This window comes from Planktothrix prolifica NIVA-CYA 540 (assembly GCF_963864145.1).
In the GTDB taxonomy this organism is placed as follows: Bacteria; Cyanobacteriota; Cyanobacteriia; order Cyanobacteriales; family Microcoleaceae; genus Planktothrix; species Planktothrix agardhii.
The window spans coordinates 1899514-1957184 of record NZ_CAWLTW010000001.1 but is presented as its reverse complement, the minus strand read 5'-3'; the positions used below and the strand labels follow the sequence as shown (position 1 = coordinate 1957184).

Below are 57671 nucleotides of genomic sequence, written 5' to 3'. Positions count from 1 at the left end.
AGGCGTCCTTATATTGTTTTTTTAGTTCATCTGTGGGGTTAAAGACCACGACATCACCCCGATGGGGGTTAACCAACTTATAGCCGACCTTATCAATAATTAATCGATCATTAATTTCTAAAGTCGGTAACATTGAACCAGAGGGAATATAACGAGCTTCTGCAACGAATGTCCGAATCCCTAGGGCTAAAAAGATACTCAAACTAACGGTCTTCAGGATTTCTACCCAGGGGTTTTCTTCCGGTTGAGGGGAAGATTTAACGGGATCTGGTTCTTGATTGGGTAGGCTACTCATAAGCGGTGGTCACAGGACAAAAAACTATATTTATTATATCAAATTTGTCTACAATTGGGCGGTGATAGTTGCCTCCGGCGACAAATTCGTGGTTAAATAGTTTTATAGCAGATTAGATCAAGGTAATTATGTCTGACTTTTATAGTGTATTGATTAATCAAGCTCGGATTTTGTTGCCAAATGGTGATTTTTTACTCGGAGATGTTGCTATTGTTGATGGGAAAATCCTTGAGATAGCTCCAGAAATTGATCATCATATACTAGGGGAAGATGATTGGGAAATTATTGATGCAGAAGGGTTGACTTTATTGCCCGGTGTGATTGATCCCCAGGTACATTTTAGAGAACCGGGTTTAGAATATAAAGAAGATTTATATACGGCCAGTTGTGCCTGTGCAAAAGGGGGAGTGACTTCGTTTTTAGAAATGCCCAATACTCGCCCTTTAACTACCACCCAAGCCCTTTTAGATGATAAATTAAGACGGGCGGCGGAAAAATGTATTGTTAATTATGGTTTTTTTATTGGGGCGACGGCGGAGAATTTACCAGATTTATTAGACGCAAATCCTACCCCTGGAATTAAAATTTTTATGGGGTCGATGCACGGAGATTTATTAATTGATCAAGAAGAAATATTAGAGAGTATTTTTGCAAAAGGCGATCGCTTAATTGCAGTTCACGCGGAAAATCAAGCCCGAATTAATCAACGCCGTCAGGAATTTGCTGGAATTACTGATCCGGCAATTCATTCTACAATTCAAGATAATCAAGCGGCATTAGAAGCCACTCAACTCGCCTTAAAACTTGCTAAAAAATATCAACGACGGTTACATATTCTGCATCTATCAACGGGGGAAGAAGCGGAATTATTACGTCAAGAAAAACCAGAATGGGTAACAGCAGAAGTCACGCCTCAGCATTTGTTATTAAATATAACAGATTATGCTAAAATTGGCACATTAGCCCAGATGAATCCCCCCTTGCGATCGCCCCAAGATAATCAAATATTATGGCAAGCGTTATTAGATGGAGTGATTGATTTTATTGCTACCGATCACGCCCCCCATACCTTAGAAGAAAAGGCAAAAGGCTATCCAAATACGCCATCGGGAATGCCCGGAGTTGAGACTTCTTTACCCGTAATGTTAACACAAGCGATCGCAGGAAAATGCACTGTTCAACAGGTATCAAATTGGATGTCTACCGCCGTGGCAAAAGCCTATAAAATCCCCAATAAAGGGAAAATAGAAGTGGGTTATGATGCGGATTTAGTGTTAGTAGATTTAGAGAATTATTATCCAGTTTTGCGGGAAGAAGTGTTAAGTAAATGTGGTTGGAGTCCCTTTGAAGGTTGGGAGTTAACCGGATGGCCAGAATATACGATTGTTGGGGGAAAAGTCGTTTATGGAAATGGAAAAGTTAATCCAGAAGTTCGAGGTCAGGCGTTAAGGTTTGATGGGTAACTTGGGGAATATTAAGAAACTTTAATCTGAATAGCTTAATCCCCCTTTTATTTAGGGAATTTGAGGGAAGTGACAGCCTGGCAACCGATAAATCAAGGTTGTCCCTTCCCGCTAGAAAAAAGGGTAAATATTAATATCTGGGCAAAGTAAACCCTTCCGCCGCCGCCCGATATTCCTCAACATCCTCATTAAAATCAATCGGTAAAACAGCAACAACATTTTCATGGGGACGGGGAATAATCACCCAAGTTTCTAATGCCGCACCATAGGCTTTATCAACGGCTGCAATTCCGGCATCCATCGCGGTTTTAACTTCGGAAACATCCCCTCGAATCATAATCGTAAACCGTGCACTTCCTGCCCGAATATAGCCCACCAAAGTCACCCGACCCGCTTTAACCATTGCATCGGCGGCGGCTAAAACCCCCGGAAATCCCTTCGTTTCTAAAGCTCCAACTGCTTGTTCTGCCATTAAATTTCTCCCAAATTAACTAGACTTTAAAAGTGTTGCAATTGAATATTTTTCGCAAAATAGAAATTATATTAAGTGCGAAAACGTTCACTCAGTTCTGTGTAACCAATAGACATAACATCTACAATGTTCTCAGGGGGGTTGGGAACAACATAGTAAGTAATTAGTGAACAGCCAAACGTCTTTTCGGCTGCTTCAACACCAGCTTTTACAGCAGGAACCACCTCCGATGTTGGGCCACGAACTGCCACTATAAATTCACCCCGTTCTGCTAAATCATAGTAAACAAGGGTAACTCGCGCAGCTTTGACCATCGCATCTGCTGCGGCTAAAACCCCTGGAAAACCCAGGACTTGTATGACACCCACTGCCTCTGGCATTGAAGTCTCCTAGTAAAAACGGAACCGATCAATATCATTGTACGACTCAATGACACTTTCAAGACCCTCCGACTGTTTCATTCCCTAGAAGATCCTGCTAAATGGGAAATTGCGTAAGTCCTGATAAAGAAAGATTAATTGAAACTTTGAAAGTTCTCAAAAACCGAAATAATATTCCTGTTGCCTATTGTCTGCATTGCTATTCCTGAACCCAAATCGAAACCGAACCCGCAATACAAGAAAATTCACCCCAACCCTGATCATTGGTTTCAATGGGTTCTTTTATATTCCTCGTGAGATCATAGAATTTAGTATTAGGTTTCCCGACTTCCATCGGTTTAATTCCTTCTGGGCCATCACTTAAAATTACCGCCATGGCTTTCGGATGTTCTTCGTCTCCTAGACAAGTCCAACCAATAATATCGGGGTGATCAAAATAGTCATATTGGGGGCCGTAAGCGAAATTTTTCCGCGCATAAAGACACTGATCAATAAACTGTTTACAGGAAGGTAAAACAACTTTATGGGTATTCCCATCCCGTCCTTTATCTTCATATTCTGCCCCGTAATAATCGCCATGAAAAATACAAGGATAACCCTGTTGACGTAATAATATTATAGCATAAGCTATGGGTTTAAACCAAGGTTCTACCACGGATTCTAAGGCTTGTAACGGTTGGGAATCGTGATTTTCCACAAAAGTAACGGCATTCATGGCCCGGTCTTTGACTAATGTTCCATCCAGAATCGTCCGCATATCATAATATCCTCCGGCTTTACTGGCGTAGTGGAAATTGTAATGTAAGCTAACATCAAATACCGACATTCTTTGACCGACAGTATCTAAATACCAATTCAAAACGCTACTATCAGGCGACCAATATTCCCCCACCGCAAAAAGTTGCCGACCTGTATGTTTTTCCATTTCATCTAACCACTCAGGAAAAAACCAAGCGGAAATATGTTTAATCGCATCTAAGCGAAATCCATCCACACCCGTAGTATCAAGATACCATTTTGTCCAGTTGCTAATTTCCTTTCTGACTTCTTCGTTTTGGAAGTCTAAATCTGCTCCCATTAAATAGGCAAAATTGCCATTTTCTAGGGCGACATAATCATCAAAGGTTTTACCTTCAAATAAATAAACGTTTCCCGATTCTTTGCTAAATTCATCATAGTCAACGGCATCAAAATGCCACCAATGCCACTCAAATGTAGAATATTTTCCTTTACGACCTGGAAAGTTAAATAGAGTGTAAGCCTTAATATCTCGTAAATCTCCTTTAGGATTTCTTCGATCATTATTATGGAAGGGTGTTGCTTTGGTAATTTCGGTTCCATCCGCCCCGATTTTATGATTTAATACCGTATCTGCATAGACTTCAATTTCTGATTTATGCAGGCTCTTAATGGCATCTAAATATTGTTGACGAGTGCCATATTTAGTTCTAATTGAGCCTTTTTGATTAAATTCTCCCAAGTCATAAATATCATAAACCCCATATCCCACATCCATCCCGCCACCGGTTCCTTTATAAGCCGGAGGCAACCATAAAGCCGTAATTCCCGCATCTGCTAATTCCTGGGCGTTGTTTTTGAGTTGATTCCACAGGCTTCCATCACCAGGAAGATACCAGTGGAAATATTGTATCATCACACCATTGATTTTAACCATGCTACCCCTTGTTTTTAGATGTTGTTAAACGGAATAGGTTGTTGTAACATTTTATTGTAGGGGTTTGGTCTTCCCACCCTCTTTGCGTTTGGGTAGGTCTTCCAAACCCTACAGGTTTTGATCACAAATTCTACACGGATTTCTATAGAATGGATTTATTTTTCAGTTTTGGGTTTGTAAGTTGAAGTAACTTGGAGTTCCTTTAACTGTTTTTGATCAACACTTGAAGGGGCATTAGTTAATAGACAGCCCGCTTGTTGGGTCTTAGGAAATGCAATCACATCTCGAATAGATTCCTCTCCAGATAATAACATAACCAATCGATCCAAACCGTAGGCAATACCGCCATGGGGAGGGGTTCCATATTCAAAGGCTTCTAATAAAAAGCCGAATTTGCTGTAGGCTTCCTCCAGGGTTAATCCAATAGTTGAAAATACCTGTTCTTGAATTTCCCGTTTATAAATCCGTAGACTACCACCGCCTATTTCATAGCCATTTAAAACTATATCGTAGGCCTGCGCCCGGGCTTGGGATAAATCATTAATATCCTCTGGATAGGGAGCCGTAAAGGGGTGATGTAGGGCTTCTAAACGTTTTTCTTCGTCATTCCATTCAAACATGGGAAACTCAACAATCCACAATAAATTAATTTTACTCGGATCAATTAGTTCTAATTCTTTCCCAATAAATAGACGTAAACGGTCTAAGGTTTTATTAACTGTGGCAATATCCCCCGCCCCAAATAATAGTAAATCTCCGGCTTTAGCATTGGTTCGGGTTAATATTTCCTGTTTTTGTTCGGCGGTTAGGTTATCTTTAATTGCGCCAATGGTATCAATACCATCCTCCCGTACTCGAATAAATGCTAACCCTTTAGCCCCCGCTTCACAGGCTTCTTTAAACAGATCGCCACCGGGTTTAATTCGCACATTAGAAATCGCATCATTTCCCCCCGGAATCGGTAAAATTTTAACAATTCCTCCCGATGCTACCGACCCTGAAAATACCTTAAATCCACAGTTTTTAACAATATCAGAAACATCCACTAACTCTAAACCAAAGCGAGTATCGGGTTTATCGCTACCATAACGATCTAGGGCTTCTTTATAGGTTAAACGGGGGAAAGGAAGGGGAATTTCTATACCTTTAACGGTTTTAAAAATATGAGCAACTAAGGCTTCATTTAACGCCAGAATTCCTTCCTGGGTCATAAAGCTCATTTCCATATCTAATTGGGTAAATTCCGGTTGGCGATCGGCGCGTAAATCTTCATCTCGGAAACATCTTGCGATTTGATAATATCGATCAAATCCTGATACCATTAATAATTGTTTGAACAGTTGGGGCGATTGGGGTAAAGCAAACCATTCCCCAGGATTAACTCGACTCGGAACTAAATAATCCCGCGCTCCTTCAGGAGTTGAACGGGTAAGAATTGGGGTTTCAACTTCGATAAAATGCTCTTGATCTTCTAAAAACCGCCGCATGGCTTTGACCACTTGATGACGCAATTGTAAATTGCGAGTCATGCGTTCTCGACGTAAATCTAAATAGCGATATTTGAGGCGTAAATCTTCCCGAACTGTTTCGGTTTCTGAGGCGGAAATTTGAAAGGGTAATTGTTTTCCCAGTCCATTCAGTAGTTCAATGTGATCGGCGTAAATTTCTATTTCTCCGGTGGCTAATTTGGGGTTGAGGGACTCGGGGGGACGTTGGGAGACTCGCCCGGTGATTTTAACTACATATTCATTTCGCAGACCTTCGGCGGCCTTGTAGGAGTCGGGGGTTCGTTCTGGGTCGCTGACAATTTGAACAATACCCGTGCGATCGCGTAAATCTAAAAATATTACACCCCCATGATCGCGACGCCTATCAACCCATCCGCAGAGGGTGAGAGTTTCGCCAAGATGGGTGGATCGGAGATTGCCGCAGTAGTGGGTTCGCATGACTCTTAATGAAAGTTAAACTAAGGTTTAAATTAGGGCAACTTATCAGTATAAGTCAATGAGACATCACTCGTCAGGGAATAGGGAACACCGGAACAGGGAACACCGGATCAGGGAACACCGGATCAGGGAATAGGGAATAGGGAATAGGGAATAGGGAATAGGGAATAGGGAATAGGGAATCAGTTTGGTGTAAGTTAAAATATCAACTGCCGAATTTGGGGTTGATGGGTAAACAAATTCTAAATAGACTTCCCTGACCGATTTGGGATTCCATTTGAATCATGCCTTTGTGGGCTTCTACAATTAGTGAAATTAGGTGTAATCCTAACCCACTACCGGAACGTTTATTATTGCCTTGACGGAATCGTTCAAAGATGAGAACTTGATCTTCGGGAGCTATACCAATTCCGCTATCTTCAACTTCCAAAACCATGACTTTTTGAGGTTGATTGCTAATATTAAGTTGCATTTCTGTTAGATACAGACGAATTTTGACACTCCCCCGATCGGTAAATTTAATCGCATTTCCGACTAAATTAGTGACAACCCGCCGAATTTCTAATGGGTCGCCAATAATAACTGAAGTCTGGGTTAGACAATCCTGGGAAGGGGTAAATTCTAGGGATAATTCTTTATTTTGAATCAGGGGGCTGAGTTCTGCAATTACTTCTTGGACTAATTGACCTATATCAAAATAGGAGAAGGTTAAGGTTTTTCGACCCGCTTCATACCGATAAACCTCCAGTAAGGTATTAACCATTTGCAGAAGGTTTTGGTTACTTTTAATCATGGATGCGATCGCTTCTCCCATCGGAGAAGAAATTTCCCCTAGGGCACCTTGTTGGAATAAATGTAACATTCGATCGGCTGCTACCAAAGGCGTCCGCAGATCATGGGTCAGGCGGGAAACGAAGTCTTCCCGTTGTCGAGACATCGCTTTCTGTTGATCAATGCTATGTTTAAGTCTCAGGAGCGAGCGTACCCGGGCGAGTAATTCATCAACCTCAACGGGTTTGCGAATGAAGTCATCCGCCCCGGCATCTAATCCCTCAACCACACTAGAATGATCATGGGCAGTAATTAATAAAATGGGGATAAAGGGAAGATCGAGATTTTTGCGAATCCGTCGAGTGACTTCATAGCCATCAATCCCCGGCATCATTACATCTAATAATATTAGATCAGGAGGCTCGGTTTTAATCAAAGCTAAGGCAGAAATGCCATCGGGTTTACAGATAACTTCGTATCCTTCTTCGGCTAAAATAGCTTCCACTAAAAATAGGTTATCGGGGGAATCATCAACGGCTAAAATTCGGTCAATGGATTTTGCAGGAGGGGGAATAGAACGGGGCATAATTTTGAAAATTTTTTCTGAAATAAACATTATGATGAGGTTAATATCAGCCTTGAATTTGGGATTAATTTTAACAACAAATTGGCGAATAATAAAGAACTTTACAAAGCCAGGGTGGGAGCGTGAAAGCCCACTGGCTTCAGCCGTGGGATGAAACGCGACGCAGGCACTTTTAAGTGCCGTCATCTACCAATTAATTTGTACCCAGTTATTAGATATTTATGTTATCATATTTTCCATGATCAAAGTAACTCGGACGATTAAATTAAAATTCGCAAAACTCAACCGTTGTAAAGCTCAAATGTTTGAGCAAATGACGGAAGAAAACACGCAGATTGCTAATAAGCTGTTGTCATTGCCAATTAAAGAACGGCGAAAAATGACAACAGCTAAAATCATGTCCGAGTTAAAATCTGCTCTGGTCAATCAAGTAATTCGACATACCACATCCCCAACGGGTCGTAAAACCAAGCAATATAAAGTTCTTCCTGTAGAAGTTAACAATCAAAATTGGAAATTAACTCAAAAAGGGAGTACCTATTCAATTAGCTTCCCGACCATCAAAGGTGAAAAAAGAATCCCCATTGAAGTAGCATCTCCTCATTGGCAACCCGTTTTAGATGGATTGTTAGAGGAAACAATTCAAGGGGGTTCTTTTAAGTTGATTAAACATCGAAATAAGTGGTATGCCTATCTGTCAATTACTGAGGATGTTCCAGAAGTTGAGACAGAGAAAAGATTGGGATGTGACCGAGGGCAGAATAATTTAGCGGTAGTTGCACCAAAAGAAGGTTTCGGCAAGTTCTTTAATGGTCAAAGTGTTAAGCATCGGAAACGTTATTTTCAACAACGAAGAAAACAACTTCAAGAAGCTAAAAAGTTTCGAGCTTTAAAGAAATGGAACAAAAAAGAGCAACGATGGATGGAAGCTATTAACCATACAGTCAGTCGCCGAATTGTTCGTTTTGCTGAATACCATAACGCCGATATTGTTATAGAGGATTTGGAAGGATGTCGTAAAACCATGAAACAGAGCCAGAAATCTCGTTCTGATTCCGGTGAATCTCGACACACTTGGTCTTATTATTCTTTGGAACAAAAACTTAATTATAAGTTGGCTCTTAAAGGATTGAAATTAATTAAAAGACCTGCGCCCTATACTTCTAAATCTTGTTCAACTTGTGGTGTTATTGGTAAGAGAAATCGGCATGATTTTAATTGCCCTAATGGTCACTACCACAATTCTGATTTGAATGCTGCACGAAATCTGTCTCAATGGGATGGTTTCGCTTGTGATTTAAACCTAAAGAGAGATGCTTCTGTAATGGATTCATCCGGTTTAAATTATGGGGTGTTTGGCGCACCCCCGAACTCGGTGAAAAACAATCAAAAAGAGTATATTCAACTGTCTTTATTTGATTGGGCTAGATACGAGAATCCCACCCCTTTAGCGTAGCGTAGGGGTGGGAGTGTCAAAACAATTAGGAGAATTATGTCATGACTAAAATCAATATTGTTCTGGTAGAGGATCATGATTTAACCCGGGTGGGGTTGAGAACGGCGTTACAACAGGACAGTAATATCAAGATTGTTGGGGAGGCGGCTAATGGGAAAAAGGGTTTGGAAATTCTCAAACAAACCCAGCCCGATATTGCGATTATTGATATTGGTTTACCTGATATGGATGGTATTGAATTAACCCAAAAGTTTAAGCAACATATTGCCAGCAGTGGGGCGCGGGAAACCAAAGTTCTGATCCTGACTATGCACGATAATGAGGATGCGGTTATGGGAGCTTTTGCGGCGGGTGCAGATTCCTATAGTGTTAAGGATGTGAGTCTTGATAAACTCAAGGATGCGATTCATACTACCTATGAAGGAAATGCTTGGATTGATCCTGTAATTGCTCGTACAGTTCTCAAGCAAGCGAAGAATAAACAACCGGATATTCCGACACCCGGTGATCAGAAAACCGTGATGATTAATGCGGTAGAACCTGAGTATCAAGAATTTTTAAAATCTTGCCCTTTAACAGAAAGGGAATTAGAGGTTTTAGAATTAATTGTGGCTGGACGGAGTAATGCTGAAATTGCCGAAAAACTTTATATTACGGTAGGAACGGTTAAGACCCATGTTCGCAGTATTCTGAATAAGCTCTGTGCTGATGATCGTACTCAGGCTGCGGTTCGGGCTTTGCGTTCCGGTTGGATTGATTAGGGTTTTTTGGGGTTAATTTGACAGGACTTACGCATCACCGCTATCAATAGTAGGGGTAATTCATGAATTACCCCTACATCTAGTTTTGATTAAATAGTTGATTCAGATAAAATTCCTTCTTGTACAAAAAGCTGAACTCGAATTAAGCACTGTTCTAGTTTTTCGACTAACTCCATTGCTCCTTCTAAATTTTCTGCTTCGGCGAGATCTTCAAGTTCTTCAGCAATTTCTGGGATCATTAATATTGCTGCGGTTGCACTTGATCCTCTTAAAGCATGAGCTTGTTGTTTAATACTGATGAAATCCCGATTGATAATCCCTTGGCGCAAGCTCTGAATTCGGATTTCGGCTTGTTTGAGGAACAGGTATAGCAATTTTTGTTGAAGTGGGAAGTTTCCTTTGAGTAAACGATTTAGACGTTCTAAATTCACTGGAAGAATTGGAATGGTTAAGATATTCATAATTTATTTTTTAAACCCCGCAAAAATGATATTTTATTGCTTATAGGTTAACCGTCATAGGATATTTTGTCTATCATGTAGCAATTCCTGAATATATTGTAATATTTTATTATTTTAATATACTATAGAAAGCAAAGAGGGTTTGGAGACCAAACCCCTACGGAATTTTTTCACAAATCATTTAGGATTGCTATATGGCAATCTCTATCAGACTTTTAATGATTTAAAATATTGGTAAAATTGCTAAAAGCCCATTGAATATTGCCTTGTGATAGTTCGCATTCAGAGAAAATTAAAAAGTATATTTTCCCTGAATGATTAGCAAATAAAATTTGATTATAAAACCATTTGTAGTTGATATCCCATCATTGTAACAGCTACAAATCCGGCAACAATCATTAATCCAGATGGCATGAATTTACGGGTTTTGAGTAAACGAGAAATAAAAGTAATTATCAGAAAAACCGATAGCACAATGGAAAATATTAATCCCCAGCTTACGCCTTGGATTTGGATAATACCGCCCAAAATTAGCAAAATTCCAGTGGAACAACCCGCAAATAGAGAGATTTTACTTTTGGCTTTAGTATAACCCACAATACCACCGATAAAAGCCAATAAACCGTAAGCGATCGCCGCAATTACTCCAAAATCAATCATAACCCATGCCCAAAAAACAATTACAAAGTTTGTTTATACAACTTCTGGGAATCTATTGATTAACAATTCTTCTAAATTGTATCAAAAATTAAAATTTGACGTTATAAAAGTTTATGGTATTATTGACTCAATCTTTGCTATAATGCAAAGTGAATCATTAATTACTATGTGTTACTTTTTAATCATATTTTATGTCTTCTCTGAATAGCCCTATTATTTCACAGGTTAGGTTCCTACAGCGTCAGGTTGCCACTTTACTACTATATCAAGATATTTTTGATCATGAAATTGGCCAAGCATTTCTATATCTTTTAGAAACATTTCATCATAATGAATCGAGTATTTTAAATTGTTTAAAAGCCTATGGAACTTGGTTTCAAGTCCAAGCCAAATATCAACAAAGTTGGCAGGAACATCTAATCAATCAAATTTTAAGGGCGGATAATCCCTTTACCCAACAGGCCCAACAAACTACTTTTGATCAATTACCTCCGGTATTAATTGAAGCGGCAAAACAAGATTTAAAAATCCTCCAAAGTCTCTATCAATATAACGGGGAAAAAATCAGTCATTGGTTAAGAAATGTCGCCCAGTTATCGGAAAACCCCATAATTTGGCAGCCGCAACCGCAACCGTTAGAAAAAATCCAAGAATCACCCTTACGCAATCAATTAAAAACCCTAGAAAATTGGTCGGAAGCAGTAGAAAATTTAGTAAATCATTATCATCAATTTGGAACTGGTTTATTTGCCCAAGCCGATGCTTTTCGTTGGCAGAATGGCAAGTTACTGACTATTAATCACCCAGATCCGGTAGATTTAAGCCAGTTAATCGGATATGAAAATCAACGGGATCTTTTATTAAAAAATACAGAAATATTATTAGCCGGATATCCAGCTTTAAATGTTTTATTATATGGCAGTCGGGGGTCGGGTAAATCCTCCTTAATTAAATCGTTATTACATGAATATAGCGATCGCGGTTTACGTTTAATTGAAGTGGCAAAATCCGATTTAAAAGACTTACCATTAGTGGTGGAACAATTACGAGGGGTGCCGCAGAAATTTATTATTTTTGTCGATGATTTATCCTTTGAAGAAGATGACGATGCTTTTAAAGCCTTGAAAGTCGTATTAGAAGGAAATTTAACCGCCCGTCCACAAAATGTAATTGTTTATGCTACTTCTAACCGTCGTCATTTAATTCGAGAATATTTTGAAGATCGACCTTCCCCGAAAGATCAAGATGAGGTTCATGTTTGGGATACGGTACAGGAAAAATTATCCTTTAGCGATCGCTTTGGTTTAACCTTAACCTTTCCACCTGCTGACCAGAATACCTATTTGAATATGGTACGACATTTAGCCAGTCAAGGGGGAATTAAAATCAGTCCCGAAGATTTGCAGTTTCGCGCCTTACAATGGGCGACTCGTCATAATGGACGTTCGGGACGAACTGCGCGGCAATTTGTTGACTTTTTGACGGCGGAATTGGCAGTTTTTGGAAAATAAATTGGAAAAAAACCGCAGATAGTGTAATCATAAACGTGGGAAAAATCTACGATAACGCGAAATCACCTCAGGAGGTTTTCACAATGTCAAGCGCGATTCAATTCAACTCTGCGGAAGCGTTTGCGGCGATCGCATTAATTGCGGTAGCTGCTGATGGTTATATTACTGGAAGTGAATCCCAAGCTATTACCACAACCTTCTCTCGAATGCAGCTTTTTAGTGATTATTCAGGGGAAAAAATGCGAGGAATGATTGATCAACTCCTAAATCAATTACAAGCACAAGGAGCGGATATATTATTAAAAGAGGCGGTAAAAAAATTGCCCCATGAACTCAGAGAAACTGCCTTTGCTGTGGTTACTGATATTACTTTAGCCGATGGAGTTATTACCGAAGAAGAAGAAGCCTTATTAGATAAGCTGTTTAATGTTTTAGAGATTTCTGAACCGATGGCTAATAACATTATTGATGTGATGTTAATCAAAAATAAAGGATAATAGAAGCTGATCACGGATTTAAGAGGATTTCACGGATTTCACGGATTTAATCTGTGTTAATCTGTGTTAATCTGCGTAATCCTTTTAAATCCGTGATCGGTAATAGACTAATAAGTACCTAAACAAAATTAATTACACATCCTCCACCCTGTTCCCTCCCCCCCTAGCCCCCCGTGCACGGGGGGTTTGGGGGGGCTGTTCCGATGTTCCCTCTCTCAACTAGGTAATTTATTTTGTGTAACTACTTAACTAATAACTGATGACTGATTTGGGATACATTTATAAGCGAATTATTCGTTTTCAAGATACGGATGCTGCGGGGGTGGTTTATTTTGCTAATATTTTAGCAATGGGTCATGAAGCCTATGAAGCATCTCTAAATCAGGTAGAAATTAACCTTAAAAGTTTTTTTGTTAATCCTGATTTTGCGATTCCAATTGTTCATGCGAGTGTTGATTTTCGGTTTCCCTTATTCTGTGGAGATCAAATTTTAATTGAATTAAATCCTGAAATAATTAATGAAAATTCTTTCAAAATTCAATATAAAATTAGATTAGATAACTCTGATCAATTAATTGCTGAAGCGATAACAAAACATATTTGTATTAATCCTAAAACTCGTCAACGCCAACCTTTACCTCACGCAATTATTCACTGGTTAGAAAAATACAAAGAGGGTTGGGTCTCTTAACCCCTACAGTAGAGACGTTGCAGGCAACCTCTCTACTGATTAATCAGTAATCTTTTATGGGTTTAAAGACTTCTGAGAATTAAAGAATTGGGGATATTTTTCTACAAAATAGCCATTGAGAAAAGCATTCACGGCGGATAAAATTACAGGGCCTAAAATAAAAGCTAATAAACCCTGTACTTGAAATCCAGGAATAAAAACCGAAGCTAACCAGAAACAAAAACCATTCACAATGAATGAAAAACCACCTAAACTTAAAATATTTAGGGGAATGGATAAGGTTGATAAAATCGGTTTAATAAAAGCATTGACTCCACCAATAGCCGCCGCCGCAATTAAAGCTGCTAAAAAGGTAGATAAATTTACCCCAGGTACAACTAAATCAACCACTAATAAACTTAGGGCTGTTGCTACCAACGTTAATAATGATGCGATCATAAATTTTGCCTCAGATTGTATTGTGGTTTTAAAGGGTATCTTTGTTTAAATTGGATGAATCCTCTTTTTTTTCATCAGGTTGGGACTGATTATTAGTAAAGGTTTCAGAAATTGACTTCCACAGATCGTTTAAACGCTGTTTAATTTCTTTTTCTTTTTGAGCGATCGCCGTTCCCGCTTCTCCTAATTTAGTTTCAAAATCTTTGCGTTTATGATCAATTTTTTCGGTATGAATTTCGGGTTCATCTTTGGCTTTTTCATACCAAGATTGTGCTTCTTCTAAATAATCTTTAACCTCCTCATAACGTTGTCCATAGCGTCCAACTAAGTTAGCATTCACGATCGCCAATTGAGCTTTAAGTTGGGCGTAACGTTTCTGCATTAAGGTAGATTCTTCGCTATTTTTAATGGTTGTAATCGCGGATTCAATCGCCGTTTTAACCTGATCTGATTTATTAGTTCCAACTTCTTGAATATCGCTTAAAGCCAAATTAATATTATTTTGTAACTCCTGTTCGTGTTGATCAATTCGAGCTTGAAGTTGTTTCACTTCCGCTTGAGTTTTAGCAATTGACTCCTGTTTTGCTTGACTAATACCATCAATTACTCCTTCAATAGAAGCAGTCACATTTTCTTGAACTTCCTCACCTTTTCCTTTGACGGTTTCTAAAACGGTTCCTACAACCTGTTTAACTAAATCTCGAATTTCTTGAGAACCTCCTTTAAATTCTGAACCAACTTCTGAGATGGAAGATTTAACAATTTCCCGAATTCGTTCAGCGCGTAATTTACCTTCAGATTGGGCTTTTTCTAAATCCGAGGCGAGTTTATTTTGAGTGGGTTCTGACATGGCTATATCCTCAATAATAGGCTCCATTTCCCCTCTATGATAAACAAATTTTTACGATTGTGTAAGTAAAGTTTTCTACACTCTGGATAATAGTCATTTGATGCTAACAGATCTTGATCAAATCACGGAGTTGCGAAGGCGATGGGTTAAAGTGGCAACACAAGCGACTAATTCATCAGCCACAATGGGTTTAGCTAAGTGGATTTGAAATCTGGTGTCCCTAGTGAGAGAGGCGTTGGTTTCTTCTGGATTTGTGGTTAATCCGATCACGGGAATTGATGATGTGTTTCTGACCTCATCTCTAAATATATAGGCCTCCATGTCCGGCATCGCTATATCTGAGACTAAGACATCGGGGGAAAACTCTTGAATCATCAAGAGTGCTTCCTGAGCGGAGCTTGCCATTTTTACTTGGGCTCCGGCCTGGGTTAAGATCGATCCAATTAGAGTCCGAGTCTCGGCTTGATCATCAATGGCTAAAACTCGCAAGCCAGTTAAATTAATGGAGTTGATCTCTGGATTTTGAGGTTGTAGAGAAGTGCCATGGCACGTCTCTACTGGATTTTGAGGTTGTAGAGGTGTACCATGGCAAGTCTCTACAGATTTCATTAAGGGTAACTGCACCGAAAACGCAGCCCCTAAATTTTCGCCTAAACTGTTGGCGCTGACTGTTCCTCCATGTAATTCCGTTAGGTGTCGGACAATGGCGAGTCCCAGTCCCAAACCCCCAAATTTGCGGGTATTTGTGCCATCCTGTTGACGAAAATAGTCAAAGACATAGGGTAAAAACTGAGGATTAATACCAATTCCGGTGTCTTTGACCTGAATTTGGACGTGATCTTCCCCAGATTTTAAATAAATCTCGACAATGCCTCCGGGGGGAGTAAATTTAATTCCATTAGATAATAGATTCCAGATAATCTGTTGCAGTCGGGTTTCATCCCCCAAAACATAGATTAAAAGGGAGGAGAAACCAGAATTTTGAGCGATTTCAAATCTGACTTGAATGCCTTTGGCTTCAGCAGCTAATTTAAAAGTTTCTATTGCCGAGGTGATGATTGTAATTAAATTGACGGGTTGTTTATGTAAGACCATGTTTCCTCGCAACATTCGAGAAATATCTAATAAATCCTCAATCAGTTGGGTTTGGAGTTTAGCATTGCGTTCGATGGTTTCTAAGGCTTGGGCTGTGCCTTGGGAATCGAATTTACGAGTTTGTAGGAGTTTTGTCCAACCCAAAATCGGATTCAAGGGCGATCGCAATTCATGGGATAAAACCGTGAGAAACTCATCCTTAATCCGATTGGTCATTTCGGCTTGCTCCCGGGCGGCCTGTTCCCTGATTAAGAGTTGTTCTCGTTCCTGTTCGACTCGTTTGCGATCGCTGACATCCAAAAACGCCCCAATTACCCCCCGAATCTCCCCCGCTTCATCTCGCAACGGTACGGCCCGCCCATAAATAGAACGAACTTCCCCATTTTCAAAAACAAACTCAAATTCCGATTCAATATTTTCTCCCGTCCGTCCCGCTTGCTGCATGGGCAAATCTTCTGGAGGAATATCTTGGCCCTGGCGTTGAATCTTGAATTCAAATGGATAGGAGCCATCCTCGGGGGTCGCCGTCAGCAATGATCCCGAGGCTAACTGCACCAATTCATGGGCTGCCCGGTTCGCCGTCATCTGGTGGCATTGGGGGTCATGGGCAATCCAGACCGCGGCTGGAACGGTTTCCATAAAAGTTTTCAACTCCTCAGTCCTTGCCCTTGCCTGGGCTTCACTTTGGCGCAGGGCTAACTCTATGCGTTTGTAGTCGGAAATATCAACAGCCGCACAAGTAATCCCGATAATTTCATGGTTAGGATTGTGTAGGGGTTCAATGGTTAAATCAAAACAGTATTGCTGTCCGTCGGCGAAAATAGGAACTTCCTCCCGCGTCCCGATCCCGGTTTCCAGCACCCGGCGTTTGAGTTGAGTCAGTCGAGCGACTCCCGCCTCGGGGAACAACTCAAAATCCGTGTTATCGATAATCTCCTGATCGGATTGGTTGAGGGTGGGATTATGAACCCAGGTGTAGCGGAGGGTTTGATCCTGATTAAATAAGGTAATTGGCGCACTTTTCAGGGCAACCCGTAATCGTTCTTCGCTTTTGAGTAAAGTTATTTCTGCCTGTTTGCGTTTGGTAATATCTCGCCAATAAATGGCTAAACCCTTTTCATAGGGGTAGACATGAACTTCATACCAGAGGTTGTCTTGAGCCAAACAGGTTTCAAAATTATCAGCCACCTGGGTTTGGATTACCTGACGCAGTTTCTCCTCATCTTTAAATCCCAATAAATGAGAATAAATATCCCAAAAATTACCCCCTAACAATTCCTCTCGGGTTTTACCAGAGAGCCGTTCCGATGCTCCATTCACATAAGTTAATCGCCACTGATGGTCTAAGGACAAAAAGCCATCGGTAATGCTTTCGAGAATATCAATTACCCGGGCTTTGGTGTTGATTAATTCCTGTTCTCGAATTGTGGCTTCTTGGCGGAGTCGGGTCATTTCCAAAATCGACTGGACACGGGCCAGGAGTTCCCGGGCAGAAAAGGGTTTAATCAGATAGTCGTCGGCTTTCGCTTCTAGGCCTTCAATCCTGGCATTTTCCTCCGCCCGGGCTGAGAGCAGAATAATTGGAATCCTTTGGGTGTCAGGATCGTGGCGCAGAATTTGTAGCAGTTCCAAGCCGTTCAATTCCGGCATAATCACATCGGTAATCACTAAATCGGGTTTTTGTTCCCGAATGCTCTCTAATGCGGCTAACCCACTATTCACCGATTTTATCTGATATTTTCGACTCAGTAAACGCTGAATATAATTGCACAGATCCGGGTTATCATCCACCAGTAAGATTTGGGGAAGGGGTAATTTGGGGGGGGGCATCTGCTGAACCTCAACCACAACATTGGTTTCCGCAGACCAACTCTTGACTTCATCTAAATAGGTCGCCGTCGTGTTGGAGGGGGTGAGATGGGTGACGGAGGGGAAATTGTGTGGATGGAGATTGACTTGCTCCGCAGGGAGATGACTATAACCAGAGGGAATTGAAACCTTGAAACAACTGCCCTGTCCGGGGATACTGGTGACATTAATCGTGCCACCCTGTAATTGGATTAATTCTTTGACCAAGAATAAACCCATACCCGATCCTTGATAGTTTCTCTCTGGTAGAGACGTGCCATGGCATGGTTCCACCGGGACACGGTAGAACCGTTCAAACAGACGGGGAATCTCTTTGGCTCGAATCCCAATTCCGGTATCCTGTACTTCTAATTCAATACCATTTGTGACCCAGCGCAGAGAAAGTATGATTTCACCTTTAAATGTAAATTTAAGAGCATTAGAAAAAAGATTCATTACTATTTTTTCCCACACTTCTCGATCTATATAAATAGGTTCGGGTAGGGGCGGACAGTCTATAATCAACTGTATTCCCGCCCGTTCGATGCTCGAACGAAACATACTGGCCAGTTCAATTGTTAAAGTGGCTAAATCCGTAGGTTCATAGACCGCTTGAATTCGTTCGGCTTCAATACTGGAAAAATCAACGAGGGTATTAACCAATTTGAGTAATCGTAAACTATTGCGTTTGGCGATTGTTAACTGTTCCCGTTGAGAGAAGTTAAGACAGTCTTCACCCTGGAGAATTTCTTCAACTGAACCCAGAATTAAGGTCAATGGGGTGCGAAATTCATGACTAATACTGCTTAAAAACGCCGTTTTTACTTGGTTGAGTTCCCCTAGGAATTCTGCCCTTTGCCTTTCGGCTTCGTAGGTTTGAGCATTCGAGAGGTTAGTGTTCACAGGTTCGGCCCCATTTTGCTCGGTGATTCAGAAAAATATTGGATCGGAAGATCTTGACTAATTTGATGTCATTATTGCCTAATCTAATTTTATCCTAATGGAAAAGGTTCGGTTTGGCTATTTTGCCCTCGATTAAGATTGTAGAAATACACACCTAATTCTAAAGCCAGTTGGACTGGGAATAAATTCAAGCAATAGGGAGTTTAATCGGTTAATTGTACTACTGCTTGTTGATCTTTAACATTGATAAAATAATGTAAAAATCATGAATCATTAGATGCAATTTACCAGATATTGTGTTAACCTTAGCATCTACCTAAAGATAGACTTATTTTTTTTATCTAAAATTTATAAAAATCAAAAACTGATAAAAAATGCAGTAGAGATCATCAATTATCTATCTCTACTGCATTTTTAGATTTATATTATAATCAGGAAATCCGATCAGTGATTGCAACCCTATTTAGCTAACGGAAACATCCACAACGGTTTGATTATGACCCATTGCATCAACTGGATTCACCTCGGTCGCCTTCTGGGTTTGTTTGCGACGGTTTAACCCTTCAACCAGTAATTGAGATACTTCGGTAACTAAAATTGTAGCAATAATCCCATCATCTAACCATCCGACAATCGGTAGAAAGTCAGGAGAAATATCCAGGGGACTCACCAAGTAAATTAAACTTCCTAAAATTACAACCCAACGATATTTTGTATTCCGTAGCGTCACACGATACCAATTATAAAAAGATTGAATCAGATTTTTCATTTTACAGTCCTAATATTGCCTACCTGTATCTAAGATGACAAATTCTATGGGGATTGAGAAGTGTAGAAAACCCTGTATGGTTGTAGGGATGTTCCACCCCTGCTGTTTCCGTAATCCTTGGACGTTCAACTGTTCTATCCTAGGTAAACAGGGTTTGTACCCTTGTACCCCAATCAACCTTTAATTTTTGTTGAGCATTTCCCCCATTTAATCCGATTTCTACCCAACCATGGGAACCCACTAAGGCGACAAAGTGACCCAAGGGAACATCGCCGTAGGTTTGACCCGCACCAATCAGGTAGGATGAACCGGAAAGAATTTGCTGTTGGGAATTGAGGTTTTTTTTAGATTTCTTGTGTTTATTTTTCCGCGATTTTTTACGTTTATTATTTTTTTCTTTACTAATCGCCACATACCAATTTTTATTGGCTACCACTTCCCCCGGAATATTGGTGACTAAATTTCCAAATCCATCAATATATTGAATACATCCCTGTATTTTTAAATCATGGACTTGACAAGGCGGTAAAGATAACCTAACTAAAGTTTTATGATCAATTATAGTTCCCAGTTTTTCTAGGGGAACACCAGAAGCTAAATGCGCCCCAACCGAAGCAAAAATATCTCGACCATGAAAGGTTGTACTAGGTTTAGCAGTACGCCAATATTCAGGATAATTTAATTCAACTGCAATCACGTTGTTGCGATTTATCGCCTCCATATTGTTATTGAGATTTATCTCCTCCATATTGTTGTTGCGATTTATCGCCTCCATATTGTTGTTGCGATTTATCGCCTCCATATTGTTGTTGCGATTTATCGCCTCCATATTGTTATTGAGATTTATCTCCTCCATTTCACAAGTTAAAAAAGGTTCTAATATTCCCGTCAATAATCCATTATCTGGCCCCACCAAATAATTGTTATTAAATTGAATTGCGATCGCCCTTCTTTTGGTTCCTACTTCTGGATCAACCACCGCAATATGAACGGTTTTTTCAGGAAAATAGGGATAGGCATTCAGTAAATTAAATCGCCCCGCAGCAATATTTTGAGGCGGGATATCATGGGTTAAATCAATAATATTAATTTTAGGATTAATTTGATAAATCACCCCTTTCATGACTGCTACATAAATATCTTTTAACCCAAAATCCGTTAACAGTGTGATAATTTTATGATCTTGTTTCATCGTTAGTATTATTAATTAATAAAAATCAAAAATTATATTAGAGGGCGAGAAGACCTCGCCCCTACGAGGATTAAGTTATTATCCATTCCATTGTTACCCTTTGACACAGAGAATTTGTTTCAAAGTAGCCACAACTTCAACTAAATCTGATTGTTGTTTCATAACTTCATCAATGGATTTATAAGCCCCCGGAATTTCATCAATAATTCCTGTATCTTTGCGACATTCAACTCCTTCAGTTTGTTGAATTAAATCATCCAAAGTAAAGGTTTTTTTAGCTTTACTTCGAGACATTAAGCGCCCCGAGCCATGCGAACAGCTACAGTAACTATCATGATTTCCCTTCCCTTTCACAATAAAAGATTTCGCCCCCATGGAACCAGGAATAATCCCATAATCCTGTTCTGCTGCGCGGACAGCACCTTTACGAGTCACATAAACTTCCTCGCCAAAATGTACTTCTTTTTCAGAATAATTATGATGACAATTAACCTCTAATAAGGCTTTAGTTGGTTTCCCTCCCGCCACGGCTGTTTCTACAATTCGTTTAAACCGTGCCATCATAATATCTCGGTTGAATTTGGCGTAATGTTGCGCCCATTGTAAATCATTCCAATAGGCTACAAATTCGGGAGTTCCTGATACAAAATAAGCTAAATCAGGATCAGGAAGTTTGAGTTCTGCTAATTTTGCCAGGTTTTTTGCTGTGTCAATATGGTTCTGGGCTAACATATTTCCAATATGTCGAGAACCGGAATGCAACATTAACCAAACGTTGTTTTCTTCATCTAAACACAGTTCAATAAAATGATTTCCTCCCCCTAAAGAACCCATTTGTTTAATCGCTTTTGATTCTAAGTTTTGAACCTTGGAATGCAGGTCTTTAAATTCTCGCCATCCTTGCCAATTAGTGACGGCTTTTTCAATATGTTTATTTTGATCAAAACCCACCGGAATTGCGGCTTCAATTTCCTGGCGAATTTTCTTTAGTTTTCCCTCCATTTGTTCAGCAATAAACGGTAATTTGATCGCACACATTCCGCAACCAATATCAACCCCCACAGCCGCCGGAATAATGGCTTCTTTTGTCGCAATTACAGAACCAACTAATGCCCCTTTTCCTAAGTGAACATCGGGCATTAAAGCAACGTGCTTGAAGACAAAGGGCAAAGAAGCGACGTTTTTCGCCATTTTGGTTTCTGCTGAACCTAAATCGTGATTCGCCCAAGATAGGACGGGTTTAGGGCTAGAAAGATTTAACGTTTCGTAAGGCATAAGGATTTTATGGGCTATCTAAATATCAATTTATATCAATCATATTACATCTGTAGTATATTGTCAAGAGGTGTGCGGATTTATGGTAGGGTTCAGTTAAGTAAACTAGAAACCGGGTTTCTGTAGGGGCGGGTTCTGTAATAATTTTCGTTTCCCACCAATAACTTTTATAAACCCGTCCCCTAGGAGTCATATAGCAGGGAACAGGGAACAGGGAACAGGGAGGAAAAGACTTCACCGTCTAGCTTTGCTGCATCACTCTTTGTCCTAATAGGTCTGGCGACTGCTATAAGTACCTGAACAAAATTAATTACACATCCTCTACCCTGTTCCCTCCCCCCCTAGCCCCCCGTGCACGGGGGGTTTGGGGGGCTGTTCCCTCTCTCAACTAGGTAATTTATTTTGTGCAACTACTTAATATATTCAATCCTAGAATTAAGTTAAACCTAAATATCCTATGTACCCAACTAATTCTCAAATTGAATTTAAGCAAATTCAGCATCTTGATCACCCCGATTTTGAAAGCGCGATCGCACTTTATGAACAAACATTCCCATCTCCAGAACAAATTCCGATACCTTGGATACGGGAAGGAGTTTTAACTCAAAAAACTCAACTCTGGTTGGGTTATTTTCAACAAGAATTAGCTTTAATATCAATTTTATATCCCCTTCCTGATTCCAATTTTATCTTATTAGCTTATTTAGCAACAGTCCCCCATTTGAGAAATATTAAAATCGGTTCTCAATTTTTAAATTATCTGATAGATTTAGTTAAAAAAGAGTCAAAAACCTTAGTCTTAGAAGTTGAACATCCTGATTTTGGAGATAATCGAGAATTAAAGCAGCGTAGAATTGCTTTTTATAAACGGTTGGGTGCAAAAGAATTACAAGATATTATTTATATTTTTCCTGCTTTAGATGGAACTAAAACTACAGAAATGATCTTGATGATTATTGATAATAATAATTCAGAAAATATCCAAAAAAAGGTTATTCAAAAGTTAGTTAGAGAGTTATATATAGAAGTTTATCATCTGCATCCCGATCAACCTATTTTTAATTGGATTGAGGATATTCAGGATAATATTGCTTTGATTTGACACTCGACAGAGAGAATCCACACTGTGCAGGAATCCGAGGAGTTTTAAATTAATGGACACAAGTGGACTCGAACCACCGACCCCCACGATGTCAACGTGGTGCTCTAACCAACTGAGCTATGCGTCCGACAATTTATTAATGTAGCACAACCACCCAGATCATGCAAGCTTTTTCCAGATCTTTTTTTCTGCGTGGGTAATCACAAGAGCAGATGGGTTTTAGCTGGTCGCTTATATGAAAACGGTCTAAAGCCATCTAACCCAGTTTTTAGTTTGTCTATTTGCTCTAATTTAAGTGGATAATTAATCGTTAAATAGCGATTGATTAAAGGGGTTGATGAAAATTTTTGACGAAAGAAAACTCCACCCCCCCCATCTATTTCAACGAGTTTCCAATCAATTAATTTCCCTAACGAGTAGGGAGGTGGAGATATTGAGACGGAAAGCTACAGCCTAATCCAGTTTCCAATCAATTAATTTCCCTAACGAGTAGGGAGTTGGGGTGTTGAAATTAACTGGCATAAAGTCTTCAAGTTTCCAATCAATTAATTTCCCTAACGAGTAGGGAGCAAATCGTGAAGCCCACTGAACTGCCAGAAGGCGAATAGTTTCCAATCAATTAATTTCCCTAACGAGTAGGGAGGTCTATCAAACGTTAAAAAAGTCATGGATATGATGGTGTTTCCAATCAATTAATTTCCCTAACGAGTAGGGAGAGGGGAATCAATCATGTCTAATGAATCACGACAAATGAAGGTTTCCAATCAATTAATTTCCCTAACGAGTAGGGAGATAAAACAAATCAATTCTCCTGACTCCCTTATTTTTGGGTTTCCAATCAATTAATTTCCCTAACGAGTAGGGAGAAGCACAAATGAATAAAATCCTGAGTGATGCCAGAGCGTCCCTTGTTTCCAATCAATTAATTTCCCTAACGAGTAGGGAGTAGAAAACGTTGATTGTTTTATCCAAGAAGCTTTTCCTGAATATGAGTTTCCAATCAATTAATTTCCCTAACGAGTAGGGAGTTCCTTACCAAATGGACTTGAAAGATTCACCCCTTGATGAGTTTCCAATCAATTAATTTCCCTAACGAGTAGGGAGCAGCATGGGGATGTTCAAAAAAAGACGCAATCAAGCGCAGTTTCCAATCAATTAATTTCCCTAACGAGTAGGGAGAAAAAACAATAAGTGGATGAACGCCTACAAAGCCCTGAAGTTTCCAATCAATTAATTTCCCTAACGAGTAGGGAGCAACGGAATTTTAACATACCAACTGGGGGCTACAAAGTTTCCAATCAATTAATTTCCCTAACGAGTAGGGAGTGTACTCCTGCCTCGGCTTCTGCCAACCAAGCTCTCGTTTCCAATCAATTAATTTCCCTAACGAGTAGGGAGGAGTTAATTCTAATTCTACTGACTACGATACGATGTGGGAACGTTTCCAATCAATTAATTTCCCTAACGAGTAGGGAGTCCTCCCATTTTAAACCCATACGTCATCGGTTGTCCAGATCAGGTTTGCGAGGCTCAGAAATTTCATCGGCTGAAACAACATTTTACTCCTTAATCAAAACCCTAGAACCCATACCCAGAGGGATAGCGAGGCTACCAACAACAGAATCAGCATTACAGCGATTCTACCTGAGCCTCGCAGAAAAGATCAAATAATTATTGAACTCGGATACTCAGTAATCTCTGGCCCCTGACCCCAAGTTTCCACACTTCCCCAGGTATGGCGGGAAAGGGGATAAAACCGCAGGTTATCTTCAGCTAAATTCACCCCAATAAGTTCGCCACTTTGCGACGACGTTTATGGCAGGGAATATCATAGGCAATAATATAGAATAACATCAGCGATCAAGTAATTGTTGATAAAAAATTAACAATTCTTGAGCGAGTGCCCTATTGGTGTATTGGGTCATGGCTCTTTGATAACCTTTTTCTCTTAACTGTTTTGCTAATTCTGGATTTGTCATTAACTGTTTTAAACTGTTTTGCAAGGCTTGATCATTTCCTTCTGGAAATATTAATCCGGTATCTGCAATAACATGGGGAATTTCACCGGAGTCGGAGCCAATGACGGGAACTTGACAGGCCATGGCTTCGATTAAAACATGACCAAATTGTTCTTTCCATCCGGCGGCGGTTAAGGTTTTAAATTTGTAGGTGGTTTCGGATGGTAAAACTAGGGTATTCATCAGGTTAATATAGCGTTGTACTTGATCATGGGGAACACTTTCTATTAATATTAATCGATCTTGAAATCCAAATTTTTCGGCTATTTCTAGGAGTTGCGATCGCAATTCTCCTCGACCTAATAATACCCATTTCCAAGGATATTCTTTTAATCCTGCTAAGGCTTTGGCTAAAGTTATTAATCCTTTTTCTTCAACAAAACGCCCCACAAATCCAACGACAAATTCATCGGGTTTAATCCCTAATTCGGCTTTTAATTCCGGTTGAGGTTCGGGTTTAAATAATTGTTCATCAATGCCTAATTGGGGCATAACTTCAATGGGTTTATTATATCCTTTTTCGCATAAAATATCTTTGCCATCTTGATTTCCCACCACAATTCCATCGGTATATTTGAGGTTATATCCTTCTAGGAGAGAAACGGGAAATTTTAAATCATAAGGCAAATTCCACCAAGTAAAAAAGATGTTTTTTGCTTTTAAACCTAAAAGATGATTTAAGGTGATAAATTGACTATAGGTTAGGGCTTTAGAACCCTGTTCCACTTGAATAATATCGGGTTTAAAGGTTTTTAGCAGAGAAACTAAATCCCAACCAAAGGTAAGTAAACCTTGATTATTTTGACTAAAATTATAAATAGGAACTACTTTAAAGTTCCCTTCATCTAAATATTGGGATTCAATAATTTTATTTTGAACTCCTCCGGGTCGCCAACGTTTAGGGACAACTATTGTTACTTCTATATTGGGTTGTAAACGGGCTAAAGCTCTAAATTTTTCTCGGTTTAAGTCAACAATATAGGTGTGGCTGGCTACTATAATTTTCATAGGTTTTTTGCATTTTTAATGTTATTATTGTTGTTGGGCTTGTTGTTGGGCTTGTTGTTGGGCTTGTTGTTGGGCTTTAGCCCCTCTTATAAGATTTGCGCTTAAGCAGACAAACTATTAAACATTTTACTGTTGTTGGGCTTTAGCCCCTCTTATAAGATTTGCGCTTAAGCAGACAAACTATTAAACATTTTACTGTTGTTGGGCTTTAGCCCCTCTTATAAGATTTGCGCTTAAGCGCAACAACGGGTTAAGGGTCTTGTTGGGTGTAGATTTGTCCTTGATCCCAAAGGGAGGTGATCCAGGTTCCTAGGGCTTTAATTAAGCCTAATTTATAGAAGAATAAACGACTAATAATTTTGAGGGGAGAACCACTTTTATTGCAGGGAGGATGTCCTAAAACGTGACAATCAAATAGTTTAGCAAAAAAGCGGAAACATTGACCCGGAGTTAGGTTTTTTAACCCCATAAAGAAGTGATTATGGTAGAAGGTAATCTGATATTGTACAGAACGGGTACTCATATCATGACAGCCTCCGGCTTCTTCTCCTAGATGAATTAAATGGGCTTCTGGATCATACCAAATAATATAACCTGTTTGTCTTATTCTTAAACAAAAATCCGATTCTTCTCGCACTGCACTACCTTTAAATCGTTCATCAAAGGTTAAACCAAATTGTTCAAAAATTTCTCGCCGGAAGGACATATTACATCCTCTGGCAGAAATAACTTGTTGGGGTTTAATCGTATGAACTAAATCAAGATGATACCAAGCAATACCAGGATCTTGAGCTTCGGGAGGTAAGTTTTCAATGGTTAATCCTCCGCCAGAATCACTTAATTTCATCCGATCAAAAACTCGTCCCGCAACGGCTCCAATTTTCTCTGGTGCGGAGGTTTCTCCTGGGATATAATTACGAGCATGGGCCATTAAAAATCCTTCGGGAAGTTGCACATCATCATCAATAAATAATAGAATATCTCCTTGAGAACGTCGAACAGCATAATTTCTGGCACCTGGTAAACTTGCCCATTCTAAACGATACCATTTAATTTTTCCAGCTTGGGTTAACTGTTCTAAATAGGTTTGGGTTTCGGGTTCATGGGTTGGGGTTTGATCGACGACTAAAATCTCAAAATTTGGATAGGTTTGTTGTAATACTTCTGCTAAGGTTTCCCGTAATACTTGTTCACGGTTATAGGTGGGAATGATTACAGAAATTAGCGGTAAATTCATAAGTTTTTTTTCTAAAATGAAGGTTTTAATCTCTTTCAAATTGTTTTTCTGATCAATTTTTCTAAATGAATAAATCCTATTAAATAGATACTGAGTAAGATGCTAATTCCGATGATGGAAATTATAATTTTTAGATAGGGATTTATGCTTAGAGAATGATTGAAAACAGGAAGAATAACAAAGAAAAGTGGCTGATGAATCAGATAAATCTGATAAGAATAAATTCCCATTAATGATAACAGGGTTAATCCATAGAATAAATATCCTTTGTATTGTTTTAACCATTCAAACAACCTGTAACATCCTAAAAACATTAGGGGAGTAAAGAGGATATCAAATCCTAGCATATAAACAATATCAACTTTCGTCAAGGCTAGATAAATATATAAAATTAATCCTAGGCCAAAGGCGAGGGCTGAATAGGTGAAATCATGAGTTCTAAAGCGATTTTGATTTCGATAGTAAATAATTCCCCAATATAGTCCTATGCTATATTGAAAAAAGTAACTTAGAAATATATTATTTCCCAAGAAAAAGCCAAACCATTTAGATTGAGCTTCTAACAAATAAAAACCAAAAATTTTGGTAATAATTCCAATAATAATTCCTAGAATTAAAATTAATTTTGGTCTACTTTTACAACTTAAAAAAATTAAAGGTGTGAGCAGATACAATTGTAAAATAACAGTAAAAAACCAAAATCCCGGGTTGATTGATTGCCATTGATAACCTGCTAACCCGAGGAAACTGAGAATAAATTCAAGAGAAGATTTAATCCTGTATTGATATCCGAAAATAAAATATAGCAATAAACTACAAACGACAGCTAAAAAGTAAGTGGGATAAATTCTATCTAATCGTTTCAGGAGCCAAGATTTCCAGTTTGTGGTAATTTCCGGTAAATTATACTTTTGAGCCGCAGCAGCGAGAATATAGCTGGTGTTAAATCCTGCCATTATAAAAAAGATATCAACGGCTGCATAACCAATTTTTGCGCCATTTCGACCTAAGATAGAAACCAAAGGAAGTTTGTCGGGATAATTCTGAAAAAAGTGAAAGAAAATAATTCCTAGAATCGCTAAACCTTTAGTTTGATCAATCCAATCTAAACGCTGTTTTTGAGATGGATTTACTGTACTAGACATGAAAAGATATCCTCATTTATATTTCTGGATCTAGTTCACCTGCTTCGATCAATTTTTTGCGTTCTTCCCGATCAATTTCGGGTAGTTTAAACAGTACCCCGGCAAAATACCAATAATAAACCGTAACCGGATCAACATCTAGGGGGTAATAATAGGTATTGTAGCTAATGATTAACACAAAAACCCAAAAACTAGCGCCAAAACTGCGTAAATTTTTATCTTTAACGGAACGATAGGATTTAAACCCAATCACGACCATGGTAGTAACTAAATAGAGAAAACCTCCGACTCCAATTGGCCCAATTTCAAAAATTAGTTTGGGATAGTAGGTTTCAATTAAAGCGGTTTTCCCAAAAATCCGAGCGGCATTTGTGGCTCGTCCCACTCCTTTTCCTAAAATCCCTTTTTGCCCTCCGCTACTTTGTCCAAACTGTTCTGAGATGAAATCGCTGGGGGGGGAAGCATTCCAACGACCGACAAAGCTATCGACTCGTTCTTGTAAAAATGCCGGGCTGGCTGCCATTGCAATTCCTAATATTAAACCAAGTCCGGCGAGGATGGGAAGAAATCGTTTTAAGTTGGCAACTTGTCCAGTTAAAACTAATAGAATAATTGTCACGACTGGAACCAACGCTAAGGCAATTCGTTGACCGGAAATTACAGCATTTACAAATACCAGTGCCATTCCGACTAAACCTGTCATTCGCCAGAGGGGAGAAGGGTCACTAAAAGCACTCGCAAAGGTAAAAAAGGCATTAGCAATTAAAAACCAAGCCCATTGCCAAGGTGCGACAAAGGTTCCGGGTAAACGAATCATATTTTGAGAGGGACTAAAAACTAAAGACCCGCCCACTAAACATTTAGCATCCAGAGTGGCTTTGAATAAATCATCTCCGACTAAATGATCGGTTCCTTTGCAACGGCCACTGGCCAGCATTTGATATTGAATGACTCCTAAAACACAACAAATTATGGCTAAAACCAGGGTTAAACGAGTTAAAAATAATAGTTCTTTTTTGCCTTTAATTTGATAGTAGGCACAGGTAATTAAGGGCAGGTATCCAATAAATGATTTTAACCCCATTAGTCCGAGTAAAATCGGTTTGTCGCCACCTTCGGGTTTTAGTTGTTGTAATCCATTTACTAATAATAAAGTTAAACCACAAATGGCGAGAAGTACCATCAAAGGTTGCTTTAATGCTTTGGGAACAATCATCGGCATTCGCTTGCTTTTCCATTCCTTATATTTGGCAAATAAGGCGGGAAAATAAAAGCCATCTTTAGCTAGTTGAAAAATCGGGCTGCCGCCACCAATCCAGTAGGTGACTGTGCCACTAAATGGTAAATAAATTAAAAACCCCCATAATGCCATGTCAGGGTAAAGATAGGATAGGCCTACAATTAAAATTCCTCCTCCCCCGGCGATCGCTAATTTCGGGCCAGCAACAACAAATAAAATCGCGCCAATAACGGCAGCAGCAGCAATAATTCCTGACGATGAAGATATAACTTTCTTAATCGCTTTTGACCGTTGCTTTTGGCGAAGTTTTATTTCTGTTTTACTTAAAGTTGGTTTCTTAGATTTCGACTTTTTTTTAGTGGTTTTTCGCTTTTTTTTAGCTTTTGTAACCATGGGAACAGGGCGTGAATTTAGCCCCATTATAGATCAAGTTTTAAGGGGCTGTTAAAAAAAAGATAAATAAATCGCTGGGAGATAGGGATTCAATTGAACCTTTTCTCGCCAGCGATAAATCATTTATTTAAAATAATATCAACTGTTAAACGGCTAAATATTGCTGAACTACTGATACTAACTGTTCTGCCCAATAGTCAGCTAAATCAGCACCTTCAGCTTCTACCATTACCCGAATTAAAGGTTCTGTTCCCGACGCCCTAACTAAAATTCGACCCCGATCTCCCATGGCTTTTTCTGCGGTTTCAATAGCTTTAACAATAGGTTCACAGTGTTTCCAATTGCGCCGTTTATGAACGTCCTCAACCCGGATATTTTTTAACAGTTGGGGATAGGTTTGAAAACTATTATTAACTAATTCTGCTAAAGACTGACCGGAACTTTTAACTAATGTGGCCAAATGTAAGGCCGTCATTAACCCATCCCCACTAATTCCATAATGGTGACAGAGAATATGTCCCGACTGTTCACCCCCTAACATCGCCCCCGTCCGTTTCATTTCCGCGTGAACGTGCTGGTCGCCTACGGGAGTCCGAATCATTTTACCCCCGAACTGTTTCCAAGCCCGTTCAAAACCCAGATTGGCCATTACCGTTGAAATAATTAAATTTTCCGGTAATTGTCCCGCTTTGCTGAGGGTTTGGCCCCAAAAATATAGAATATAATCCCCGTCTACCGTCCGACCTTGGCCATCGACGGCCAAAACCCGATCTGCATCCCCATCAAAGGCAAATCCGAGATCGGCATTGTGTTCCAAAACCGTCTGTTGTAGGGCTTGTAGATGGGTAGAACCACAATTTACATTGATTTGATGGCCATTGGGTTGATCATGGAGACAAATCACCTCCGCCCCCATTTCTGTAAAGACTTGGGCCGCCAAGGGAACTGCCGCCCCCCATGCCAAATCTAAAACCACCCGCATCCCTTGTAAATTCGTGACTGGGAGTAATGGCCTATGCAGAGATTGGGCATAATTTCTAATCAGTTCTGGCCGATAATAGTGTTGGCCACAGTCGCTATAAACAATCGGAAAATCGGAATTTCCTCTAATTCCCGCCTCTATTTGCCCTTGTAAGGCGGTGGATAATTTTGTACCATCTTTTCCAAAAAACTTAATTCCGTTGTCTTCCGGGGGGTTGTGGCTGGCGGAAATCATCACTCCACCAATAGCCTCGGAGGTTAGGGTTAAATAGGAAACTCCAGGGGTGGGACAGACCCCAATATGCCAAACTTCCAACCCCGCAGCAATTAATCCGGCGGAGAGGGCCATGGCTAACATATTGCCGGAGGTACGGGTATCTTGGCCTAATATGACTGGGCCAGGATGGTGGGCTTGCTGTCGGAGAACTTGGCCCGCCCAGAACCCCACTTGTAAAGCCAGAGGCGCATTCAGGAGTCCGCCCACCCGTCCCCGGATACCATCGGTTCCAAATAGGGGGGTAGTGGGGAGTTCCCCAACTTGATCAATAAAGCCGAAATGGGATATGGTTCGAGGTTGGGCGGTGTTAGCTTCTTTTTGCGGGGAACTAAAGTTCTGAGTCCGAGCGGGTGTTGCGACCATAAAATTCACTCCTCTTAATATATATTCACACACTCAATGTGGAGCATAGCACGTCGGGAACATAGGTCAAATATCTTGACCAAGGTGATGTAAATTACGAGGGTGAAAATTGACTGATTTTATATTACCCGTTCTAGGTCTATTTTTTTAAGTTTAAATCAATTATGGAAAATCAATCCCTTGACAGGATGGCTCCAAAACAAGATACTTAAAAAACTTACTTTGCATCGGGTTATCTAAATTTTAACACGGTAATGAAAATAAAATCTTTTCCAAAAATATCTTTTTATTCAATTATTTTAATCGTAATTATTGCCCTAACTGGATTTATTGCTTATTCTAATATCCTGAATAGTTTTTTTCTCTCGGATGATTTTGTTTTAATTGCGCTATTGTCAAAATTAGGGCCTTTTGGGTTATGGTTTAATCAACAACATGGTCAATCGTTATTTTTTCGGCCTCTATTGGGATTAATTAGTTTTTTAGACTATAAAATCTGGGGTTTGAATCATTTTGGCTATCATTTGACAAATTTTGGCTTTCATTTAGCTAATTCTTTTTTAGTGGGAAGTATAGCATTTTTATTCAGTTTAAATTTAAGATTAGATTTAAAATTAAAACGGTTTATTCCCTATTTTGCTGGATTTATTTTTCTATTATTACCTTCCCATTCCGAAGCCGTTTCTTGGATTTCCGCCCGAACAGACGTTATCGCCACTTTTTTCGCCTTACTATCCTTTTCCATCTATTTAATACCAATTAATTATCCTAACCTGACTCCTTCCAGTTCCCCCCCTTACCAACCAGGAACTAAAACTCCTTCCAATTCCCCCCATTACCAAGGGGGGGTTAGGGGGGTAAAACCCTTATCTCCTTAACTGCTTTTTTAGCCGCCTTATTATGTAAAGAATCTATTGTTAGTTTTCCAGGTTTAATTATAGCCTATGAACTCTATCAATATTCGCAAGCAAAGCCCAAAACCATCAAAAAACCTTTAATTAATTGTTTACTATATATAGCAGTTTTGGGATTTTATTTTGTTTGGCGATATCTAAAATTAGGAACCTTAGTTGGAGGTTATGGAGAAGGCATTCATCTTAAATTTAATCCTATACAAATTTTATATAACTTAATTATTTATCCAACACGAAGCGTTTTAACTGGACAATTCAACTCTGGTTTGACATTCTGGATTTTAGCATTTATTGGCTTAGTTTTAATATCCATATTTGCTCTAATTTTAAGTTATTATAAACATCAACTAAAATCTCAAATTCCTCAAACCTTACTTTTAATTATTGTAGGATTTTGGATTTGTGTGTTACCCGCGATTAATGTTTCCGTCTCTCCCTTTGATAGTCAAGGAGAACGTTATTTATATTGGGCTTCAAGTTTTATGTCTATTTATATAGCATTAATTATCACAATTTTGGTCAGTAATTTTCAACTCTGTTTAATCCTATCCTCAATTATATTAGTTAGTTTAGGATTATCCCTGCATTCAGTTAACCAAAACTGGAAATTCGCTGGAGAACTCTCCCAAAGTTTATTAACCAGTATGCAAAAAACACCCATAGAATCCCCGATTATTACCAGTGTTCCTGATAACTTTAGAGGAGCTTATCTATACAGAACCGGATTAATTCAAGGACTCCATCTTTTTGACCTTGATAATCGTTTTAACGTTCAATTTGAGCAGAAATCAACGGATAAACCCTTTGAAACCGTGAGATTTTATACCAACAATATTTTATTGGTAATAATGAATACCCTACGAGAACCCACCGATAAAATTACTATTAATACCCTAAAACCGAATCAATATCAATTTCAATTATCCAATCCCCAAACCCTATTTTTTCCCACCCCCAAAAATACATTAGTCACTAAAGACTATCAAGTTAGTGATGTACAACCCCAAAGCTACACCCTAACCCTCAACAATCCTAACCGTTTTCAGGATTTATTATTGTATTCGTCGGGGGAGTTTGTTAAATTATCCGATTAATCTTGTATTATAGAAACAATTTATCAAACGATAATATTAGGTGTGATGGAACCAATTTATATTTTAGGTGCTGGCCCAGCCGGACTCGCGGCGGCTTATACTTTAACCAAGCAAGGTCAGTCCGTGGTTGTGGTTGAGCGGGATGGTCAGGTCGGAGGATTAGCCAAAAGTATAGAATATCAAGGCTTTATCTTAGATTATGGCCCCCATAGATTTTATACAAAAATTGCTCCAGTTTTGCAACTTTGGGATGAAGTTTTAGGGGATGAACAAGTTACAGTTAATCGTTTAACTCGGATTTATTATGGGGGAAAATATTTTAGTTATCCCTTAAAAGCCAAACAAGTTTTATCCGCATTAGGATTAATTGAAAGTTTAAGAATTGTGCTATCCTATTTAGCTGTTAGATTATTTCCTAAACCCCAAACTAATAATTTTGCTGAATGGGTAGAAAATAAATTTGGCAAACGATTATCAGAGATATTTTTTGAAGGTTACACCGAGAAATTATGGGGTATTCCTTGTACAGAAATTAGTCCCGACTGGGCCGCCCAACGAATTAAAGGATTATCGTTATCAAAAGCAATTAAAAACGCTATTTTAGGCAATGATGGGAAAGTTAAAAACCTCATAGACCAGTTTCAATTTCCCCGTTTGGGTTCGGGTCAACTCTATGAAAAAATCGCCGACTATTTACAACAACATCAACAACCGATTTTATTAAATACGGAAGTTATTCAAGTTCATCATCACAATTCTCAAGTTTCCCATATCACCCTGAGAAACCGCATTACAAAAGCGGAAAATACCGTGGCTTGTGGGGGATTAATTTCTTCTATTCCTTTGACCCATTTTGTTCAACAATTGCAATCTTCTCCCCCTGAAAAAGTTATAGATGCTGCTAAGTCTCTGAAATTTAGAAATACAATTTTAGTCTATTTAATTGTAGAAGGTGGCAATCTTTTTCCCGATAATTGGTTATATATTAATGACCCCAGAGTTGAAGTTGGACGGGTGACAAATTTCGCCAACTGGTCGCCAGAAATGTTAGCTAATACTGAACAAACTCCCCTTTGTTGTGAATATTGGTGCAATTTTGGCGATGATTTATGGCAATGTCCAGAAGATGAATTGAGAATATTAGCTGAAAAAGACCTACGCAAAATTGGGTTATTAAAAAATCAAGCGGTTTCCGATGGATTTATTGTTCGTTTACCCCGAACTTATCCTATCTATGCAGGAAATTATCAAGCTGCTTTATCGGAAATTCAAGGCTATTTACAAACCTTCCAAAACTTGCAATTAGTCGGACGTTATGGTGCATTTAAGTATAATAATCAAGACCATAGTTTATTAATGGGAATTTTTGCGGCGGAGAACGTTCTAACTCCTGGGAAACATAACCTCTGGAATGTTAATAGTGATAGCGAATATGTGGAAGAAGCTCACGCAGAAGCCGCCACAACCGCAGCCACAAATACTCGTCTATCCCGACGTCGCCAAACCTTAAAAACCTTACGAGAATTTGGCGGTTATTTATTCACGGGTGGCGCGGCTACTATTGTCGATGTTCTGATTTTTTCTATTCTCATTCATTCAGGATTATGGTATGTTTTTGCATTAGGAATTAGTTATTTTATCGGATTAAGTACCAACTTTTGGCTCAGTCGTCGCTTTGTATTTGGAATTTATTGGAAAAACTGGTTTGTTCAATATGGCGTGTTTGCGACGGTTGCTTTAAACAGTTTGTTAGCCAATTTAGGGTTATTACAACTGTTAATTAATGAATTGGGATGGCATCCAACTATATCTCGTTTAGCCAGTGCTGCTTGTGTCGCCACGATTAGTTTTACCGGACATAAGTTGTATTCCTTCTCATCCTCAAATCAATCAAATAATCAAGTTTCTGAACTGCAATCTTAACTATAGCAATCCGTGTAGGATTTGTGATAAAAACCTGTAGGGGTTTGGTTTCCAAACCCAGGCGCAAAGAGGGTTGGGAGACCCAACCCCTACGATAAAATATTCAACTTTTCCTACCTGTTCCCTGTTCTCTGTTCCCTGTTCCCTTCTTAAAAATGTCTGAACAAAAACAACAGGCTAAAGTGAATTTAACCACTATTTTTGTGATAACTTTAGCCACTTGGTTGATTCTGATTCCTTTCGTTAATTCGATTAAAATTCCCTTTGGAAATAATCAAACTGGGGTAATTTCTTTAGCCAGTATTAATAATATTAGTCCCTATACAGACTATCTCAAATATATTATTTTACTCCTAACTCCCCCGTTAATTGCGACTCTGGTTTTAAACCTAAATCAAAAACCCCTGAGAATAATTTTAAGGGTTATTAACCATCGTTATACTTGGATAGTAATTAGTTCTATTCTATTACTAACTTGGTTAATTAATACTCCCTTTAACCAATTTAGAATTAATTCAACCTTAATTGATTCTTTCCATGAAGGGGAATTTTTAGGATTTTTACCTAACTTTATACAACTCAAACAACCCTTTATTGATACCGTTTTAATTCATGGGTATGGTGTTGATGTGCTTCCAAGTTGGTTAGCTAAAAATATTGCTACTCAAAATAATGGAATTGCTTTAACTCGGTTATTCGTAAACCTAGAAAATGTAATTACCTGTGTAGGCTATTTTTGGATATTATGGGAATTAATTAATCTGGCAGAAATCAATAAAAATAGATTAAAAATATTCTTAATTTCTTGTATTATTTTTTGTGTTTTTGATGGAATTTTCTATAAATTCGATGGACGCAGGGGAACCAGTTTCATTATTCAATTAGCTTTAACCTTACGATTTTTTAGAATAGCGGAAAGTCAACCCAAGCAAGCCCAATGGTTATCGGTGTTAATTGGAGCTTCAATTCCCAGTAGTTTTTTCTATATCTATGACCGAGCTATTTATTTTATTGCCGTTTATCTTTGTGCTTCTATTCTATCATTATTTCTTGATAAAAAAACCACAATTATTTGGCTTAGAGGAACGTTAATTGGTATTATTTCTGTTACTATTATTAGTATAATATTCCTGGGTTTTGAACAAATTAATGCCATTATCTCTCAAGTTCTATATTGGGGAAAATATGGACGCTATATTTCTTTTATTCCCCTTCCCCCCTTAGAATTAAGCTGGACTTCCCAAACCTTTTGGTTATCAATGTTTTTTCAAAGTGCGGTTTTAGTTTATCTAATTTTAGACTTTAAAAATCAAGAATTAAAACTCCGTCCCTTTGTTCAAAAAAATACTCTAATTATTCTACTCTTAACTCCTGCATCCGTTTACATGAGAATTACCCTTGATAGAAGTGATATCGGACACGCCTATCATGGCGCATTAATTACCACATTTTTAGTTATTTACCTAATTTATCTGGGATATAAACATCAAATAGAACCGCAATTATCCCAACTTAATATAACTCCAATTCAACAAAGTTTAACCGTTCTTCTCTTGATTGTAATTATTTTATCAGAACCCGGTTTTAATTTAGTTAGAGGGATGGAAAAAATAACTCAACTCCCTACATTTTTATCCACTCCCGACTCCAAACTTTTAAAACCAGATTATTTAGAAGCATGGAACACTCTTAAACCCGAAATCGAGCAACAATCTTGCTTTTTCACCTTAACCTCCGAAGGATTATGGTATTATTTATTTGATAAACCATCCTGTTCCAAATATGGTTATGTTCTCTATGCTAAACCTACGGTTGCTCAACAGCAAGTAATTCAACAACTGAATGAAACCAAACCCAATATTTTATTATTAACCAATGAAATCTGGTATCAAAATCCTTGGGATGAGATTTTAAAATCCGAATCTGCGTCTTTAATTTATCAGAATGTTTTAACCACCTATCGACCCTATAAAACCGTTGAATCCCATTGGTTTTGGAAACGTAATAATCAACCATTAAAATTAACTCAAACTCAATCTTTAAATGGTAATATAGAATCCCTTCCTACCCAACCTATTCATCAAAGTGATAATTTATCCATTGGTGGTTGGTCAATTCTTCCTGAATCTTCCCAACCTGCGGATGCAGTTTATTTAAGTTTAGGGAAAAAAAATCAACTGATTGCTGTTGGTCAAGTTAATATTCCTAGACCCGATGTAGTCCAAGTTTTATCTAATCCTAAATATGAAAAATCCGGCTGGATAATTCGAGTTCCAACAGCAATTTTACCCCCAGGAAATAATCAAATGAAAGTCTGGAGTTATGACTCTAAAAAAAATCAACTTACTCAAATTGGAAAAGGTTTCAATTTAGAAATTCTCTCCTAACCCCCGTTGTTGCGCTTGAGCGCACTCTTTCAAATAATTTTTATTAATTTGGGATTACCTTAATGGAGAAAGCCATGAAGAGCTTACTACGGCAATTTTACCCCCAGGAAATAAGTTGTTGCGCTTCAGCGCACTCTTACTCAATAAAATAATTTTTATTAAATTAAACATTTTATTGAGTTTAATATGACATAATTAACAGAGAAAATCTGAAAGATTGTTTCCTATGGCGACCCTAAACCTGAAACCCACCCATAAACCCATTAGAGCTTATTATGACGCTTTACAACAGTTTGCAAAATTGGGAGTTTCCCACGAATTAGCGGTTAAAGACGCCTTTGCAGACCTCTTAAAAGCCTGTTGTCCACAATTTGAGTTAACCTTAATTCCTGAAAAAGAAATTAAATTAGCCACAGGTAAACGCATTCGGGTTGATGGTGCTTTAGTTCGGGATGGAAGTATTAGATATGGCGTTTGGGAAGCGAAAGATAGTCAAGATAAATTAGAGCGCGAAGTTAAACAAAAATTTGCGTTAGGTTATCCTAAAGAAAATATTATTTTTCAATCTCCTGAACGAGTAATTTTATGGCAAGGAGGAAAACAAATCTGTGATCAAGATATCACAAAACCGCAGATTTTAGTTGAGACGTTAAAGTTATTTTTTGAATATCGCACCCCGGAAATTGCCCAATGGGAAATAGCGGCGGCAGAATTTGGTGGCCGGGTTAAAGATTTATCGGGTAAATTGATTGATTTAATCGAAACCCAACGCAAAATTAACCCGAAATTTATTCAAGCGTTTAGTGAATTTACGGAAATTTGCCGTCAAGCAATTAACCCGAATCTTTCTGAAGCTGCGGTGGAAGAAATGTTAATCCAACATCTGCTGACAGAACGAATTTTTAGACAAATTTTTAATAATCCTGATTTCACCCGTCGCAATATTATTGCGGTGGAAATTGAAAAGGTAATTCAAGCATTAACTTCTAAATCTTTTAGTCGAGATCATTTTTTAGGGGAAGTTGATTATTTTTACCGCGCTTTGGAAGATGCGGCTCAAACTATTGATGAATTTAGCGATAAACAGCATTTTCTGAATACGGTTTATGAGAAATTCTTTCAAGGGTTTGCGGTTAAAGTTGCGGATACTCACGGAATTGTTTACACACCGCAACCCATTGTTAATTTTATGGTAAAAAGTGTTGAGGATATCTTACAAAAAGAGTTTGGGAAGTCCTTAAATGACAAAGGAGTGCATATTCTTGACCCATTTGTGGGGACGGGTAATTTTATTTTACGGGTAATACAGGAAATTAAAAAAACTGCCCTTCCCTATAAATATGAACAGGAATTACACTGCAATGAGGTGATGTTATTACCTTATTATATTGCTTCGATGAATATTGAGCATCAATATTTTGAAGCTACGGGAAGTTATAAAGCTTTTGAAGGCATTTGTTTAGTTGATACTTTTTCTGACCAACAGGTGCAACAGTTATCTTTATTTACCCCTGAAAATACCGCCAGGGTTCAACGTCAAAGAAGTTCACCGATTTTTGTAATTATTGGAAATCCTCCTTATAATATGGCTCAAGTTAATGAAAATGATAATAATAAAAATCTAAAATATACGAATAAAGATAAAACCGGAATTGATGATCGAGTTGCTGCAACTTATTCTAAAGATTCAAAAGCAACGAATAAAAATGCTCTTTCTGATCCTTATGTTAAAGCGTTTCGTTGGGCTTCGGATAGAATAGGAGATGAGGGAATTATTGCTTTAGTTACGAATAATAGTTTTATTAATGATATTCCTTTTGATGGAATGCGATGTAATTTACAAAAAGATTTTGATGCAATTTATATTTTAGATTTAGGGGGAAATGTTAGGAAAAATCCTAAACTTTCAGGCACAACGCATAATGTTTTTGGAATTCAAGTTGGAGTTAGTATTAATTTATTAATTCGTAAAAAAAACAACCGATCAGAACCTGGAAAAATTTATTATGCAACCGTTGATGAGTTGTGGAGAAAAGAAGAAAAATACAGCTATTTAAACCAATGTCAAAAATGGGATGTTGTGAAATGGAAAATGATTGAACCTGATAAAAAATATACTTGGTTAACTGAAGGTTTACAAGATGATTTTGAGACATTTATCCCTATTTGCAATAAAGAAACAAAAAATAAATTTGATCATGATTCAGCTATTTTTAAAATGTATAGTATAGGAGTACAAACGTCACGGGACGCATGGGTATTTAATTACCAAACCAATGAATTAATCAAAAATGTAACATCCTTGATGAAAAACTATAATCATCAAGCTGAACTATGGCAGCAAAGACAACCCAATGATACAGTAGATGAATTTGTTGAATATGACGATACTAAAGTTAAGTGGAGTAGTCATTTAAAAGAATCTCTAAAAGCAAATTTAAAAGGAAAATTTGCACCAGAAAAAATCAGAAATTCGCTATATCGTCCTTATTGTTTAGAGTTTTTATATTTCGATGATATTTTAAATCATCGCAGAGGTAAATTTCCCTATATATTCCCTACACCTGATAATGAAAAAGAAAATCGAGTTATTGCTGTAACTAATCATTCACAAATTCCTTTTTTAGTACAAATAACGAATTTTATTCCATCTCTTGATGTCGGTGGTCGTCCTGGTCAATGTTTCCCCTTCTATAGCTACGACGAAGACGGAACAAACCGAAAAGAAAATATTACCGACTGGTCATTTGAACAATTCCGAAACTATTACCAAGATCCGACTATTACAAAATGGGATATCTTCTATTATACCTATAGCCTTTTGCATCATCCCACCTATCGAGAACGCTACGCCGCCAACCTCAAACGGGAACTTCCTCGCATTCCCTACGCGCCAGATTTTCACGGTTTTGCTAATGCTGGAAAACAATTAGCAGACCTGCATCTTAACTATGAACAACAACCCGAATATCCGCTTAAATTTATTGAAAATGATCAAGTTCCCTTAGACTGGCGAGTGGAAAAAATGAAACTTAGTAAAGACAAAACCCAAATAATTTATAATGAGTTTCTCACCTTAAGCGGTATTCCTCCTGAAGTATTTCAATATCGTTTAGGAAATCGTTCCGCATTAGATTGGGTGATTGATCAATATCAAATTAAAACCGATAAACGTAGTGGAATTGTCAATGATCCTAACCGTTTAGATGATGAACAATATATTGTTAGGTTAATTGGTCAAGTGATCACCGTTAGTTTAGAAACCGTTAAAATTGTTGATAGTTTGCCCGATTTGGGATTAGTTTGATGGAGAAAGCCCTAAAGGGCTTACTACTTTTATTATTTTTAATTGATTCCACCGCTTATTACGAGGAACAAAAACCTGGGCTTAGGTAGAGTTTTTAGGAGAAGTAAAAGAGACAGTAAACTTCCTCATGCTATATCCTGAAGCTGGTTCAAACGTTAGAAGTTCTGTTCGTCGGGTGATTTTGCCCAAGTTTTCTTACTCTCTATTTTATCGTATCCTAGAAGAAAATCAGATAGAAAGGAGGAGCAATCACTCTTTAATTACCAATAGATATAGAGCGCGAATTCTTAGTCATATATCACCTAGATTGCTTCGGCAGATTGCAATTGATATTGGCTTGACAGTTGAGAAAATGTTGGAGTCGCGGTGAGTTAAAATAGAGAGCGATCACTTCTTTTATATCAATAAAACCGATCGCTCTAGGATTAGTATTTCAAGGTAGAATCTTGAAATGAGCGACAAGCACATAGCAAAAATATCTTGTCATTTATTGCTTGTTTTTCTTTGCACGAAGGGTAGCAACATCTTGCCAAAATGTTTCCCGTGTTACCTGTTTTATGGAGGTTTCCCTCTCTTTTGTATAGTCACCTCGTCCCCAGCTAAATTCTTGTAGAAAGCGAAGGGTAGCAACTTGACCTAAGTTTTCAACTAGGACTTGATAGCCTTTTTCTCGAAGTTCAAGGGATGTCATAGTTAGATTCTCCTTCAGTTTGAAAAACAGACATTAGCCAAATTATAGGATTTGAGATGGCAACGTTAAGATGATCAATATAACGAGTTACTCGGTTTAGCAAGCGATATGTAGTAAAATGTTATCTAACAATAGATAAAATAGTTATAAGCTAAATATGTTAACTCAATACATTCAGGCTGCGATGAAGCAAGCTCGGTATGAAATTTTTCCTGATGACGGGACTTTCTACGGAGAAATTCCTATCTGTGAGGGAGTATATGCAAATGCTGTAACTCTCGAAGCTTGTAGAGAAGAATTGCAAGAGGTATTGGAAGACTGGATTTTACTTGGTCTCACGCTGAATCTTCCTTTACCCGTCCTTGATAATATCGACCTTACAATTACTAAAGAAGTTGCCTGATGCCTCCTTTAAAACCAATTAAACGTCGAGACTTAATTTATTACCTGAAACAACTGGGATTTGATGGCCCCTATTCGGGAAAAAGGCATCAGTTTATGTTGAAAGAAAACCTTCGTGTTACTATTCCTAATCCCCATAAAGGTGATATCAGTACAAACTTTTTAGCTAAAATTTTGCGACAGGCTAAAGTTGATATTAGTGATTGGGAAAATCTCTAAAGTTGAGTTTTTAAGATTGTCTTTGATTTTGAGGTGCCACAGCACCGCCTAATAATCCTTCGGTACTAATATCTTCATCTATTTCTTCCCAATGAATCCCATAACCCCCGCCACAAATTTCCCATTTTTGTAATTTAATTGTTCGGGATTAGCTTTTAATAGTCGAGGGAACCAAGCTAAGGGGGTGGTGAGAGTGCGTCCATCCATTAATTCCACACTAAAAGCATCTTCATGGATGAGAACATTTTTTACACGAATATCAGTTTGAATTGCCAAAGTATTCATACCATGCCTCTAAAAATTTTTGTTGATTGACTTCCACAAGAGATTGTATTTTTCTTAACTCTTTAGGATTAAATCCTATATTTTTGGCTAAAGATACGGTCGATAACCAGAATTTAGCTGAGAGATTATCTCTATCAATGTGAATATGGGGAGGTTCGTTGGGTTCATGGCTGTAAAAATAAAAGCGATAGCTTTCAAATCTTAAAACTGTTAGCATTTTTAATAGATACTTTTACCCTAATATATTTAATGATATTGATTTGATTTTGTCAATTTCAGTTGGACAAACAGACATTAACCATCATACATTCCCAAGCATGAGCCTGGGAACGAGGAAATTCTTAACCAGTCATAATAATTTAGAGCGATCGCTTCTTTTCTATTACTAAAAGCGATCACTCTAGGATTATGATAGAATTGAGCTATCATAAAATCCTTAAATACTATGACTATTGAAAATCTGGAAGCTCAAGTTATGGCATTGCCAAGGGATTCTCAGGCAATATTGCTATCCCGACTCTTAAAACACTTGGGACAAAGTAGGGAAATTGATCCAGAAGTTACGGCTATCTGGAGTGAGGAAGCCCAAAGGCGCGATCGCGAAATGGATAGCGGCGAAGTTACTCGCATTCCGGCTGAACAAGTGTTTGATCGACGGGGTAAAGAACTTTATGAAAATGTTATCCGCGCTCAAGTAGAGACACCGGAGAATATTGGCAAGATTATTTCAATTAATGTGGAGACGGGTGAATATGAAATTGGTGAAGACTTGGTAGTAACGAGTGGCAAATTACAGGCTAAACAGGCTAATGCAATAATTTGGGCGGAACGGATTGGTTTTAATGCGGTTTATGCCGTTGGTGGTACATTGGTCAGGACGGCAGAATGATACAAGGAAATGTAGTTGGGCGACAAGCTAGAATTAGTTTAACTTTGCGTCTGCCAGAAAATTTAGATATAGAAATTGAGTGTGTTGTTGATACAGGTTTTGAAGGCTTCTTGACCTTGCCATCTTCTGCGATCGCCAAACTTGGGTTGCCTTACATTGGTGAAATTAATGCAAATTTAGCCGATAATTCTAATGTGGCAACTAACGTTTATTTGGCAACTATTTTGTGGGATGGTGTAGAAAAAGATGTTGCAGTGCTAGGAATGGGTCATCGTCCGCTCATCGGGACTGCACTACTTGAAAATTATCATCTCAGTATAGACTTCTGTGATGGTGGTACGGTTCTTGTGGATGATATTTTGCGATCGTGAGTGAGGAGGAATTTGATTATAATTTTGGGTGCGATCGCTTCTTTTATATTAATAAAAGCGATCGCTCTAGGATTAGTATTTTAAGGTAGAATCTTGAAATGAGCGACAAGGGAATTACACTAGGGATTGCCTTTGATTTTGAGGCGCCGCAGCACCGCGTAATAATCCTTCGGTACTAATATCTTCTTATTCTCCTATTAATGCTAGTGCTTGATTCATTACCCGGTCAGACAGATACATTCCTGATAAGCGTAATTTTTCTAAAATCGGGCGTGCGGTAGGAATGATACCTTGTTGTTTAGCATTGAGAACTAAACCTAGTGTTCCCCGAACCGGAATCCCCAATGCTGCTGCACAGTGGCGGGCTGCTAGATCATCGAGGATTACCTCTGTGCCAGGATGGACATAACCCCAAGTTAGTACGGCGGATTCACCTGCACCTAAATCCCAACTCTGAATCACAGTTGGTACTGGCGGAGTTTCCACAACAACTAGCCAGTTTTTCTGAACCAGTGCTATAGCGGTTACATCCATTTCTCCATAGGTCTGAATCTCTGTTGCTACAGCAGCAGGTACGATAATTTCTTGACTGATAATCTGCAATAATTCCAAAACCCCACCCTTTGTTAAGAATATTAGAGGAGAGGTATTGATGGCAGGAGGGATGACTTTATTATCCAAAGAATCAGCCACGCTCAAGCTCCCGTTGTAGGTCATTAAAGTCAATTACAAACACATCAACTTGCTCACGCGCTAGAGCATCTAAGAAGTCTCTGCGGTTTAAACCCGCAATTTGGGCGGCTTTTTCCTGAGAAATTTCAGCTTTTTGATACCAATAGATAGCAGCAGCTAGGCGCATATCCTGAACAAAATCATCAGGGGGAAGGCGACGGGCTGAAAAAATTTCTTCAGGTAACTCTAATGTTACTGTAGTCATTGTTTTTGGGGAGGTTGACGTTTTTTATCTGATCATAGCAGTTCCAACTAGAACCAGGAAGCGATATAAATTTATTTATAATAATAGCGATCGCTTCTTTTATATCAATAAAAGCGATCGCTCTAGGATTAGTATTTTCTCGTTTCTAGGTTCTACCTAGAAATGATATTCGGGTGGCTCTGCCACCTAAAACCAGAGGCAGAGCCTCTGATCAGACATTCCCAGGCTCCAGCCTGGGAACGAGGGAAATTGAGTGTGTTGTTGATACAGGTTTTGAAGGCTTCTTGACCTTGCCATCTTCTGCGATCGCCAAACTTGGGTTGCCTTACATTGGTGAAATTAATGCAAATTTAGCCGATAATTCTAATGTGGCAACTAACGTTTATTTGGCAACTATTTTGTGGGATGGTGTAGAAAAAGATGTTGCAGTGCTAGGAATGGGTCATCGTCCGCTCATCGGGACTGCACTACTTGAAAATTATCATCTCAGTATAGACTTCTGTGATGGTGGTACGGTTCTTGTGGATGATATTTTGCGATCGTGAGTGAGGAGGAATTTGATTATAATTTTGGGTGCGTTAGTGACTATGATAATGTGTTTGGATGCCTTGAATCAATTCATAATTCATTGTATAGTCAGAACCCTCTCTTGTATCAATTCTATTCCAACCACCAGCCCATTTCTCAGAATTAAATATGTTATCCATAAAACGGTTAAATTCTCCCCCAGAATATCTGGCACTATACTTTTTAAAGTCACCATTTTCCAACCAAAAACGCTCTGGCGAACTAGGATATGACTCTTTACAATGTAGATGAAGATGGTAACTAATATTACCTGTGCGAATAGGAACTCCCATTCGTTCGATTTTTAAATTAAAATAATAATACTTTTGATGATTAAGAGGTTGATTTAAAAGAACTATATCTATTTTTGCTCCAGGACCGGTGGCAATTAAAGTTTTCCACCCCTCAGAAATCCATTGTTCATTGTCGTAATCATAATAAGCAATAGCAAACTTCATCAAGTAGGGTTGGTTAAGAGCCAAAATATTCTTTTTTGATACAGACGCTTTTAACATAATGTGATTACACTTAAATTTCAATCCAATTATATTTTGTGTGTTTTACCTTTGACAACTCAAAACCGTAGCATTCAGCACCCAATTTTTCTAACCATCCCGAACCAATTTAGTAGGATTCAGTACAATTCAGTTGACAAAGTAGGATTCGGTAGGATACATTACAAACAATCTCTATCTGTGTCTACTGATGAAAAATGTTGAAGATGTGTTAGAGTGGGCCGATAACATGATTTTTGATAAAACCGGAGAAAATCTCACACCGATACAGGAAGCAATATTAACAGGTGTTTGGGACAGAAAAAAATATCCTCAAATTGCTAAAGATTATAATTGTAGTGAATCTCACATTAAAAAAGAAGCAGCTAAGTTATGGGAAAAGCTGGGTGAAGATTTAGGACAAGACCTGAAGAAGTCTAATTTTCGTTATAAATTAGAGAAAAAACATAAGGTTTCTCAAGATTCCCAATTAGGTTACTGTTTATTACAAGTTGATAATATTAATATTGGTGGTCAATTCATACAAACTATACAAAATCAAAAACCGCGATCGCAATCTCCCCCAGAAACATCCCAAACTCAAAATCAATCAACAATTATCAATTTAATAGAAGCACCCGAATTAACAACCTTTTACGATCGCACTTCAGAACTCTCTACCCTCAAACAATGGATATTAGAAGACCATACTCGCTTAATTACCATTTATGGATTAAGTGGAATAGGAAAAAGTGCGATCGCCCTTAAACTCATCGAAGAAATTAATACGCAATTCGATTATATTATCTGGAAAAGTCTTAATAATATTCCTACGCTTTCAACGCTACAAACCGAACTTAAACAATTCTTTTCTCAATCTCAACAAACTCCCTTATCTACAGTTATTGATTATTTTCGTAACTCTCGCTGTTTAGTGATTCTTGATGACTTACAGGATATTTTTAAACCCGGTGAATTAGCAGGTCAATACTTACCCGGATATGAAGATTATAGTAAATTCTTTAAACAAATTGTCACATCGAATCATCAAAGTTGTTTAATTCTCCTGAGTTGGACAAAACCCATAGAAATCGCCAATTTAGAAGCAGAAAATAGACCCCTACAGACATTAAACCTGAAAGGATTAGGAAAAGAAGCAACAGAAATATTCAGGGAAAAAGGATTAATAGATCAGGAAAACTGGTTAGAATTAATTACCCTATATCAAGGTCATCCGTCCTGGTTAAAGATTATCGCTTCAACAATTATTGAACTGTTTAACGGTAGTGTTTCCTTGTTTTTAACTGAACAAAATGATATTTATTTTGGGGACTTAGAACCCAGTTTAGAATCTCACTTAGAGCGTTTATCGGAATCAGAAAAAACGGTAATTAATTGGTTAGCGAATCAAGATCAACCTGTGAATATTTCCCAAAAACCTGCTAATATTGAATTATCTAAACCTCAATTCTGGCAAGTGATACAATTATTAATTCGACATAATTTAATTGAAAAAGTCGAAGCAGAAGGGCGATCGCTATTTCTATTAAATCCAATTTTTCAACACTATATTAAACAGAAGATTAAGGGTTAGGATTGCTATAGTTCTTAATATTCTCAGAATTAATCGCTATCATTCTCCGACAATCACTCAAAGAATGATAGCTGAAAACATCAATAATCTTTGGCTTTTTTGTACCTAATTTTTGGTGAATGAAACAGTCATAATGAGAGACTTTCAAGCTGAATTTCAGTCTTCATTTTTTAGTGTCTTTGTGGTTTATTAATTCACAGAAAATTGTTTTAATTTCCCAGGAATAACCGCCCCTTTTTCTGTTATAATAGCGGTAATTAATTCCGCCGGAGTCACATCAAAAGCCGGATTAAAAAATTCCACTCCTTCGGGACAAATTCGAGTAGTTCCCACCTGATAAAGTTCTGTCGGATCTCGTTCTTCAATCGGAATTTCATCCCCGGTTGCTAATTTAAAATCCACCGTTGATAAGGGTGCAGCCACGAAAAAAGGAACCTTGTGAGCTTTAGCCACAATTGCTAAACTATAGGTTCCAATTTTATTCGCCGCATCGCCATTAGCTGTAATTCGATCTGCGCCCACAATTACCGCATGAATTAACCCCTGTTTCATACAATGGGCTGCCATATTATCGGAAATTAATGTTACTGGAATTTGATCTTGTACGCATTCCCAAGTAGTTAATTTTGCTCCTTGTAACCGGGGGCGAGTTTCGTCGGCATAAACTCGATTTAACCGTCCTGAATTCCAAGCGGAACGAATAACTCCTAATGCGGTTCCATAACCGCCTGTTGCTAAGGAACCTGTGTTACAATGGGTGAGAATATTGAGTTTTTCAGGAGTTTTAGGTAATACAATTAACCCCGCTTCTCCAATAGCAAAACAGGTTTTAATATCGTCTTCTCGAATTGTATTGGCTTTGTTTAATAAGGCGGTTTTAATCTCCTCAATTGTGCCGGGGGTTTCGGTTGCCGTTTGCAACATTTGATCAATTGCCCAAAACAAATTAACTGCCGTGGGACGGGTTGCCCGCAGGACTTGGGCAATGGGTTCTAGTTGGTTCAAAAATTCCTGACGGTCTGAAGTTTGAATCTCCCTCGCCCCCAAATATAACCCATAGGCGGCCGCAATTCCAATGGCTGGTGCCCCCCGAACAATCATGGTTTTAATGGCTTCTGCCATTTGTTGATAGGTGGTAATTTCTATGCGGGTATATTCATCGGGGAGACGGGTTTGGTCGATCAGGGAAGCGCGATCGCTTTCCCAAATAATCGGATAAACTTGAGTTAAAGTTGAGGTCATTTTTAGAGTTAAAATTGATAGTAGAATATTGTTGCCAGTTATTCAATTATAAGTCTAAATTGAACTTTAACAACGTAAAACTGACTCGTTAATTTTGTGTTTGCAATAGCTGTGATGCCGTCAAAGGAGAGGGTTGGTTATGGTCTGATAATAAACTAGAATTTATTACCATATCCCCGGTAAAAATAGCCTGTTCATAGAGTCCCGTTACTAAAATAAATACGGTAATCTGTTGTTGGATGGGGTCAATAATCCAATATTCAGGGATACCTCTGGCTTGATATTGTGATCGTTTATAACGATAGTCTCGCTGTTGATTTTCCTGACCAGGACTAACAACTTCTACCACCATTTCAGGGGGTGGCATATCTATTGTAATTAAGGAGCGACTTGCCCCCTCCATCACCTGTGCTAAGGTTTCTGTTAATACCATTAAATCGGGAACACGCACTGTAGTTCGACTCCCCATAACCACCAATTCGGTTTTCATTGTTAACCGAGAAAAGGAAACTCCCAATTGCAGAAAATAGGCAAACAAAAAACAAGCAATACGTCGATTAATTTCGCTTTCAGTCGGCATTAATAGAAGTCTCCCATCCTCTAGCTCATAACCAGTATCGGTATCTTGAGCATAATTGAGAAACTCCTGCAAGGACATGATTTTTTCAGTCGTTGCATGGGTCATAGTTGCTTGTCCTCCCATCAACCTATCGGGTGATCCTCATCTATTATAATAATCCTAGACAAAATTAGGTTAAATTGAATTTAAGTTTTAATCTTGTCCAAATCCCACTAATTTTATAGCACAAATACTTGAACCCAGCTTTATATAATCGTTTAAAATCATAGTCAAATAAAATAGCCATCATATCTTCTAAAGATAAATCCTTGAGATAATAAACTCCTTTATCAATAGACTGGTCACTATATTGTAAATATTTACTCAAACCCATTTGTTCTGACCAGTTCCAAGTTTGAGTATAGGTTTGTTTGATTTCTTGACGATATTCGGCAAAATTAGTTATTTTTCCCGATAGATAATCCTGAATATATCCCGCCGCAATATTAGCATTTTCCATACCGTGACGAATACCCTCCCCGCCCAACATATTCACCATGGAAACCGCGTCTCCAATGGCAATAATATTATCCTGATAATAAATATCTTCCAACCCACTACAATATTTTAACATTCCCCCATGATGGTTAATAATTTTATAGGGAATTTCTGTTAAATAATCCGTTAATAATAATTCCAGATATGAACGTAAAGTCTGAGTTTGATTTACCCATTCATGGGAACGATTTAATTGGGCAGAACCGACTTTTAAGCGATTATTTCCCATCGGAAAAATCCAAGAATAGCCCCTGGGCATCCAACGATGACCCAAAAAGAAAATTAAATCTTGAGAATATTTTTGATAATCATTTTGTGAAAGTTCAATTAAATATTCAATTCCTGTCCCGGTTAAATAATTAGGTTGGGGTGCTTTTTTAGCATACATAACAGCCCGAGTCGGCCCAGTCCCATCGACTAAAACTTGAGTTTCTACTGAAATAATTTTCCCGGTAGACCGTTGTTTTAATTCAACAATTGTATTTTGATTCTCTTGAAAATGCTTAATATAGCGATATCCCATCCATACCTCACCGCCCTGGTTAGTAACTTCTGTAGCTAAAAATCCCCGTAATTTAGCAAAATCTAAAACAGCCCCCAAAGGTGTTGGAGACTGCCATTTTTGATTAACATTTGTGGTAATAATCACTAGATTTTGCCAAAAACTTCCAACAACAGTTTCAGGTAAATTGAATTTTTCCAAGGTTTCTAAAGGTGTGGCGGCACTGGAAAAATCATTTTTATAAAAAGTTTCATGTTGTTCAACTAATAACACTTGCTGACCCGCTTGGGTAAGTTTTCTTGCACATTGACCTCCGGCTGGCCCCGCACCAATAATCACAACATCAAAACGTTTCATCGGAATAAAATCTCAAGTTTAAAGAGCTATTATAGTTTAACAAATTACTGTTAATTTGATCTGATGATTTTGGATAGATGCCCAGAGGTCAATATTTTGCGCGGTTTAATTTTTAGAATTGATTTCTCCTTTTAATTCAGGACTTTTTGAGGAGGTTATACTCGATGAAGATTGCAGAATTATTGGGTTGAAAGCAGGAACTTGACAGGTGACTGTATTGGTTTTAGGTAAACAAGCAATGGGTTGAGTCAAAACCGAAGGAATAGAAACAAATTCTCCTTTTAAAACAAAGTCATCGGCATTCAAGACAACGCCTAAAATTTCTTGGGTAGATTTGATTTTAATAACTGCATCATCAGTCCGTCCATCCCCATCAAAATCAATTAATTTCGTATAGTCTAAATCGGTTTCATTGATGCCATCGGTTAAGCCAATTTTATCACCATCATTGAACCAATCAAAATTAGAAATCACAGGAGCATGAAACATATTATGGCTGGCATCTTGAGTTTTAAGGACAAATATATCAGTATTGCCGTTACTACTGGTGGTTTGGGCATTTCCCGACATCGGCATGAACAAACTAATCATAAAAGGAACAATTGTGGCAATTAAACAGCTACGAACTTGATTGGAAATCATACATTTTCCTAATGCTTTGATTTCACTCTACCCGGGGATTGAATAGCTTTAGTGGTTAGTGAGTGCTACTATTCTAAGTTCTACAAGGTTGATATAAAATTGGGGGGTCTATTCCAAGAAAAAACCCTGATTAACTCAAGCAAAATCAGGGTTTTAGAGGTTGTGTCTGTTGGTGAGAAAATAGACAGTTAGAAAATTGGAAAGTTTGCCTTTACACTCTTTAATATCCAGGGGAAACCCGGATTATCCCAAAACCCTAATTTTAAGGATGGGATTTCCCAGTTGTTTTTTGCCTCTTATTTCAACACGGTTTTAGAGACAATTCGGGTTTTCTTCTTATCACTTTCGGATAATTCTTCTCCCGATTGTAAGCGAGTAGCACTGGTTTGTAACACCGTTGCTGCGTTTTTATCCCCCATTTGTAAAGCAGTTTTAGCCGCAGTTTGTAACATAGTTGCTGCCCCCGCCCGGTCGCCTTGTTGCAGTTTGGTTTCGGCAATTTGAGTTTGACGATATTTGGCTAAGGTTAAAATTTGTTGCTGCACAAACCCATCCATTTTAGGTTGATAGGAACTGACAAAATTACCTTCGACAATCACCAAATCAGAATATAAATTTTTTAAATCTAAGGAAGGATCATCATAGCGGACTTGAACATGGGCGATCGCTTGTTTTCCTGGGGGAAATTTGTCAAAATATAAATTGGCTAAGACCACCCGATCCATATCTTTCATCACATCCCCTAAACGGACAATCCATTTATCTCCTTCTTTTTGGATTGGTAATTCAATCGTATCGGGGGCAACTTGGGCGATGGGTTTGAGTTCGGCTAACCGAACATTAGGCATTAAATCCAATAATAAATAGGAATTAGTTAAGCCCACCGACTGCATTTTATTGAACAAACGGCTGAATTGATCCAACGCTTGTTCAGGATGTTCAATATAGGCTAAAGTTCCCCCGGCAGCATCGGCAATTTTTTCTAAAACATCGGAGTTCCAATCTTCACCAAACCCCAAAGTATTAATAGTTAAGTTATAACTAGCGGCGAGTTTGGCTAATTTTAAACAGCGATCATTATCTCCATGTTCGTTTTCACCATCGGTTAATAAAAAACCTTGGGAAATTCGTTCCTGTTTGCCTTTTCCTAATTCCTCAATTCCTAATTTTAGCCCTTCATCAATGGCCGTCCCCCCGGAGGTTTTTAAAGCGTTGATTTTCCGTTTAATATTTTCCAAATCCGTAATATCTTGATTCGGAATTAAAACTTTAGCGCGATGATCAAAGGTTATAATAGAAATGCGATCGCCAGGTTTTAATCGATCCACTAACTCAATTGCCGCCTGTTTCACGGTTTCTAGGGGTTTTCCACTCATGGAACCGCTATGATCTAAAATTAGGCACAAATTCAAAGGGACATCAGCATCACTTTCAGAGGGAAAAGCCGAAATGGAGATCGCCAACTGACGTTGACTGTTGCCAACGGACAGATCAAAGTTGGGATCACTAAGAATTGCTTGTAAACTGAGTTTCATTATGATTACCTGAAGTTGCGCTACTATTTTTATAAGTTTAAGGTTGAGAATTCCTGATGAGAGAACCCATTCAAGCTGTGCAATCGGCATATTCTTACACCGATAGCCCGATTCGGACTCCCCCGCCAGATTTGGAATCCCTTCTGTTGAAGGAAAGGATCGTTTATCTGGGACTTCCCCTGTATTCGTCCGATGACATCAAACGCCAAGTGGGGATTGATGTTACTGAACTGATTATCGCTCAACTGCTTTACTTACAGTTCGACGATCCCGATAAACCTATCTATTTCTACATCAACTCCACGGGAACTTCCTGGTATGGAGGGGATGCAATTGGGTTTGAGACTGAAGCTTTTGCCATTTGCGATACTTTGGGCTATATTAAGCCTCCGGTTCATACTATTTGCATCGGTCAAGCCATGGGAACCGCAGCCATGATTTTAGCCGCGGGGACTAAAGGTTTCCGGGCGAGTTTACCGAATGCAACCATTGTTTTAAATCAAACCAAAAGTGGGGCAAGAGGTCAAGCAACGGATATCCAAATTCGGGCAAAAGAAGTTCTCGATAATAAGAGAACCATGTTAGAAATTTTAGCAAAAAATACCGGACAATCGGTAGAAAAAATTTCTAAAGATACTGATCGGATGTTCTATTTAACGCCAGAAGCAGCCAAGGAATATGGCTTAATTGATAAGGTGTTAAAAAGTCGAAAAGAACTTCCCGCATTGGTGGCAACGGTTTAAAATTAATTGAAGTTAAAAAGGTAAAAGCTATGCCGATTGGAGTTCCAAGTGTTCCTTATCGTCTTCCAGGTAGTCAATACGAAAGATGGATTGATATTTATACCCGTTTAGGTGTAGAACGCATTTTATTTTTGGGTCAAGAAGTCACCGATAGTTTAGCCAATCGGATTGTGGCACAAATGCTATATTTGGATGCGGAAGATTCTAATAAGCCAATTTATTTGTATATCAATTCTCCGGGGGGATCGGTAACAGCAGGTATGGCAATTTACGATACCATGCAATATATTAAAGCCGATGTGGTTACGATTTGTGTGGGTTTAGCGGCTTCCATGGGGGCTTTTCTATTAGCCGCAGGAACCCCCGGAAAACGGTTAGCCTTACCCCATGCCCGGATTATGATTCACCAACCGTTAGGCGGGGCAAGGGGGCAGGCAACGGATATCGAAATTGAAGCCAGAGAAATTTTGAGAATCCGCAGTTTATTGAATGACATTTTAGTCACTCGTACCGGGCAAACCTTGGCAAAAATTCAGAAAGATACGGATCGGGATTATTTCCTATCTGCCCAAGAAGCCAAGGATTATGGTTTAATTGACCAAGTGATTGAAGAACGGGCAACCGTGGCTTTAACCGCAGGTTAAGGGTTAACAATTCACTATAATATTGGATGGGTTTTTCCCATCCATTTATCCTCTATTTGCTTTTCTATTTGTGAAATTCATCTCCCATATTATTAACTTAAGTCACTGATACAATTAGTGATGGATACAACCGACTATTATCGACAATTAGGGTTAAGATTAGGGGCGAGTTTAGAGGCGGTGAAGACCTCTTATCGTCAGCTTGCCAGACAATATCATCCTGACGTCAATCCTGGGAATGAAGTCGCTAGAGATAAGTTTATGGCGATTACAGAAGCCTATAAATTTTTATTAACTATCGCTAAATCAGAAGCGGAATTAGCACCCGTTACGGCTTCAAAAAAAACCGTTACATCGGGATCTAAAGTTCCCCAATATCAACCTACAAAAGTTAAAATCACGCCCAAAAGTCCACCGATTGAGTTTAATCCTGAATTAACAAAAGAAGAACAAAAAATTAAGGAAAATTCCTATTTACAGTTACAACAATTATTAAAATACAAGCGTTTTCCCAGGGCGATCGCATTAATTGAAGGGTTAGCCCAACGCATTCCCCATGATCCTGAAATTAAGCAATGGCAAGCGATTTCCTATCAACGTTGGGGACGACAATTAATTACGGAAAAGCAGGTTGATAAAGCGAGAAATTATTTAAAAAAAGCCTTAAAAACCGACCCCCATAATCGGGCATTATGGGCAGAAGTGGAACGGGATTTTAGACAATTAGAAAAGATTTATTAATCTTAAAAACTCAATTTGTCAACTATAAATCTTTATTATATTCGATATAAAACAGTTAAAAACTCGGTTTATTAAATTGTTTATTTCAGTGCTAATTATTCATAAAAAGCAGAACTTCGCCCAAACTTCCTAGGAGGATCGATAATCTGAAAACAAACAGCTTTCGGATTAAAAGCAATAATAGTTTTAGATCTACCCAGGAATTCAATACTATAACATTCCTCTGGTATAATTGGTGCAACAATTTTTTGGGTTCCTTCCCAATTATAAATATGTACTTCTTGACAAGATTGAACTCGTTCTAAGTTCAAAAGCCAGTAAAAAGTTTTACCTAAAATTGCCAAGGTGCGTAACCCTTCAGGTGATTCATTCAGCGCAGTTAGGTCATCGGAGTATCTAGCCTGACGTTCTTCAGGAGTGATACCTGTTCGGACAACTACAATTTCATTAGTCATGTTGATATTTATTTTAAAAATGATTTAGCGATCACCTATTTTAATAGTAACACCAATTATCAAATTGCTCCTATTAGTTCCGGTGCGATCGCAGTTGGAGAACCCGTTTTTGCGGCCGGATTTCCCATGTACGAAGAACACAGTTTTCAAACCACCTTTGATCAAGGTTTGCAAGTGTTTCGTTTCACCCAAGGGATTATCTCTATTTTACCGCCAAAATCTTTACCGCAAGGATATCGTTTGGGTTATACCAATGAAATTCAAGTGGGGATGAGTGGGGGGCCGATTTTTAACAGTTGGGGGCAATTAATTGGGATTAATGGCAGACTGAAAAACCGTGATCCTGATTTTGGGGTTTATGCCTTTGAAGATGGCACAGAACCCTCTCAAGAAATGTTGGAATTAATGGTTAATTCCAGTTGGGGGATTCCGATTATTCCCTATTGGCATAATACCTTAATTCCTCAACCTGTAGGGGCGGGTTCCGTACAAATTTCTGATCTTAACAGATCACCTTTCTAAACCGCCCCACCCCACCGTTAATATTCAGTTAATCATTAATTTGGGGATGGGTTCGGGGCGGGTTTTGGGAGATTGTTTGTGGGTATTAAAGGTTAACGCGAACCCGCCCCTACAGGGATGGTGAAATGTGGAATTGACAGATAAGTAAAAAGGAATTATTATGGGAGATTAGCGATTAGAGTATATCTTTTATTGGGAGAGTATTATGAAATTTATTAAGTATAACTTTGGTAAGCTCGTTGTTAATTATTAAACCAGCTTATCTTGGTGTTAGTTTATGAAAATATTTCTTTGGAATGAAGACAAAAATAATCAGCTTTTAGCGGAAAGAGAAATCTGTTTCGCTGACGCAATTCAAGCTATCAGTCAGGGAGATTTATTAGATGTAATCCAGCATCACAATCAACAAAAGTATCCTAACCAAAAGATTTTTATCATAAAAATTAAGGAGTATGTCTATCTAGTCCCGTTTGTAGAGAATGATACCGAGATTTTCCTCAAAACTATTATTCCCAGTCGCAAAATGACCAAAAAATATTTAGGAGTATAAAACATGAATTCTTTAGAACCAGAAGAAAAAAACTTGTTAGATAGTGTAGAAAACCAGGAATGGCAGAGTATTGCTAATCTGACTCAAGCAGTAGAGAATTATCGGGAATTTGCCCAAAATCATGTTACTAGACTAGCAGAAAGTCCGATTAGTATTACACTCGATCCAGATGTAGCGAAAGTATTTAAGACTTCCGAATTAGTTAATCAAGTTTTGCGTGTAATAATGAAAAAAAACCTAGCAGTTTCCCTAGAAGAAACTGAATCGTGAACTATCAGTTTAAGTTTGAATCCTGAATTGAGGTAAATTATGGATAGGATTAAGTTTTGGCGAATCGCTTTTATCATTTGAATCAATGTAGGGGCGGGTTCACCGATCAATTTGGCCACCCACCAATAATCTTGATAAACCCGCCCCCACTCAACGAATAACCTCGAATAACCATCCCCGCCTCACCGTTAAATTCAATTAATTGTTGATTTTTGGGTATAGTTGCACATTTGTCAACCAGACAAATGTGCTATAAATTATCCTATGATACTAAATATTCTATTTTGTCCTTCAAAAAAATTATTAATAGTGAAACTGCCCAATGGTCATCTAGCAGATTTAGGCAATAAAATAGAAGAATATTCTCTAAATCTGAATCACCAAGCCGGAAAAAATAAAGCTATTTTGTTTGCCAGCAAGTTAGGGATTACCCTAGAAAATGCTGAACTGCTCAAACAGGCTTTAAAAGAAGCTGCTATAGCAATCCTAAATCAGTTGTAATATTTCCATCTATCTCG

At 38.3% G+C, this 57671-nt stretch carries 57 protein-coding genes, 1 tRNA gene, 1 pseudogene and 1 CRISPR repeat array (1 of these 60 running past the window's edge); of the genes and pseudogenes, 25 read left to right on the top strand and 34 right to left on the bottom strand.

Annotated features, from left to right (window positions below):
* A protein-coding gene (gene lepB, locus AC559H_RS09010; RefSeq protein ID WP_026794356.1) for a signal peptidase I crosses the window boundary here: on the bottom strand, positions 1-295 show its start. The gene continues 308 nt to the left of window position 1, outside the view; the window shows 295 of its 603 coding nt (coding positions 1-295); it begins with the start codon at positions 293-295; its stop codon lies beyond the left edge, outside the window.
* 128 nt (positions 296-423) lie between these two features.
* Here lepB and AC559H_RS09005 point away from each other — a divergent pair, with 128 nt between their 5' ends.
* Complete coding sequence (locus AC559H_RS09005; protein ID WP_026794355.1) at positions 424-1758, top strand: dihydroorotase; 1335 nt, start codon at positions 424-426, stop codon at positions 1756-1758.
* 130 nt (positions 1759-1888) lie between these two features.
* Here the strand turns inward: AC559H_RS09005 and AC559H_RS09000 are convergent, their stop codons facing one another.
* The 5 genes from AC559H_RS09000 to AC559H_RS08980 all read right to left on the bottom strand — a co-directional run bounded on the left by AC559H_RS09000 (position 1889) and on the right by AC559H_RS08980 (position 7588).
* On the bottom strand, positions 1889-2230 hold the full coding sequence (locus tag AC559H_RS09000; RefSeq protein ID WP_026789109.1) for a carbon dioxide-concentrating mechanism protein CcmK: 342 nt from the start codon (positions 2228-2230) through the stop codon (positions 1889-1891).
* 71 nt (positions 2231-2301) lie between these two features.
* A complete protein-coding gene (locus AC559H_RS08995) occupies positions 2302-2610 on the bottom strand; it encodes a BMC domain-containing protein (protein WP_026789110.1) in 309 nt (102 codons plus the stop codon).
* A 199-nt stretch (positions 2611-2809) separates the two neighbouring features.
* On the bottom strand, positions 2810-4285 hold the full coding sequence (locus AC559H_RS08990) for an alpha-amylase (RefSeq protein WP_026794354.1): 1476 nt from the start codon (positions 4283-4285) through the stop codon (positions 2810-2812).
* Between the two features lie 155 nt (positions 4286-4440).
* Entirely contained in the window at positions 4441-6231 is a 1791-nt protein-coding gene (gene aspS / locus AC559H_RS08985; RefSeq protein ID WP_026794353.1) for an aspartate--tRNA ligase, read from the bottom strand.
* Between the two features lie 205 nt (positions 6232-6436).
* On the bottom strand, positions 6437-7588 hold the full coding sequence (locus tag AC559H_RS08980) for a sensor histidine kinase (RefSeq protein ID WP_026794352.1): 1152 nt from the start codon (positions 7586-7588) through the stop codon (positions 6437-6439).
* Between the two features lie 238 nt (positions 7589-7826).
* Between AC559H_RS08980 and AC559H_RS08975 the strand changes: the two genes are divergently transcribed.
* Both AC559H_RS08975 and AC559H_RS08970 read left to right on the top strand, forming a co-directional pair.
* Positions 7827-9044, top strand: coding sequence for an RNA-guided endonuclease InsQ/TnpB family protein (locus AC559H_RS08975; RefSeq protein ID WP_052349589.1), 1218 nt, complete (start codon positions 7827-7829; stop codon positions 9042-9044).
* Between the two features lie 41 nt (positions 9045-9085).
* Positions 9086-9805 carry a response regulator gene (locus AC559H_RS08970; protein ID WP_026789114.1) on the top strand — a complete coding sequence of 240 codons (720 nt, stop codon included), beginning with the start codon at positions 9086-9088 and terminating at the stop codon, positions 9803-9805.
* Between the two features lie 89 nt (positions 9806-9894).
* On the opposite strand, the gene AC559H_RS08965 is transcribed toward AC559H_RS08970, so the two are convergent.
* Both AC559H_RS08965 and AC559H_RS08960 read right to left on the bottom strand, forming a co-directional pair.
* Positions 9895-10266, bottom strand: coding sequence for an Hpt domain-containing protein (locus AC559H_RS08965; protein ID WP_026789115.1), 372 nt, complete (start codon positions 10264-10266; stop codon positions 9895-9897).
* A gap of 336 nt (positions 10267-10602) precedes the next feature.
* On the bottom strand, positions 10603-10926 hold the full coding sequence (locus AC559H_RS08960; protein WP_042152863.1) for a TMEM14 family protein: 324 nt from the start codon (positions 10924-10926) through the stop codon (positions 10603-10605).
* 191 nt (positions 10927-11117) lie between these two features.
* Here AC559H_RS08960 and AC559H_RS08955 point away from each other — a divergent pair, with 191 nt between their 5' ends.
* The 3 genes from AC559H_RS08955 to AC559H_RS08945 all read left to right on the top strand — a co-directional run bounded on the left by AC559H_RS08955 (position 11118) and on the right by AC559H_RS08945 (position 13625).
* The gene (locus AC559H_RS08955) at positions 11118-12437 is read left to right on the top strand and encodes an ATP-binding protein (RefSeq protein ID WP_026794350.1); all 1320 of its coding nucleotides are present in this window, start codon (positions 11118-11120) and stop codon (positions 12435-12437) included.
* An 83-nt stretch (positions 12438-12520) separates the two neighbouring features.
* Complete coding sequence (locus AC559H_RS08950) at positions 12521-12934, top strand: tellurite resistance TerB family protein (RefSeq protein WP_026794349.1); 414 nt, start codon at positions 12521-12523, stop codon at positions 12932-12934.
* 259 nt (positions 12935-13193) lie between these two features.
* On the top strand, positions 13194-13625 hold the full coding sequence (locus tag AC559H_RS08945) for an acyl-CoA thioesterase (protein ID WP_330943140.1): 432 nt from the start codon (positions 13194-13196) through the stop codon (positions 13623-13625).
* Between the two features lie 54 nt (positions 13626-13679).
* Here AC559H_RS08945 and AC559H_RS08940 read toward each other — a convergent pair whose 3' ends face one another.
* The 6 genes from AC559H_RS08940 to AC559H_RS08915 all read right to left on the bottom strand — a co-directional run bounded on the left by AC559H_RS08940 (position 13680) and on the right by AC559H_RS08915 (position 21995).
* Positions 13680-14063 (bottom strand): phage holin family protein, encoded by a 384-nt coding sequence (locus AC559H_RS08940; protein ID WP_026789120.1) that lies wholly within the window; start codon positions 14061-14063, stop codon positions 13680-13682.
* 28 nt (positions 14064-14091) lie between these two features.
* On the bottom strand, positions 14092-14913 hold the full coding sequence (locus AC559H_RS08935; protein WP_036832940.1) for a hypothetical protein: 822 nt from the start codon (positions 14911-14913) through the stop codon (positions 14092-14094).
* 117 nt (positions 14914-15030) lie between these two features.
* A complete protein-coding gene (locus AC559H_RS08930) occupies positions 15031-18759 on the bottom strand; it encodes an ATP-binding protein (RefSeq protein ID WP_051319660.1) in 3729 nt (1242 codons plus the stop codon).
* Between the two features lie 463 nt (positions 18760-19222).
* On the bottom strand, positions 19223-19528 hold the full coding sequence (locus AC559H_RS08925; protein WP_026789122.1) for a YkvA family protein: 306 nt from the start codon (positions 19526-19528) through the stop codon (positions 19223-19225).
* 139 nt (positions 19529-19667) lie between these two features.
* Positions 19668-20720 (bottom strand): SAM hydrolase/SAM-dependent halogenase family protein, encoded by a 1053-nt coding sequence (locus AC559H_RS08920; RefSeq protein ID WP_026794348.1) that lies wholly within the window; start codon positions 20718-20720, stop codon positions 19668-19670.
* Positions 20721-20813: 93 nt separating this feature from the next.
* Positions 20814-21995, bottom strand: coding sequence for an RtcB family protein (locus AC559H_RS08915; RefSeq protein ID WP_026794347.1), 1182 nt, complete (start codon positions 21993-21995; stop codon positions 20814-20816).
* A 457-nt stretch (positions 21996-22452) separates the two neighbouring features.
* Between AC559H_RS08915 and AC559H_RS08910 the strand changes: the two genes are divergently transcribed.
* Positions 22453-23097 carry an N-acetyltransferase gene (locus AC559H_RS08910; protein WP_026794346.1) on the top strand — a complete coding sequence of 215 codons (645 nt, stop codon included), beginning with the start codon at positions 22453-22455 and terminating at the stop codon, positions 23095-23097.
* Positions 23098-23150: 53 nt separating this feature from the next.
* Here AC559H_RS08910 and AC559H_RS08905 read toward each other — a convergent pair.
* The 7 genes from AC559H_RS08905 to glmM all read right to left on the bottom strand — a co-directional run bounded on the left by AC559H_RS08905 (position 23151) and on the right by glmM (position 31759).
* Positions 23151-23224, bottom strand: a tRNA-Val gene (locus tag AC559H_RS08905).
* A gap of 260 nt (positions 23225-23484) precedes the next feature.
* Positions 23485-24573: a CRISPR direct-repeat array (repeat unit 37 nt; unit sequence AGTTTCCAATCAATTAATTTCCCTAACGAGTAGGGAG).
* Between the two features lie 187 nt (positions 24574-24760).
* Positions 24761-24880: a CRISPR-associated endonuclease Cas2 gene (locus AC559H_RS08900; protein WP_462138035.1), complete on the bottom strand. Its 120-nt coding sequence runs from the start codon at positions 24878-24880 to the stop codon at positions 24761-24763.
* A 70-nt stretch (positions 24881-24950) separates the two neighbouring features.
* Positions 24951-26123 (bottom strand): hormogonium polysaccharide biosynthesis glycosyltransferase HpsO, encoded by a 1173-nt coding sequence (hpsO, locus tag AC559H_RS08895; protein WP_026794345.1) that lies wholly within the window; start codon positions 26121-26123, stop codon positions 24951-24953.
* 250 nt (positions 26124-26373) lie between these two features.
* On the bottom strand, positions 26374-27360 hold the full coding sequence (gene hpsN, locus AC559H_RS08890; RefSeq protein WP_026794344.1) for a hormogonium polysaccharide biosynthesis glycosyltransferase HpsN: 987 nt from the start codon (positions 27358-27360) through the stop codon (positions 26374-26376).
* Positions 27361-27395: 35 nt separating this feature from the next.
* Positions 27396-28505: an acyltransferase family protein gene (locus AC559H_RS08885; protein ID WP_026789127.1), complete on the bottom strand. Its 1110-nt coding sequence runs from the start codon at positions 28503-28505 to the stop codon at positions 27396-27398.
* Between the two features lie 16 nt (positions 28506-28521).
* On the bottom strand, positions 28522-30138 hold the full coding sequence (gene hpsL, locus AC559H_RS08880; protein ID WP_026794343.1) for a hormogonium polysaccharide biosynthesis protein HpsL: 1617 nt from the start codon (positions 30136-30138) through the stop codon (positions 28522-28524).
* 145 nt (positions 30139-30283) lie between these two features.
* On the bottom strand, positions 30284-31759 hold the full coding sequence (gene glmM, locus AC559H_RS08875) for a phosphoglucosamine mutase (protein WP_026798484.1): 1476 nt from the start codon (positions 31757-31759) through the stop codon (positions 30284-30286).
* Positions 31760-32013: 254 nt separating this feature from the next.
* Between glmM and AC559H_RS08870 the strand changes: the two genes are divergently transcribed.
* The 5 genes from AC559H_RS08870 to AC559H_RS08850 all read left to right on the top strand — a co-directional run bounded on the left by AC559H_RS08870 (position 32014) and on the right by AC559H_RS08850 (position 41384).
* Positions 32014-32637, top strand: coding sequence for a hypothetical protein (locus AC559H_RS08870; RefSeq protein ID WP_040957842.1), 624 nt, complete (start codon positions 32014-32016; stop codon positions 32635-32637).
* Between the two features lie 146 nt (positions 32638-32783).
* Complete coding sequence (locus tag AC559H_RS08865) at positions 32784-33767, top strand: hypothetical protein (RefSeq protein ID WP_052349587.1); 984 nt, start codon at positions 32784-32786, stop codon at positions 33765-33767.
* Positions 33768-33812: 45 nt separating this feature from the next.
* Positions 33813-35690, top strand: coding sequence for a GtrA family protein (locus AC559H_RS08860; protein WP_026794341.1), 1878 nt, complete (start codon positions 33813-33815; stop codon positions 35688-35690).
* Between the two features lie 155 nt (positions 35691-35845).
* Positions 35846-38077, top strand: a complete 2232-nt coding sequence (locus AC559H_RS08855) for a hypothetical protein (RefSeq protein ID WP_026794340.1) — start codon at positions 35846-35848, stop codon at positions 38075-38077.
* Between the two features lie 226 nt (positions 38078-38303).
* Positions 38304-41384 (top strand): type ISP restriction/modification enzyme, encoded by a 3081-nt coding sequence (locus tag AC559H_RS08850; RefSeq protein WP_026794339.1) that lies wholly within the window; start codon positions 38304-38306, stop codon positions 41382-41384.
* A gap of 487 nt (positions 41385-41871) precedes the next feature.
* Here AC559H_RS08850 and AC559H_RS08845 read toward each other — a convergent pair whose 3' ends face one another.
* Positions 41872-42075 (bottom strand): hypothetical protein, encoded by a 204-nt coding sequence (locus AC559H_RS08845; protein WP_026794338.1) that lies wholly within the window; start codon positions 42073-42075, stop codon positions 41872-41874.
* 157 nt (positions 42076-42232) lie between these two features.
* On the opposite strand from AC559H_RS08845, the gene AC559H_RS08840 reads away from it, so the two are divergent.
* Together AC559H_RS08840 and AC559H_RS08835 are read left to right on the top strand one after the other, a co-directional pair.
* On the top strand, positions 42233-42478 hold the full coding sequence (locus AC559H_RS08840) for a type II toxin-antitoxin system HicB family antitoxin (RefSeq protein ID WP_026789136.1): 246 nt from the start codon (positions 42233-42235) through the stop codon (positions 42476-42478).
* Positions 42478-42696 carry a type II toxin-antitoxin system HicA family toxin gene (locus AC559H_RS08835; RefSeq protein WP_026794337.1) on the top strand — a complete coding sequence of 73 codons (219 nt, stop codon included), beginning with the start codon at positions 42478-42480 and terminating at the stop codon, positions 42694-42696. The genes AC559H_RS08840 and AC559H_RS08835 overlap by 1 nt, the downstream gene beginning before the upstream one ends.
* 10 nt (positions 42697-42706) lie before the next feature.
* On the opposite strand, the pseudogene AC559H_RS08830 reads toward AC559H_RS08835, so the two are convergent.
* From AC559H_RS08830 to AC559H_RS08820, 3 genes and pseudogenes are all read right to left on the bottom strand, one after another.
* Positions 42707-42903, bottom strand: a pseudogene (locus AC559H_RS08830) (DUF2442 domain-containing protein).
* A 52-nt stretch (positions 42904-42955) separates the two neighbouring features.
* Positions 42956-43198, bottom strand: a complete 243-nt coding sequence (locus tag AC559H_RS08825; RefSeq protein WP_026789142.1) for a DUF4160 domain-containing protein — start codon at positions 43196-43198, stop codon at positions 42956-42958.
* A 77-nt stretch (positions 43199-43275) separates the two neighbouring features.
* Complete coding sequence (locus AC559H_RS08820) at positions 43276-43410, bottom strand: hypothetical protein (RefSeq protein ID WP_267879827.1); 135 nt, start codon at positions 43408-43410, stop codon at positions 43276-43278.
* A gap of 16 nt (positions 43411-43426) precedes the next feature.
* On the opposite strand from AC559H_RS08820, the gene AC559H_RS08815 reads away from it, so the two are divergent.
* A complete protein-coding gene (locus AC559H_RS08815; protein WP_036832937.1) occupies positions 43427-43870 on the top strand; it encodes an addiction module protein in 444 nt (147 codons plus the stop codon).
* Positions 43867-44241 (top strand): clan AA aspartic protease, encoded by a 375-nt coding sequence (locus AC559H_RS08810; RefSeq protein ID WP_026794335.1) that lies wholly within the window; start codon positions 43867-43869, stop codon positions 44239-44241. The genes AC559H_RS08815 and AC559H_RS08810 overlap by 4 nt, the downstream gene beginning before the upstream one ends.
* 186 nt (positions 44242-44427) lie before the next feature.
* On the opposite strand, the gene AC559H_RS08805 is transcribed toward AC559H_RS08810, so the two are convergent.
* Together AC559H_RS08805 and AC559H_RS08800 are read right to left on the bottom strand one after the other, a co-directional pair.
* Positions 44428-44934, bottom strand: a complete 507-nt coding sequence (locus AC559H_RS08805; protein ID WP_227350290.1) for a PIN domain-containing protein — start codon at positions 44932-44934, stop codon at positions 44428-44430.
* Positions 44927-45178, bottom strand: a complete 252-nt coding sequence (locus AC559H_RS08800) for a UPF0175 family protein (protein ID WP_026794333.1) — start codon at positions 45176-45178, stop codon at positions 44927-44929. The genes AC559H_RS08805 and AC559H_RS08800 overlap by 8 nt, the downstream gene beginning before the upstream one ends.
* A 173-nt stretch (positions 45179-45351) precedes the next feature.
* Here AC559H_RS08800 and AC559H_RS08795 point away from each other — a divergent pair, with 173 nt between their 5' ends.
* The gene (locus AC559H_RS08795; RefSeq protein WP_237157161.1) at positions 45352-45723 is read left to right on the top strand and encodes a clan AA aspartic protease; all 372 of its coding nucleotides are present in this window, start codon (positions 45352-45354) and stop codon (positions 45721-45723) included.
* Positions 45724-45756: 33 nt separating this feature from the next.
* Here AC559H_RS08795 and AC559H_RS08790 read toward each other — a convergent pair whose 3' ends face one another.
* Positions 45757-46260, bottom strand: a complete 504-nt coding sequence (locus AC559H_RS08790) for a hypothetical protein (protein WP_026794331.1) — start codon at positions 46258-46260, stop codon at positions 45757-45759.
* A 190-nt stretch (positions 46261-46450) separates the two neighbouring features.
* Here AC559H_RS08790 and AC559H_RS08785 point away from each other — a divergent pair, with 190 nt between their 5' ends.
* Positions 46451-47833, top strand: coding sequence for a helix-turn-helix domain-containing protein (locus tag AC559H_RS08785; protein WP_026794330.1), 1383 nt, complete (start codon positions 46451-46453; stop codon positions 47831-47833).
* A gap of 189 nt (positions 47834-48022) precedes the next feature.
* Here the strand turns inward: AC559H_RS08785 and mtnA are convergent, their stop codons facing one another.
* The 5 genes from mtnA to AC559H_RS08760 form a co-directional block, all read right to left on the bottom strand.
* Positions 48023-49075, bottom strand: a complete 1053-nt coding sequence (gene mtnA, locus AC559H_RS08780) for an S-methyl-5-thioribose-1-phosphate isomerase (protein WP_026794329.1) — start codon at positions 49073-49075, stop codon at positions 48023-48025.
* A gap of 88 nt (positions 49076-49163) precedes the next feature.
* Complete coding sequence (locus AC559H_RS08775; protein ID WP_026794328.1) at positions 49164-49760, bottom strand: Uma2 family endonuclease; 597 nt, start codon at positions 49758-49760, stop codon at positions 49164-49166.
* A 64-nt stretch (positions 49761-49824) separates the two neighbouring features.
* Complete coding sequence (locus tag AC559H_RS08770; protein WP_026794327.1) at positions 49825-51051, bottom strand: NAD(P)/FAD-dependent oxidoreductase; 1227 nt, start codon at positions 51049-51051, stop codon at positions 49825-49827.
* Positions 51052-51156: 105 nt separating this feature from the next.
* On the bottom strand, positions 51157-51693 hold the full coding sequence (locus AC559H_RS08765) for a hypothetical protein (protein WP_051319658.1): 537 nt from the start codon (positions 51691-51693) through the stop codon (positions 51157-51159).
* 296 nt (positions 51694-51989) lie between these two features.
* Positions 51990-53228: a vWA domain-containing protein gene (locus AC559H_RS08760; RefSeq protein ID WP_026794326.1), complete on the bottom strand. Its 1239-nt coding sequence runs from the start codon at positions 53226-53228 to the stop codon at positions 51990-51992.
* 56 nt (positions 53229-53284) lie between these two features.
* Here AC559H_RS08760 and AC559H_RS08755 point away from each other — a divergent pair, with 56 nt between their 5' ends.
* The 3 genes from AC559H_RS08755 to AC559H_RS08745 all read left to right on the top strand — a co-directional run bounded on the left by AC559H_RS08755 (position 53285) and on the right by AC559H_RS08745 (position 55356).
* On the top strand, positions 53285-53971 hold the full coding sequence (locus AC559H_RS08755; RefSeq protein WP_026794325.1) for an ATP-dependent Clp protease proteolytic subunit: 687 nt from the start codon (positions 53285-53287) through the stop codon (positions 53969-53971).
* 29 nt (positions 53972-54000) lie between these two features.
* On the top strand, positions 54001-54615 hold the full coding sequence (locus AC559H_RS08750; RefSeq protein WP_026789153.1) for an ATP-dependent Clp protease proteolytic subunit: 615 nt from the start codon (positions 54001-54003) through the stop codon (positions 54613-54615).
* A 120-nt stretch (positions 54616-54735) separates the two neighbouring features.
* A complete protein-coding gene (locus AC559H_RS08745) occupies positions 54736-55356 on the top strand; it encodes a J domain-containing protein (RefSeq protein ID WP_026789154.1) in 621 nt (206 codons plus the stop codon).
* 95 nt (positions 55357-55451) lie between these two features.
* On the opposite strand, the gene AC559H_RS08740 is transcribed toward AC559H_RS08745, so the two are convergent.
* A complete protein-coding gene (locus AC559H_RS08740; RefSeq protein WP_026794324.1) occupies positions 55452-55811 on the bottom strand; it encodes a hypothetical protein in 360 nt (119 codons plus the stop codon).
* Between AC559H_RS08740 and AC559H_RS08735 the strand changes: the two genes are divergently transcribed.
* The 4 genes from AC559H_RS08735 (at position 55743) to AC559H_RS08720 (ending at position 57654) form a co-directional block, all read left to right on the top strand.
* Complete coding sequence (locus AC559H_RS08735; protein WP_081693653.1) at positions 55743-56333, top strand: S1 family peptidase; 591 nt, start codon at positions 55743-55745, stop codon at positions 56331-56333. The two genes, AC559H_RS08740 and AC559H_RS08735, sit on opposite strands and share 69 nt — an antisense overlap.
* Before the next feature lie 277 nt (positions 56334-56610).
* Entirely contained in the window at positions 56611-56883 is a 273-nt protein-coding gene (locus tag AC559H_RS08730; protein WP_026794323.1) for a BrnT family toxin, read from the top strand.
* Between the two features lie 3 nt (positions 56884-56886).
* The gene (locus AC559H_RS08725) at positions 56887-57153 is read left to right on the top strand and encodes a hypothetical protein (RefSeq protein ID WP_233422955.1); all 267 of its coding nucleotides are present in this window, start codon (positions 56887-56889) and stop codon (positions 57151-57153) included.
* 309 nt (positions 57154-57462) lie between these two features.
* Positions 57463-57654 (top strand): DUF6883 domain-containing protein, encoded by a 192-nt coding sequence (locus AC559H_RS08720; protein ID WP_081693700.1) that lies wholly within the window; start codon positions 57463-57465, stop codon positions 57652-57654.
* Positions 57655-57671: the final 17 nt, after the last annotated feature.

Bases quoted from the DNA above. Each gene is read 5' to 3' on its own strand.
- AC559H_RS08835 (WP_026794337.1), top strand. From the start codon at position 42,478: ATGCCTCCTTTAAAACCAATTAAACGTCGAGACTTAATTTATTACCTG.
- AC559H_RS08770 (WP_026794327.1), bottom strand. From the start codon at position 51,051: ATGAAACGTTTTGATGTTGTGATTATTGGTGCGGGGCCAGCCGGAGGT.
- AC559H_RS08745 (WP_026789154.1), top strand. From the start codon at position 54,736: ATGGATACAACCGACTATTATCGACAATTAGGGTTAAGATTAGGGGCG.
- AC559H_RS08740 (WP_026794324.1), bottom strand. From the start codon at position 55,811: ATGACTAATGAAATTGTAGTTGTCCGAACAGGTATCACTCCTGAAGAA.
- AC559H_RS08945 (WP_330943140.1), top strand. From the start codon at position 13,194: ATGACTGATTTGGGATACATTTATAAGCGAATTATTCGTTTTCAAGAT.
- AC559H_RS08925 (WP_026789122.1), bottom strand. From the start codon at position 19,528: ATGAAAAATCTGATTCAATCTTTTTATAATTGGTATCGTGTGACGCTA.
- AC559H_RS08825 (WP_026789142.1), bottom strand. From the start codon at position 43,198: ATGCTAACAGTTTTAAGATTTGAAAGCTATCGCTTTTATTTTTACAGC.
- AC559H_RS08960 (WP_042152863.1), bottom strand. From the start codon at position 10,926: ATGATTGATTTTGGAGTAATTGCGGCGATCGCTTACGGTTTATTGGCT.
- AC559H_RS08730 (WP_026794323.1), top strand. From the start codon at position 56,611: ATGAAAATATTTCTTTGGAATGAAGACAAAAATAATCAGCTTTTAGCG.
- AC559H_RS08885 (WP_026789127.1), bottom strand. From the start codon at position 28,505: ATGTCTAGTACAGTAAATCCATCTCAAAAACAGCGTTTAGATTGGATT.
- AC559H_RS08785 (WP_026794330.1), top strand. From the start codon at position 46,451: ATGAAAAATGTTGAAGATGTGTTAGAGTGGGCCGATAACATGATTTTT.
- AC559H_RS08860 (WP_026794341.1), top strand. From the start codon at position 33,813: ATGGAACCAATTTATATTTTAGGTGCTGGCCCAGCCGGACTCGCGGCG.
- AC559H_RS08955 (WP_026794350.1), top strand. From the start codon at position 11,118: ATGTCTTCTCTGAATAGCCCTATTATTTCACAGGTTAGGTTCCTACAG.
- AC559H_RS08990 (WP_026794354.1), bottom strand. From the start codon at position 4,285: ATGGTTAAAATCAATGGTGTGATGATACAATATTTCCACTGGTATCTT.
- AC559H_RS08725 (WP_233422955.1), top strand. From the start codon at position 56,887: ATGAATTCTTTAGAACCAGAAGAAAAAAACTTGTTAGATAGTGTAGAA.
- AC559H_RS08755 (WP_026794325.1), top strand. From the start codon at position 53,285: ATGAGAGAACCCATTCAAGCTGTGCAATCGGCATATTCTTACACCGAT.
- AC559H_RS08870 (WP_040957842.1), top strand. From the start codon at position 32,014: ATGAAAATAAAATCTTTTCCAAAAATATCTTTTTATTCAATTATTTTA.
- AC559H_RS08920 (WP_026794348.1), bottom strand. From the start codon at position 20,720: ATGAAACAAGATCATAAAATTATCACACTGTTAACGGATTTTGGGTTA.
- AC559H_RS08775 (WP_026794328.1), bottom strand. From the start codon at position 49,760: ATGACCCATGCAACGACTGAAAAAATCATGTCCTTGCAGGAGTTTCTC.
- AC559H_RS08840 (WP_026789136.1), top strand. From the start codon at position 42,233: ATGTTAACTCAATACATTCAGGCTGCGATGAAGCAAGCTCGGTATGAA.
- AC559H_RS08980 (WP_026794352.1), bottom strand. From the start codon at position 7,588: ATGCCCCGTTCTATTCCCCCTCCTGCAAAATCCATTGACCGAATTTTA.
- AC559H_RS08855 (WP_026794340.1), top strand. From the start codon at position 35,846: ATGTCTGAACAAAAACAACAGGCTAAAGTGAATTTAACCACTATTTTT.
- AC559H_RS08765 (WP_051319658.1), bottom strand. From the start codon at position 51,693: ATGATTTCCAATCAAGTTCGTAGCTGTTTAATTGCCACAATTGTTCCT.
- AC559H_RS08750 (WP_026789153.1), top strand. From the start codon at position 54,001: ATGCCGATTGGAGTTCCAAGTGTTCCTTATCGTCTTCCAGGTAGTCAA.
- AC559H_RS08845 (WP_026794338.1), bottom strand. From the start codon at position 42,075: ATGACATCCCTTGAACTTCGAGAAAAAGGCTATCAAGTCCTAGTTGAA.
- AC559H_RS08995 (WP_026789110.1), bottom strand. From the start codon at position 2,610: ATGCCAGAGGCAGTGGGTGTCATACAAGTCCTGGGTTTTCCAGGGGTT.
- AC559H_RS08820 (WP_267879827.1), bottom strand. From the start codon at position 43,410: ATGATAGCTCAATTCTATCATAATCCTAGAGTGATCGCTTTTAGTAAT.
- AC559H_RS08965 (WP_026789115.1), bottom strand. From the start codon at position 10,266: ATGAATATCTTAACCATTCCAATTCTTCCAGTGAATTTAGAACGTCTA.
- mtnA (WP_026794329.1), bottom strand. From the start codon at position 49,075: ATGACCTCAACTTTAACTCAAGTTTATCCGATTATTTGGGAAAGCGAT.
- hpsN (WP_026794344.1), bottom strand. From the start codon at position 27,360: ATGAATTTACCGCTAATTTCTGTAATCATTCCCACCTATAACCGTGAA.
- AC559H_RS09005 (WP_026794355.1), top strand. From the start codon at position 424: ATGTCTGACTTTTATAGTGTATTGATTAATCAAGCTCGGATTTTGTTG.
- AC559H_RS08800 (WP_026794333.1), bottom strand. From the start codon at position 45,178: ATGACTACAGTAACATTAGAGTTACCTGAAGAAATTTTTTCAGCCCGT.
- AC559H_RS08940 (WP_026789120.1), bottom strand. From the start codon at position 14,063: ATGATCGCATCATTATTAACGTTGGTAGCAACAGCCCTAAGTTTATTA.
- AC559H_RS08790 (WP_026794331.1), bottom strand. From the start codon at position 46,260: ATGTTAAAAGCGTCTGTATCAAAAAAGAATATTTTGGCTCTTAACCAA.
- hpsO (WP_026794345.1), bottom strand. From the start codon at position 26,123: ATGAAAATTATAGTAGCCAGCCACACCTATATTGTTGACTTAAACCGA.
- AC559H_RS09000 (WP_026789109.1), bottom strand. From the start codon at position 2,230: ATGGCAGAACAAGCAGTTGGAGCTTTAGAAACGAAGGGATTTCCGGGG.
- AC559H_RS08810 (WP_026794335.1), top strand. From the start codon at position 43,867: ATGATACAAGGAAATGTAGTTGGGCGACAAGCTAGAATTAGTTTAACT.
- AC559H_RS08915 (WP_026794347.1), bottom strand. From the start codon at position 21,995: ATGCCTTACGAAACGTTAAATCTTTCTAGCCCTAAACCCGTCCTATCT.
- AC559H_RS08935 (WP_036832940.1), bottom strand. From the start codon at position 14,913: ATGTCAGAACCCACTCAAAATAAACTCGCCTCGGATTTAGAAAAAGCC.
- AC559H_RS08850 (WP_026794339.1), top strand. From the start codon at position 38,304: ATGGCGACCCTAAACCTGAAACCCACCCATAAACCCATTAGAGCTTAT.
- AC559H_RS08910 (WP_026794346.1), top strand. From the start codon at position 22,453: ATGTACCCAACTAATTCTCAAATTGAATTTAAGCAAATTCAGCATCTT.
- AC559H_RS08760 (WP_026794326.1), bottom strand. From the start codon at position 53,228: ATGAAACTCAGTTTACAAGCAATTCTTAGTGATCCCAACTTTGATCTG.
- AC559H_RS08970 (WP_026789114.1), top strand. From the start codon at position 9,086: ATGACTAAAATCAATATTGTTCTGGTAGAGGATCATGATTTAACCCGG.
- AC559H_RS08815 (WP_036832937.1), top strand. From the start codon at position 43,427: ATGACTATTGAAAATCTGGAAGCTCAAGTTATGGCATTGCCAAGGGAT.
- AC559H_RS08975 (WP_052349589.1), top strand. From the start codon at position 7,827: ATGATCAAAGTAACTCGGACGATTAAATTAAAATTCGCAAAACTCAAC.
- aspS (WP_026794353.1), bottom strand. From the start codon at position 6,231: ATGCGAACCCACTACTGCGGCAATCTCCGATCCACCCATCTTGGCGAA.
- hpsL (WP_026794343.1), bottom strand. From the start codon at position 30,138: ATGGTTACAAAAGCTAAAAAAAAGCGAAAAACCACTAAAAAAAAGTCG.
- AC559H_RS08950 (WP_026794349.1), top strand. From the start codon at position 12,521: ATGTCAAGCGCGATTCAATTCAACTCTGCGGAAGCGTTTGCGGCGATC.
- glmM (WP_026798484.1), bottom strand. From the start codon at position 31,759: ATGGTCGCAACACCCGCTCGGACTCAGAACTTTAGTTCCCCGCAAAAA.